40 protein-coding genes and 1 pseudogene are annotated in these 41301 nt (G+C 70.4%); 25 read left to right on the top strand and 16 right to left on the bottom strand.

The genetic code is table 11. The features are described 5' to 3' along the window. Together GTY56_RS34655 and GTY56_RS34650 are read right to left on the bottom strand one after the other, a co-directional pair. The coding region (locus tag GTY56_RS34655) for a CE1758 family FMN-dependent luciferase-like monooxygenase (protein ID WP_161369245.1) at nt 1-701 on the bottom strand (701 nt) is incomplete at its 3' end. Nucleotides 702-1025: 324 nt separating this feature from the next. Further along, nucleotides 1026-1604 carry a Dps family protein gene (locus tag GTY56_RS34650; RefSeq protein ID WP_161369244.1) on the bottom strand — a complete coding sequence of 193 codons (579 nt, stop codon included), beginning with the start codon at nt 1602-1604 and terminating at the stop codon, nt 1026-1028. Nucleotides 1605-1842: 238 nt separating this feature from the next. Between GTY56_RS34650 and GTY56_RS34645 the strand changes: the two genes are divergently transcribed. Continuing rightward, nucleotides 1843-1995 (top strand): hypothetical protein, encoded by a 153-nt coding sequence (locus tag GTY56_RS34645; protein ID WP_161369243.1) that lies wholly within the window; start codon nt 1843-1845, stop codon nt 1993-1995. A 50-nt stretch (nt 1996-2045) separates the two neighbouring features. Further along, on the top strand, nt 2046-3173 hold the full coding sequence (locus GTY56_RS34640; protein ID WP_161369242.1) for a low temperature requirement protein A: 1128 nt from the start codon (nt 2046-2048) through the stop codon (nt 3171-3173). A 61-nt stretch (nt 3174-3234) separates the two neighbouring features. On the opposite strand, the gene GTY56_RS34635 is transcribed toward GTY56_RS34640, so the two are convergent. Next, nucleotides 3235-3639: a RidA family protein gene (locus GTY56_RS34635; protein ID WP_161369241.1), complete on the bottom strand. Its 405-nt coding sequence runs from the start codon at nt 3637-3639 to the stop codon at nt 3235-3237. 400 nt (nt 3640-4039) lie between these two features. On the opposite strand from GTY56_RS34635, the gene GTY56_RS34630 reads away from it, so the two are divergent. The 5 genes from GTY56_RS34630 (at nt 4040) to GTY56_RS34610 (ending at nt 9771) form a co-directional block, all read left to right on the top strand. Beyond that, nucleotides 4040-5917, top strand: coding sequence for an amidohydrolase (locus GTY56_RS34630; protein ID WP_202511131.1), 1878 nt, complete (start codon nt 4040-4042; stop codon nt 5915-5917). Between the two features lie 130 nt (nt 5918-6047). Then, nucleotides 6048-6710 carry a hydrolase gene (locus tag GTY56_RS34625; protein ID WP_161369239.1) on the top strand — a complete coding sequence of 221 codons (663 nt, stop codon included), beginning with the start codon at nt 6048-6050 and terminating at the stop codon, nt 6708-6710. A 57-nt stretch (nt 6711-6767) separates the two neighbouring features. Further along, on the top strand, nt 6768-7292 hold the full coding sequence (locus GTY56_RS34620) for a DoxX family protein (protein ID WP_161369238.1): 525 nt from the start codon (nt 6768-6770) through the stop codon (nt 7290-7292). Next, nucleotides 7273-8010: a DUF1275 family protein gene (locus tag GTY56_RS34615; RefSeq protein ID WP_161369237.1), complete on the top strand. Its 738-nt coding sequence runs from the start codon at nt 7273-7275 to the stop codon at nt 8008-8010. Before GTY56_RS34620 ends, GTY56_RS34615 begins: the two co-directional genes overlap by 20 nt. A gap of 15 nt (nt 8011-8025) precedes the next feature. Then, complete coding sequence (locus tag GTY56_RS34610) at nt 8026-9771, top strand: MFS transporter (RefSeq protein WP_346345651.1); 1746 nt, start codon at nt 8026-8028, stop codon at nt 9769-9771. Here GTY56_RS34610 and GTY56_RS34605 read toward each other — a convergent pair. From GTY56_RS34605 to GTY56_RS34580, 6 genes are all read right to left on the bottom strand, one after another. Then, a complete protein-coding gene (locus tag GTY56_RS34605) occupies nt 9755-10774 on the bottom strand; it encodes a helix-turn-helix domain-containing protein (protein ID WP_346345650.1) in 1020 nt (339 codons plus the stop codon). The two genes, GTY56_RS34610 and GTY56_RS34605, sit on opposite strands and share 17 nt — an antisense overlap. A gap of 113 nt (nt 10775-10887) precedes the next feature. Beyond that, nucleotides 10888-11703 carry a carbohydrate ABC transporter permease gene (locus GTY56_RS34600; RefSeq protein WP_161369235.1) on the bottom strand — a complete coding sequence of 272 codons (816 nt, stop codon included), beginning with the start codon at nt 11701-11703 and terminating at the stop codon, nt 10888-10890. 12 nt (nt 11704-11715) lie between these two features. Beyond that, nucleotides 11716-12570 carry a carbohydrate ABC transporter permease gene (locus GTY56_RS34595; RefSeq protein WP_161369248.1) on the bottom strand — a complete coding sequence of 285 codons (855 nt, stop codon included), beginning with the start codon at nt 12568-12570 and terminating at the stop codon, nt 11716-11718. Between the two features lie 34 nt (nt 12571-12604). Then, entirely contained in the window at nt 12605-13858 is a 1254-nt protein-coding gene (locus tag GTY56_RS34590) for a sugar ABC transporter substrate-binding protein (protein ID WP_161369234.1), read from the bottom strand. A 180-nt stretch (nt 13859-14038) separates the two neighbouring features. Further along, entirely contained in the window at nt 14039-14776 is a 738-nt protein-coding gene (locus tag GTY56_RS34585; RefSeq protein WP_202511124.1) for an alpha/beta fold hydrolase, read from the bottom strand. 88 nt (nt 14777-14864) lie between these two features. Beyond that, a complete protein-coding gene (locus tag GTY56_RS34580; RefSeq protein WP_161369233.1) occupies nt 14865-17609 on the bottom strand; it encodes a helix-turn-helix transcriptional regulator in 2745 nt (914 codons plus the stop codon). A 382-nt stretch (nt 17610-17991) separates the two neighbouring features. Between GTY56_RS34580 and GTY56_RS34575 the strand changes: the two genes are divergently transcribed. Beyond that, a complete protein-coding gene (locus GTY56_RS34575) occupies nt 17992-18828 on the top strand; it encodes an alpha/beta fold hydrolase (protein ID WP_161369232.1) in 837 nt (278 codons plus the stop codon). A 325-nt stretch (nt 18829-19153) separates the two neighbouring features. Here the strand turns inward: GTY56_RS34575 and GTY56_RS34570 are convergent, their stop codons facing one another. After that, entirely contained in the window at nt 19154-19591 is a 438-nt protein-coding gene (locus GTY56_RS34570; protein WP_003974483.1) for a hypothetical protein, read from the bottom strand. Nucleotides 19592-20100: 509 nt separating this feature from the next. Here GTY56_RS34570 and hemL point away from each other — a divergent pair. The 7 genes from hemL (at nt 20101) to ccsB (ending at nt 27935) form a co-directional block, all read left to right on the top strand. After that, nucleotides 20101-21417: a glutamate-1-semialdehyde 2,1-aminomutase gene (gene hemL / locus GTY56_RS34565; RefSeq protein ID WP_161369231.1), complete on the top strand. Its 1317-nt coding sequence runs from the start codon at nt 20101-20103 to the stop codon at nt 21415-21417. After that, on the top strand, nt 21414-22103 hold the full coding sequence (locus tag GTY56_RS34560; protein ID WP_161369230.1) for a histidine phosphatase family protein: 690 nt from the start codon (nt 21414-21416) through the stop codon (nt 22101-22103). Before hemL ends, GTY56_RS34560 begins: the two co-directional genes overlap by 4 nt. Nucleotides 22104-22322: 219 nt before the next feature. Beyond that, on the top strand, nt 22323-23618 hold the full coding sequence (locus GTY56_RS34555; protein WP_161369229.1) for a polysaccharide deacetylase family protein: 1296 nt from the start codon (nt 22323-22325) through the stop codon (nt 23616-23618). A gap of 66 nt (nt 23619-23684) precedes the next feature. Continuing rightward, nucleotides 23685-24332 (top strand): TlpA family protein disulfide reductase, encoded by a 648-nt coding sequence (locus GTY56_RS34550; protein ID WP_161369228.1) that lies wholly within the window; start codon nt 23685-23687, stop codon nt 24330-24332. 13 nt (nt 24333-24345) lie between these two features. Beyond that, the gene (locus GTY56_RS34545; protein ID WP_161369227.1) at nt 24346-25119 is read left to right on the top strand and encodes a cytochrome c biogenesis protein CcdA; all 774 of its coding nucleotides are present in this window, start codon (nt 24346-24348) and stop codon (nt 25117-25119) included. Nucleotides 25120-25122: 3 nt separating this feature from the next. Further along, nucleotides 25123-26859, top strand: coding sequence for a cytochrome c biogenesis protein ResB (resB, locus tag GTY56_RS34540; protein ID WP_161369226.1), 1737 nt, complete (start codon nt 25123-25125; stop codon nt 26857-26859). After that, nucleotides 26856-27935, top strand: a complete 1080-nt coding sequence (gene ccsB / locus GTY56_RS34535) for a c-type cytochrome biogenesis protein CcsB (RefSeq protein WP_161369225.1) — start codon at nt 26856-26858, stop codon at nt 27933-27935. Before resB ends, ccsB begins: the two co-directional genes overlap by 4 nt. Before the next feature lie 15 nt (nt 27936-27950). Here ccsB and GTY56_RS34530 read toward each other — a convergent pair whose 3' ends face one another. The 3 genes from GTY56_RS34530 to GTY56_RS34520 all read right to left on the bottom strand — a co-directional run bounded on the left by GTY56_RS34530 (nt 27951) and on the right by GTY56_RS34520 (nt 30708). Then, entirely contained in the window at nt 27951-29363 is a 1413-nt protein-coding gene (locus GTY56_RS34530) for a condensation domain-containing protein (RefSeq protein WP_161369224.1), read from the bottom strand. A gap of 135 nt (nt 29364-29498) precedes the next feature. Then, nucleotides 29499-29951 (bottom strand): nucleoside deaminase, encoded by a 453-nt coding sequence (locus tag GTY56_RS34525; protein ID WP_161369223.1) that lies wholly within the window; start codon nt 29949-29951, stop codon nt 29499-29501. 4 nt (nt 29952-29955) lie between these two features. Further along, nucleotides 29956-30708 (bottom strand): MerR family transcriptional regulator, encoded by a 753-nt coding sequence (locus tag GTY56_RS34520; RefSeq protein ID WP_161369222.1) that lies wholly within the window; start codon nt 30706-30708, stop codon nt 29956-29958. 81 nt (nt 30709-30789) lie between these two features. Here GTY56_RS34520 and uvrA point away from each other — a divergent pair, with 81 nt between their 5' ends. Continuing rightward, entirely contained in the window at nt 30790-33261 is a 2472-nt protein-coding gene (gene uvrA, locus GTY56_RS34515) for an excinuclease ABC subunit UvrA (protein WP_161369221.1), read from the top strand. Nucleotides 33262-33305: 44 nt separating this feature from the next. Continuing rightward, complete coding sequence (locus GTY56_RS34510; RefSeq protein WP_161369220.1) at nt 33306-33719, top strand: DUF6281 family protein; 414 nt, start codon at nt 33306-33308, stop codon at nt 33717-33719. Nucleotides 33720-33741: 22 nt separating this feature from the next. Here the strand turns inward: GTY56_RS34510 and GTY56_RS41445 are convergent, their stop codons facing one another. Further along, nucleotides 33742-34344 carry a DUF7848 domain-containing protein gene (locus GTY56_RS41445; RefSeq protein WP_161369219.1) on the bottom strand — a complete coding sequence of 201 codons (603 nt, stop codon included), beginning with the start codon at nt 34342-34344 and terminating at the stop codon, nt 33742-33744. A 105-nt stretch (nt 34345-34449) separates the two neighbouring features. On the opposite strand from GTY56_RS41445, the pseudogene GTY56_RS41690 reads away from it, so the two are divergent. The 3 genes and pseudogenes from GTY56_RS41690 to GTY56_RS40945 form a co-directional block, all read left to right on the top strand. Continuing rightward, nucleotides 34450-34611 (top strand): annotated as a pseudogene (locus GTY56_RS41690) (helix-turn-helix domain-containing protein); the annotation flags it as partial. A gap of 123 nt (nt 34612-34734) precedes the next feature. Further along, nucleotides 34735-35388, top strand: a complete 654-nt coding sequence (locus GTY56_RS34500; protein WP_524540178.1) for a Scr1 family TA system antitoxin-like transcriptional regulator — start codon at nt 34735-34737, stop codon at nt 35386-35388. Beyond that, nucleotides 35336-35446, top strand: coding sequence for a DUF397 domain-containing protein (locus tag GTY56_RS40945; protein ID WP_258198868.1), 111 nt, complete (start codon nt 35336-35338; stop codon nt 35444-35446). Before GTY56_RS34500 ends, GTY56_RS40945 begins: the two co-directional genes overlap by 53 nt. Before the next feature lie 3 nt (nt 35447-35449). On the opposite strand, the gene GTY56_RS34495 is transcribed toward GTY56_RS40945, so the two are convergent. Further along, entirely contained in the window at nt 35450-35737 is a 288-nt protein-coding gene (locus tag GTY56_RS34495) for a PLD nuclease N-terminal domain-containing protein (RefSeq protein WP_033314049.1), read from the bottom strand. Between the two features lie 67 nt (nt 35738-35804). Here GTY56_RS34495 and GTY56_RS34490 point away from each other — a divergent pair, with 67 nt between their 5' ends. Together GTY56_RS34490 and mqnP are read left to right on the top strand one after the other, a co-directional pair. Then, nucleotides 35805-37256, top strand: a complete 1452-nt coding sequence (locus GTY56_RS34490) for a menaquinone biosynthesis decarboxylase (protein ID WP_161369218.1) — start codon at nt 35805-35807, stop codon at nt 37254-37256. After that, complete coding sequence (gene mqnP, locus GTY56_RS34485) at nt 37253-38155, top strand: menaquinone biosynthesis prenyltransferase MqnP (RefSeq protein WP_161369217.1); 903 nt, start codon at nt 37253-37255, stop codon at nt 38153-38155. Before GTY56_RS34490 ends, mqnP begins: the two co-directional genes overlap by 4 nt. Here the strand turns inward: mqnP and GTY56_RS34480 are convergent. Further along, nucleotides 38145-38750 (bottom strand): rhomboid family intramembrane serine protease, encoded by a 606-nt coding sequence (locus GTY56_RS34480; RefSeq protein ID WP_161369216.1) that lies wholly within the window; start codon nt 38748-38750, stop codon nt 38145-38147. The two genes, mqnP and GTY56_RS34480, sit on opposite strands and share 11 nt — an antisense overlap. 115 nt (nt 38751-38865) lie before the next feature. Here GTY56_RS34480 and GTY56_RS34475 point away from each other — a divergent pair, with 115 nt between their 5' ends. From GTY56_RS34475 to mqnE, 3 genes are read left to right on the top strand one after another with little or no spacing between them, the layout of a single operon-like run. Beyond that, nucleotides 38866-39528: a UbiX family flavin prenyltransferase gene (locus tag GTY56_RS34475; RefSeq protein ID WP_161369215.1), complete on the top strand. Its 663-nt coding sequence runs from the start codon at nt 38866-38868 to the stop codon at nt 39526-39528. A gap of 57 nt (nt 39529-39585) precedes the next feature. After that, nucleotides 39586-40041: an Lrp/AsnC family transcriptional regulator gene (locus GTY56_RS34470; protein ID WP_031141000.1), complete on the top strand. Its 456-nt coding sequence runs from the start codon at nt 39586-39588 to the stop codon at nt 40039-40041. 45 nt (nt 40042-40086) lie between these two features. Further along, complete coding sequence (gene mqnE / locus GTY56_RS34465) at nt 40087-41250, top strand: aminofutalosine synthase MqnE (protein ID WP_161369214.1); 1164 nt, start codon at nt 40087-40089, stop codon at nt 41248-41250. Nucleotides 41251-41301: the final 51 nt, after the last annotated feature.

Raw genomic sequence — 41301 nt, 5'->3', positions numbered from 1 at the left:
CCGACGATCGCCTGCTCGGGGGTGCCGTGCCCGTGGTGGGCGTACCGCGTCCGGTACAGCTCGACCATGCGCTTGGTGTGGTCGGCGGGCCAGAAGATGTTGTTGTGGAAGAAGCCGTCGCCGTAGTACGCGGCCTGCTCGGCGATCTCCGGGGAGCGGATCGAGCCGTGCCACACGAAGGGCGCGACGCCGTCCAGCGGGCGGGGGGTGGAGGTGAAGCCCTGGAGCGGGGTGCGGAACTTCCCTTCCCAGTCGACGACGTCCTCGCGCCACAGGCGGTGCAGCAGGGCGTAGTTCTCGATCGCGAGGTTGATGCCCTGCCGGATGTCCTTGCCGAACCAGGGGTAGACCGGGCCGGTGTTGCCGCGTCCCATCATGAGGTCCACCCGGCCGTCGGCCAGGTGCTGGAGCATCGCGAAGTCCTCGGCGATCTTCACCGGGTCGTTGGTGGTGATCAGGGTCGTGGCCGTGGAGAGGATCAGCCGCTCGGTGCGCGCCGCGACGTAGCCGAGCATCGTGGTCGGGGAGGAGGGCACGAAGGGCGGGTTGTGGTGCTCGCCGGTCGCGAACACGTCCAGACCGACCTCCTCGGCCTTCAGCGCGATGGCGACCATGGCCTTGATCCGCTCCCGCTCGGTCGGCGTCCGGCCGGTCGTGGGGTCGGGCGTGACGTCACCGACGCTGAAAATACCGAACTGCACTGGTCCTCCAGTCTTGCGGGTGATGGGGTACTTTCCGAAGGTATGAGCCCCCAGGGCGAGCGAGATGCCTCTACGTGCACAGAAAGTGGCCTCGCAGTGCTCTCGCTCGGGCTTCGGCCTCCGGTCCGCGGGGTCGGCAACGAGGGGCCGCCTGCGACCGCGGCCGACGTGCCGCTCGCTCCGCCCGCGCGGTGGCCCTCTCGCGCAAGGCCGGCGGTCTCCCGGGCCGGTCCGGCGGCGCGGAGCGTCGCGCGGGCGGACGGTTGCGCGTCATAGGGGATGCGCTGGAGCCCCCTCCAGTAATCCGAAACCGCAGCAGGCTGGTCAGGTACGGACCAGGGGTGTGTCGACCAGGTGCTCGGCCAGGAACCACGCCTGTCGCTCACCGGTCCTGATCACCTGGGAGACCAGCAGATCGTTGGTGCCGTCGTCGCCGCTCCCGGCCGCCCGGGCTGCGGCGTCATGGGCGTCCACGAGGATCGTCTCGTGTGCCTCCAGCAAACGGGAGAGCATGGCGGGCACTTCCTCCACCCCGTTCGGCGGCCTCGGGATCGACGTGATCTCAGCGACGTGTCGGGCATCTCCCACCGCGACACCGCCCAGCGACTGGACCCGCTCGGCGAGGGCGTCGATGATCTCCAGCTGCTCCCCCGCGTGCTGGTCCAGAACCAGGTGCAACTGGTAGAAGGTGGCACCCCGCATCAACCAGTGGTGCTTCTTGTAGAGGCCGAAGAGGATCTGCGTGTCGGCGAGGACCTTGTTCAGACGCTGGCAGGAATACATCCGCGTCTCGTAGGAGAGGGCGACCGGGAACTGCTTGACGGTTCCGAACTCCTGGATCACCTCCCCCTTCTGATGCAGCCAAGGCTGACTTCCGTGATGGGCGGACGAGTCGACGGTCATGCGCGTCTCCCGGGTGTGTGGTGCTGCGTGTACCTCGGGGACGTTAGGTTCCCGGTCCGGTACCGCCTTGACCAGCAGTGCACGCGGTGGTGACTGACGGCGCACTGTGCCCTGCCCCGGCGCCGGCCTTTCACTTTCGGGCAAGTACGCGTGCGTTGACGGACTCGACCCGCCTTCCGGCCGCTCTAGCGTCGGCCGAAGAGCCCGTGCCCTGTGTGCCGGCAGAACGAGGAGAGGCATGAGTGCGAACGAACAGGCCGACGTAGTGGTCGTCGGGCTGGGACCGGGCGGCGCGTACGTCGCAGTACCGGTCGACCGGCTGCGGCGCGTGTTCCCCACCTGCCCCACGTTGCAGCGGACGGTCGGGGCGGCTCCGGGAGCCCTCCGTTGAACCGCCGTCTCACCTCGCTGACGCCACGGGACACCAGGCGATGGCGCACCATGACCGGCCGCGATTCCGGTGAGTCGCACCGGACCTCCACCCCTCTGGAGCTCTTCTTCGACCTGTGCTTCGTCGTCGCGGTGGCGCAGGCGTCCGGGAGTCTGCACGCGGCACTGGAGACCGGCGATCCCGTCACCGGCGTGCTGCGCTTCGCGCTGGTGTTCTTCACCATCTGGTGGGCGTGGATGAACTTCACCTGGTTCGCTTCCGCCTACGACCCGGACGACGTTCCGTACCGGCTCTCGGTGCTCCTACAGATCACGGGATCACTCGTGCTCGCGGCAGGCGTGGACCGCGCCTTCGAGGCCGGTGACCTGACCGTCATCACCGTCGGGTACGTCGTACTGCGCACGGCTCTGGCCGCACTCTGGCTGCGCGCCGCGCTGGCCGACCCCGTTCGACGCAGGACCGCGCTGCGTTTCGCCTCCGGTGTGGCCGTGTGCCAACTCGGCTGGGTGGGACTGCTTCTCGTCCCGGCGGGCTGGATGCTTCCGGGCATCGTGGTGATGATCCTGGCTGAGTTGTCCGTACCCGTGTGGGCCCAGTCCGCCGGGATGACCCCCTGGCATCCGGGCCACATCGCGGAGCGCTACGGGCTGTTCACCCTCATCGTGCTGGGCGAATCCGTGGCGGCGGCCACCGTCGCCGTCCGTGGCGCCTTCGACCGGCACCACGGCACCGGTCCGCTCTGGGCGCTGGCGGCGGGCGGCCTGCTCATGGCCTTCGCCATGTGGTGGCTGTACTTCGCCCGCCCCGCGCACACCCTGCTCGCAACAACCCACCAGGACCACCGCAGGAGATTCCCCTGGGCCTACGGCCACTACCTCGTGTTCGCCTCGGCGACTGCGGAGGGCGCCGGCCTTGCCTCCTACGCCGACCACGTCACACGCCACACCACGGCCACGCCGGCCGCCGCGGGTGCCGCGATCACCGTCCCGGCGGCCGTGTTCCTGCTGACGGTCTGGGCGGTGCAACTGCTGCCGCACCAGAAGAGCCCGGCCGAACGCCTTGTGTTCCCTGTGGCAGCGGCCGGGGTCCTGGCGGCTTCCTGGACCACCGCACCCGCGCTGGTCTCCGGGCTGCTCCTGACGGCCGCGGCCGTGGTGGCCGGGGCGCGGCGCCGCTGATCCGCACCTCTCCCCGCAGGAGGGAAGTGCCTCACGGAAGGAAGGGGGCCGGCCTTCTCACCTACACCTTCACATCGAGACGCACGAGCGCGCCGATCTCGACGAGTTGGTCCGGCAGTGCCAAGTCGGCGACACCCATGACCGTGCTGGTGGGCCGGTGCTCCCCGAAGTACTCGGCGTGAAGGCGTGCCGTCGCGTCGAAGTTCTCGCGCAGGTTTCTCACCAGAACCGTGGTCTCCACTATCTGGCTGCGCTCGGCCCCGAACTGCTCCAGCACCAGGTCCAGATTCTCCAGCGTGGTGCGGACCTGCACCTCGAAGTCGTCCGCCCCCACGAAGTTGCCGTGACGGTCGTGAGACAGCTGCCCCGACACATGAACCGTGTCACCGACCTGGGTGGCCTGGCTGTACCCGTACAACGATTCCCACGGCATGCCGAACCCGAATGCCTTCACCTGGGGGCTCATGAATCACTCCCTTGAAACAGTTTGTGGGCCGTCAGTTGCAGACAGGCCCCTTGAGCGCAGAGATTACGGGTTCGTGCGGATGGTGTTTGTCTGAAAGCGCCATCGATATGTTCTCCGCGTGCGCGAAATCGGCTGCGCAGTGGGCCCCTTGGGTGCCGGTACGGCGAGTGGAATCACCGTGTCGGCGAAGAAGGCTCAGTGCACTCTGGGAACGCATCCCGTGCACTGCCGGAAAAGCCGGCTTCTTGGGTGCGGCATAAGTTTGCGGCGCAGAAGCAAGCGCCCGAATGCATGCGCAGGCAGATCGGTTTCCGTCCGCTGATGGTGGCGTGCGTCGAAGTCGGTGCGGACGGCATCGGCGTTTTCCGTTCCGTAGAAGGAGGTCGAAAAGGTGTCCACGATGCCGGTCGGTGGGCTTACGCGCCGCGCCACCGACAACGCCGCGGACCTCGTCGTCCGCAACGCCAGAATCCACACCGGAGATCCGATCCGTCCGCAGGCCGAGGCGATCGCCATTCGCGACGGCGTCATCACCGTGGTCGGTGACGACAACGACGTCGCCCCGCACGTCGGCCCGGAGACGCAGGTGGTGGACGCGCTCGGCCGCCGGATGATTCCGGGTCTGAACGACGCGCACCTGCATGTCATCCGTGGCGGTCTCCATTACGTACTCGAACTGCGCTGGGACGGCGTCCGCACGCTTCGCCAGGGACTGGCGATGCTGCGGGAGCAGGCGGCACGCACGCCCAAGGGCCAGTGGGTACGGGTCGTGGGCGGATGGTCCGCCGAGCAGTTCGCCGAACGGCGGCTGCCGACCGTCGCCGAGCTGAACGCCGCCGCGCCCGACACTCCGGTCTTCGTCCTGCACCTCTACCAGGCCGCGGTGCTCAACCGGGCAGCCGTCAAGGCCGCCGGACTCACCCGGGACACCCCCGACCCCAAAGGCGGCCAGATCGTACGGGGGCGGGACGGCGAGCCCACGGGCATGCTGCTGGCGGCGCCCAGTGCGCTCGTCCTGTACTCGACTCTCGCCAAGGCCCCGATGCTGGAGGGGGAGGACAGGAAGACCTCCACTCGGCACTTCCTGCGGGAGCTGAACAGGTTCGGCCTGACATCGGCGATCGACGCGGCCGGAGGGTTCCAGAACTTCCCGGACAACTACAGCACGGTCGTCGAACTGGCGAAGGCGGGCCAACTCTCCTTGCGTATCGCCTATCACCTGTTCCCGCAGACCGCCGGCCAGGAGATCGACGACCTCAAGCGCTGGATCGAAGTGGCCCGGCCCGAGGACGGAGACGAATGGCTCCGTCTCAACGGAGCGGGCGAGAACTTGACGTGGGCGGCGGCGGACTTCGAGAACTTCGCCGAGCCCCGGCCGGAACTGAGCGACTACGAGTCGGAGTTCGAGAAGGCCGTACGTCTCCTGATGGAGAACGGTTGGGGTTTCCGGCTGCACGCCACCTATGACGAGACCATTCGCCGGGACCTCGCGGTTTTTGAGAAGATAGCGGCGGACGGGCTCTTTCCGGGCGGCAACCGATGGCTGTTCGACCATGCGGAAACCGTCTCCGCGGACAGCCTGGACCGCATCGCGGCCCTCGGCGGCGCCATGTCCGTGCAGAACCGCCTTTCCTTCCAGGGCGAGGCGTTCCTCAGTCGCTACGGCCCTGGAGCCGCTGCGGACGCCCCGCCGCTGCGGTCCATGCTGGAGCGGGGACTGACCGTCGGTGCCGGCACCGACGCCACCCGGGTCTCCACCTACAACCCGTGGATCGCCCTGCACTGGCTGGTCACCGGCCGTACCGCGGGCGACTTGGTCCTGCGTCCACCGCACAACCGGGTCGACCGCCGGACCGCGCTGGCGATGTTCACCGAGGCCGGCGCCGCACTGACCGGGGAGGAAGGGGTCAAGGGCGTCCTGCGCAGCGGTTTCCTCGCCGATCTGGCAGTCCTTTCCGAGGACTACTTCAACGTCCCCGAACAGGACATCGCACACATCGAGTCCCTGCTGACGGTCGTCGGGGGCCGGATCGTCCACGCGGCCGCCGAGTACGAGGGCCTTGAGGAGGAACTGCCGCCGGTCAGCCCCGCATGGAGCCCGGTGGCTCACTTCGGCGGCTACCAGGCCACGCCCGCCACCGGATGGTCCGGCGCCCGCCAGGCGGAACTGCTGGGCCAGGCCGTCACCGAGTCCGAGCAGCACCGCCAGTGGCGGGCCCGGCGCACTGCCGACCCCCGGCCGTCGAGCACGTTCTTCGACCCCTGCTTCTCCCTCTGATCTCCCGGGAGTTGCCGGTCATGAGCCGTCCCTCCCGGATGTTCCACCGCATCGCGGCACACCGCGCACGGCGCGGCCGACCCACCCGCGGACACCTGTCCGCGTCCACCCCGTCAGGAAAGGCTTTTCCATGGTCAACGTCTCCGAGGTCACCGCGGCCCCCAGCCCCGACCTGCTCACCCCGGACAACTGTGCCGTTCTGTTCGTCGACCACCAGCCGCAGATGTTCTTCGGCACCGGCAGCGGCGACCGCACCGCGATCATCAACGCGACCGTCGGGCTGGCGAAGGCCGCCAAGGCGTTCGACGTACCGGTCGTGCTGAGCACCGTGGCCGCCGAGTCCTTCTCCGGACCGCTCCTGCCGCAGCTGGCCGGGGTCTTCCCCGAGCAGGAGATCGTCGACCGGACCACGATGAACGCCTGGGAGGACGCCGCCTTCGTCGACGCGGTCAAGGCCACCGGCCGCAAGAAGCTCGTCATCGCCGGGCTGTGGACCGAGGTCTGCGTCGTCCTGCCCGCCCTCTCCGCCCTGGCCCAGGGCTACGAGGTCTACGTGGTCACCGACGCGTCCGGCGGCGTCAGCCCGCAGGCCCACGAGCACGCCGTCCAGCGCATGGTCCAGGGCGGCGTGGTCCCGGTCACCTGGGTCCAGGTGCTGCTCGAACTCCAGCGTGACTGGGCGCGCGGCGAGACCTACATGTCGGTCATGGACGTCGTGAAGGAGCACGCCGGTACCTACGGCCTCGGCGTCGTCTACGCCCAGGCCGTCATCGGAGCCCACGCCGCCGGCTGATTCCGCTCGGCACACGCCGCGGTCACGCACACCGAGTCAGGAACAGACAGGGAAACCATGGACGCTGGACTGCTGGTCCTCCGGCTGGTGACGGGATTGCTCCTCGCCGGTCACGGAGTCCAGAAGGTGAGCTTCCGGCTGGGAGGCAACGGCCTTGCGGGCGGAGCCGAGGAGTTCCGCCGCGACGGGTTCCGCGGTGGCCGGATCACCGCGGTCGTCGCGGGCGCCAGTCAGATCGGCGCCGGCCTGTTCCTGGCCGCCGGCCTGCTCACCCCGCCGGCCGCGATGGCGGCCATGGGAGTGATGACGGTCGCGGGCACCGTCAAGCGGCGCAAGGGCCTGTGGGTGCAGAACGACGGATACGAATACCCACTGGTCCTCGTCGCCGTCTTCGCTGTGCTGGCCCTCACCGGGCCCGGCCGGTGGTCGCTCGACCGGGCGCTGGACCTCGACCCCTGGCCGCTGTGGGTCGTCCTGTGCGCGCTCCTGGCCGGCCCGGTCAGCGGACTGCTGACACGCGCCGTGCTGCACCGCCCGGCCACCGCTACGGAAGGGAAGCACAGTGCGCAGGCTGCTGCATGACATGGTCCGCACTCTCGCGCCGCCCAGGCAGGACCGCCACGGCCCGCTGCCTCCTCTCATGCTCACGCTGACGCTGGTGACCGGCCTGGTCGACGCGGTGAGCTATCTGGCGCTCGGGCATGTCTTCGTCGCCAACATGACGGGCAACGTGGTGTTCCTCGGGTTCGCCCTGGTCGGCGCCGCGGACCTGTCCGCGGTCGCCTCCGTCGTGGCGTTGGCGGCCTTCCTCACCGGAGCGCTCGCCGGCGGCCGACTCGCCAACCGGTTCGCGACACACCGGGGAAAGCTGCTGAAGGCGGCCACAGCCGTACAGACGGTGCTGGTCGTTGTCACCGTGGCCGCCGCGGCGGCCACCGACGGGCAGGTCACCACGGCCGTCCGGTACACACTGATCGTCTTTCTCGGACTCGCCATGGGCCTTCAGAACGCCGCCGCCCGGCGACTCGGGGTCCCCGACCTCACCACGACCGTGCTGACCCTGACGCTGACGGGCCTGGCCGCGGACTCCGGCCGGGCCGGCGGTGAGGGGCCGCGGCCCGGCCGCCGGATCCTGTCGGTGCTGATCATGTTCCTCGGCGCCTACGCGGGCGCACAGCTGGTGCTGCACGACCACCTCGTGCTCACCCTCGCCCTGATCCTCCTGCTCCTCGCCCTCACGACCGTGATCACGCACCGTCTCTCGGCCGCCGAACCGGCCTGGACCCGGTCGCCGTCCTGAGCCGTGGGTGCCCCGGTGTCAACGACGACGCGTCGACGGCGGGCTTCGGCCTGGTCTCCGCTCACAGCGCGCGTCTTCCGCGCCCTGTGGATCGCACAGCTCGTCTCCAACGTCGGCAGCTGGATGCAGACGGTGGGCGCGCAATGGCTGCTGATCGGGCACAGTGCCGAACTGGTGACACTCGTCCAGACCGCGTCCGGCCTGCCCGTCATGCTGCTGGCCCTGCCCTCGGGCGCGCTGGCCGACCGTTACGACCGCCGCAGAGTGCTGCTGGCCGCTCAGATCGCCATGCTCGTCGTCTCCTCCGGGCTGGCTGTCCTCGCGTTCGCCGGCGAGCTCACGCCCGGTGTCCTGCTCGGCCTCACCTTCCTCATGGGGTGCGGGACCGCCCTGATGGGTCCGGCCTGGCAGGCGATCCAACCGGAGCTGGTGGAGCGGGACATGCTGGGCGAGGCCGCCGCGCTCGGCGCCGTGAACATGAACCTGGCCCGAGCGCTCGGCCCGGCCCTCGGCGGGGCGGTCGTCGCGGCGGCGGGCGCCGGCTGGGTCTTCGCCTTCAACGCGGTGTCCTACCTGGGTATCGCCGCCGTACTCCTGTTCTGGAAGCGGCCGCAGCCCCAGGCACCCACGGCCGGGAACGACAGCGTCCTGACGGCCCTGGGCGTCGGTCGCCGGTACGTGTGCAACACCCCCGGGGTCCGCCGGATCCTGCTCCGCACGGTGCTGTTCATACCCGGCGGCGCCGCGCTGTGGTCGCTGCTCCCCCTGGTCGCGAGCCGCTCCCTCGAACTGGGCTCGGGCGGGTACGGTCTGCTGCTCGGCGCGGTCGGTGCCGGTGCCGTCGGCGGTGCCTTCGTCCTGCCGGCCGTGCGACGCGCCCTCGGTGCCAGCGGCACACTCGCCGCCGGTGCCGTCGTCTTCGCGGCGGTGCTGGCCGTCCTGGCGACGGTGCCGGTTGCCTGGCTGACGGTGGTGGTACTGCTCCCCGCCGGGCTGGCCTGGATCGGCGTGCTGTCCACCCTCAACGCGGCTCTCCAGGCGACGCTCCCCGGCTGGGTGCGGGCACGGGGGCTCGCGGTGTACCTCCTGGTCTTCCAGGGCGGGCAGGCCCTGGCGGCGCCCGTATGGGGCGCGCTGGCCGCCGGAGCGGGACTGACCGTCTCCCTCCTGACAGCCGCCGCGTCGCTCCTGGCCTGTGCGGTGAGCACGCGCCGCTGGCCGCTGAACGCCGACGCGGACGCGGTCGACCCGACGCCGTCCGACCACTGGCCCGTCCCGCCGCTGGTGTTCGTGCCGGGCCCGGCCGACGGCCCGGTGCTGATCTCGGTGTCCTACCGGGTCGGCTCCGAGAACAGGGCCGCGTTCACCGACCACATGACCCGCGTGGCCCGTTCACGTCGGCGCACGGGAGCCTACGCCTGGGGGCTCTACCAGGACGGCAACGATCCGGAAAGGTTCGTCGAGAACTACCTGGTCGCCTCGTGGTCCGAGCATCTCGCCCAGCACCACGACCGGCTCACGGCCACCGACCGCGGGCACGAGGAGCTCGCCCGCCGCTTGTTGGCGCCGGGGACCGCACCCGAGGTGACGCATTCGTTCGATGCTGCCGCCGGGCCCGTGGTGCGCGACGCGACGAGGCCGGCCGACGGGGCGACGCAGGTCCTCGACGAGCAACGGGCGGGCGAACACCCGGCCCCCGGGGCCGGTTGCCGGCGCGCCGAAGGAGAGGCGGACGGCGTACGGGTCATCGGGCATCCGTGAGCTGTGCGGACGAGAGGTGCTGCGGCGTCGGTCGTTGAGTCGCCCGCCACTCACGGGGTGCCATGCCGTAAGCGGTCCGGAACACCCGGCTGAAGTGCGCGGCGCTGGTGAAGCCCCACCGGTGTGCCACCGCGGCGATCGCGGCGTTCCTGTGCAGCGTCAGGTCGCGTCGGCAGGTCTCCAGGCGACGGCGCTGAATCCAGCGGCCGACTGTGGCGTCCTCACTCTCGAACAGCTTGTGCAGATAGCGCAGGGATATGTGGTGGGCCTCGGCGATGGCCTGCGGGGTCAGATCGGGATCCGCGAGGTGCCGGTCGATGAACGCCTGGATCCGCAGCAGCAGTGCCCGGTTCCCACGGGGCAGGTCCTCGGTCGCCCGGCCGAGGATTTCGTCGGCCAGCACGTCGAGCAGATCCACCACGTTGCGTGCCATCAGTTCGCCGGTGCGCGGCGCGCAGTTTCCGGCGCCGTCCACGAGTCCGGCCAGGAAGGGCGCGAGCAGACCGCCGAGAGACGTGTCGGGGCCGAGCGGACGGGCGGTCACTCGGGCCAGGTCGTCCTCGCTCAGACTCAGGACGTCCCTCGGCAGAACAAGGGACTTCGTCCGGAAGGGCTCGGGGAAGGACAACCGGAGGGGGCGGGCCACGTCGTGGACGAAGACGTCTCCGGCGGTCAGAAGCGCAACACGGCTGTCCTGCTCCAAGCGGCCGGACCCGCTGTCCAGCAACGTGACCACGACGTACCCACTCCGGCTGTGGCCCGCGGCGAGTCGGTGCGTTCGCACGGCGGTCAGGGCGTCGCCGGCCACGGTGACGGCCTGGAGGCGCCCGAGCGGTGTGGCACTGATCGTGCCGGTGCCTGCGTCGTCCGGGGCGGTCATGTCCACGACGCCGAACATCCGGGACAGAGCCGCGCGCCAGTACGCACGCCGGTGCGGGGCGGACAGCGGGTCGAGGGTGTGGAGATGGTGGAGAGCGCTGGGTTCCTGGACATCTGGGGCCACTGTTTCCTGTCCTTCGGCCGGTGTGTGCCTTCCTCACCACCGTGCCAGCGGGACCGGACCGGCACATCGCGTGAACCCGCTAGATCCAGTCCCTGGTCAGCAGCGACGTGGTGTCACCTGATGGCTCCCTCGGTGGCGCCGGCGGTGATGTAACGCTGGGAGACGACCAGCAGCAGGGCGGCGGGGGCGGAGGCCAGGACCGCGGTGGCCATGGCGGCGTTCCACTGGTTCGTGTGGGCACCGAGGTACTGGTAGACGCCGAGAGTGATCGGCTGGACGGTCTGCGTGGTGGTCAGGGTGAGGGCGAAGAGGAAGTCGCTCCAGGCGAAGAGGAAGGTGAAGACCGCAGCGGTGATTAACGCGTTGACGCTCACCGGCAGCACCACGGAGCGGAAGACGCGCAGCGGGCCGGCGCCGTCCACGCGAGCGGCGTCGATGATCTCTTCGGGGATGGTCCGCATGAACGAGTACAGGATGACGATGGCGAGGGGGGTGCCGGCGGTGGACTGGGCGAGGATCAGACCGAGGTGGGAGTTCAGCAGACCGAGGTCGCTGTAGGCGCTGTAGAGCGCGTTGGCCACGACGATGCCGGGCACCATCTTCGTGATCAGGACCCCCAGGAGCATGAGGTCGGTACCGCGCAGGGAGAACCGTGCCAGCGCGTGGGCCGCCGGCGCCGCCAGCCCGAGGCTGAGGACCACGCTGCCGAGGGACACGATGATGCTGGTGAGGAGAGCGCGCCCCTGAGCGCGCAGCGCGACGACGTATCCGCTGAAGTCGGGCGGAAGGGGGAACCAGCCTCCTCGCAACGTGTTCCCGTCCGGCTGGAGGGAGGCGTTCACCACCCAGTAGACCGGGAACAGCATCAGCGCGAGCAGGAGGATCCCGACCAGGGTGGACAGGAGACCGCGGCGCGGGGCTCGCTTCATGGGAGCTCCGTCTCACACGTTCCGGGCGCGGCGGTCGACGCGCAGGTAGACGAGGGCGAAGAGGAGTGAGAGCACGATGAGCACGTTGCCCAGCACGGCACCGCGCCCGAACTCGAACTGCTGGAAGGAGATTTCGTAGGCGCGGGTGGCTACGGTCTCCGTGGCGTCCGCCGGACCCCCTCCGGTGACCACGAGGATGATGTCCAGCACCTTGACCGTGTGGACGACGTCCAGCACGAGCACGACGTTCACCACAGGCCGCAGCAGCGGCCAGGTCACATGGCGGAAGGACCTGACCGGTCCGGCGCCGTCCAGCTTCGCCGCCTCGGACAGGTGCCCGGGGATGTTCTGAAGGCCGCTGTGGAGGATCACCGTGTTGAAGGGGATGCCGACCCAGACGCTGACGACGATCACCGACACCAGGGCGTGTGAGGGGCTGGTGAGCCAGGGGACACCGGACGCGGAGAGATGAAGACCGCGCAGCAGGGCGTTGACGGCACCCGTCTCGGGGTCGAGCATCCGCCTCCAGGTCGTACCGGTGACGACCAGGGGCAGGAGCCAGGGCAGCAGCAGAAGCCCACGCAGGATGCCGCCGAGCGGGAAGCGGCGCTGAAAGAACAGCGCGAGGAACAGGCCGATGACGAACTGTCCGAGGACGGAGGCCGTGGTGAACAGGACGGTGTTCACCAGGGCTTCGGAGAACAGCTCGGACGAAAGGACCCTTGAGTAGTTCAGCAGCCCCACGAACGGGGCGGCGCCCGTGTAGAACGTGGTGATCGTGTACTGCTGAAAGCTCATCACGACGTTCTTGAGGAGCGGGTAGCCGAAGAAGAGCAGCAGGTAGACCGCGGCGGGCAGGACGAACATCCACCGGGCGAGTCGCCTGCCGGGGCCGGACGGGTCAGTCACCGGTCGCGATCTGCTGGGCGTGTCTCAGGGCCTGCTCCGGTATCCGCTTCCCTGTCAGCGCGGACTGGATCGCGGTGTAGATCCCGGTCGCCGCCTTGGGCCACCTGACGCCGAGCTCCTCGGTGCGGGAGCGCGCTCGTTCCACACTCTCGACGAAGACGGCCGATGACGGGTTCTGTTCGGCGTACCGGGCGGCTACCTCGGTGCGGGAGGGGACCGTGAAGTGCTGCTCGGCCAGAGCGAGCATGTTGGCGGAGTTGTTGAGGCAGGCGAGTACCTGGGCGGCCTTCTGCTGCCGGGCCTCGGAGGGGCCTTGCGGGACGGTCCACACCTCACCGCCCAGCGGGGTGACCAGGTTCTGCCCCGTTCGGGGCACCGGGACGGGGGCCACTCCCCAGTTCAGGTCCTTGTCCGCGTTCAGAGCGGGGATCCGCCACGGACCGTTGATCATCATGGCCGTCCGCCCGGCGGCGAACTGGTCGTGGACCTCGGCCTGAGTCCAGTTCAGCACCGACTTCGACATGGACCCGCTCGACACCAGATCGACCCACAACTGGAGCGCCTGCGCGGCCTGCGGGGTGTCCAGCTGTCTCTCGTGCCCGCCGTTGGACCACAGGAAGGGCAGGAACTGCCAGCTGCTTTCGAAGGTGGCGCTCGCGTCGACCGCCATGCCGTACCTTCCCGAGCGGGTCAGCGCGGCCGCCGCCTTCTTCAGCTCGTCCCACGTTCTGGGCACGGGGACACCGGCTTCGGCGAGCATGTCCTTGTTGTAGAAGAGGGCGACGGTGCTGACGTAGGGAGCCAGCCCGTACACCTCTCCCTCGTACGTGCCCGCTGACAGGATGCCCTCGGAGATGCCGGAGGTGTCGATGCCGTACTGCTCCAGCGGGGTCAGCGCGCCGGTCCGGGCGATCTGCTGGAGGTCGGCGTTGTCCAGCATCAACAGGTCGGGAAGAGTCCGCGAAGAGGCTTGCCGCAGCACCCTGGGAACGAGTGAGGCCGGTGGGACGCTCGTATGCTCGATCTTGACGCCGGCCGCCTTGCCGCAGGTCACCAGCATGTCGTTCCATTGGGCGTGCTCAGTCGTGTCGGTGTAGTAGTCGAGCACGGTGATCGAGGTGACCTCGCCCCCGGCGGACCCGGTGCCGGACCCGTCGACGCATCCGGTGATGACCGAAGTGAGCGCGAGAACGGCGGCCACGTGGGTGGAGACGCGCCATGCCCGCCGTCCGGCCGATGAAATCATGCTGGTGCCCTTACCGAGTGACTGTTCGGGGCTGAGGCCGTACCGCGCGGAGGTGGGGCTCCAAGAGCCGTCGGGATTGCCCGGACCGTGATTCTGTTCGAATGCATCCTAAATGGTCCCGGAGGGCTCACTGCGCGGGGCGTTCCCGAGGCGGGGTGCGGGCGGTGGTCGTCGTGGTCGTCAGAGCCACCGGCTCTGCTCGGCGGCTTCGAGGATCATCGCCACCACGGCAGCGGGCTGAGACAGGAGCACGGCGTGCGATCCGTCCAGCACGTGCTCGGCTGCCGCCATGCGCTGGGCCATGAAGCGCTGGGCGGTGGGGTTGAGTATCCGGTCGGCGGTCGCGATCGCGTACCAGGACGGTGTGGAGGCCCAGGCGGGCCTGCCCGATCTGCCGGTCAGCGCGGCGCAGGCGATCGGGCGTTGGGTGACGGCCCGTACCTCTGTGACGAGGGGCGGTAGGTCGGCCGCGTACACCTGGGGGAACAGGTCCTCGCGCAGGTGGATGCCGCGTTCCGGGTGACCGGACGTGTGCGCGGGGGAGTCCGCGGTGACGATCGCACCGGCCCCCGCCGCGGGGGCGAAGCGGTTCACGACGTCCAGGACGCACTCGCCCGTGTCGAGACCGAACGCGGCGACGTAGCACAGGGCCACGACGTTGTCGGCGTCGGCGGCGGCCTCTGTGATGACCGCGCCGCCGTAGTCGTGGCCGACCAGCACGACGGGGACGTCGATGCCCTGGACCACGCTTCTGATCCAGGCGGCGTCCTGGGCCAGATCGCGCAGCGGGTTCGCCGGGGCGAGCACCGTCCGTCCGTCATCGTGAAGGAGGGCGATGACCTCCGCCCACGACGACGCGTCCGTGAACGCACCGTGCACGAGCACGATGGTCGGCGATGGGTGGCTGGGTCCGTGCATGCCGGTGACCTCCGACGGGCTGGGGGGATCCCTCAACCAAGCGTGTCCGGTCGCGGCGTCGCATCGCGTGAACGTACCAACCCTCTCGTCAGTCCCCGGGCAGGGCCGTGACCAGATTGGCCAGCTGCACCCGGGAGTTGATCGACAGTTTGCGGAACACGGACGTCAGGTGGGTGTTGACCGTGTGCGGGGAGATGACGAGCAGGTCGGCGGCCGACCGGTTGGTGTGGCCCTGGGCCACCAGCCGCGCGATCTTCCTCTCCGACGCGGTGAGGGCCTCCCACCCCTGCACGGGGCGCTGCACGGCCGCCGGCCTGCGACTGCCGGCCCCGGCCTTCTCCAGGTCGCGCTGCACCAGCGTCGCCGCGGCGCGAGCGCCCGTCGCGACGAGGGTGTCGCGGGCGTGGGTCAGCGCGGGCACGGCCCGATCTGTCCGGCCCGCCGCCAGGAAGGCCCGGCCGAGATCCGCTGCCGCAGCGGCCCTCACGAGAGGGCGGGGGCCTGAGTCGAGCACGTCCACGGCGCGTTGGAGGGCGGTGAGATCGTGCTCCACGAGTCCACGGGCGTGCGCCGCGACACCCGTGGCGGTCGGCACGGAAGGGTTGCGTTCGGCGTGGGCCGCGGCCTGTGCGGCCAGTTCCCCGGCCAGTACCTCGTCGGCACCGTTCAGGGCCATACGTATCGCGGGGCCCGTCCAGTCGCGCAGGACACGCCAGCGCATGAAGGGGCCTTCCCGTTCCACTTGGCGAATCCTGTCGACGCTCAGGCCGGTGTCCCCGTCGGCGTCGGCGTGGAGCGCTTCGAGGAAGCGCACCGCGGCCGTGTTGCCCGGGTTGGGTTTGGCATCCAACCCCTCCCGCGCCGCGGCCAGATGCAGCCGCGCGGCATCCCGGTCACCGCACAGCAGGGCGATCCAGGAGCGGATCACACGACCGTTCACCTGCTGGACCGGTGCGTTGACCTCGTTCTCCAGATGCTCCATGGTCGCGAAGGCGGCGTCGGCGTCGTCGAGCCGGCCCAGCCCCAGATCGTGCTGGCCCTGGGCCCACGACAGCATCGCCTGACGCGTCGTGCCGGCCTCGGTCGCCTGGAGGAGCAGCCGTCCACCGGCGTCGAAGTCGTCCATGTGCAGGTGCGCGATGATCTCTTCGGGCAGGAAGGCGGAGTCGAGGGCGCTCAGCGCGGCGAAACGGTTCAGCGCGAGCGCGTTCTCTCCGGCGTTCTGAGCGATCTCGCCCAGCCCGGACAGGGCCAGGGTGTGTGCATCGCGGTCACCTGCCTGGACCGCGGCCCGCAGCGCGGCCTCACCGGCCTCGCGCGCGGCCACCAGATCGTGGTCCCGGGACAGAGCCAGGGTTCGCAGGGCGGTCAGCCTCGCGGTGATCCGAGGGACGGCACCTGCCGTGGCGAGGGCCGCTTCGGCCCGTCGCCGCAGTTCCCCTGCGCGGTCCATGTTCCACAGCGCCCCGCCGAGACCGGCCTGGAGCCGGCTGAACTCCTCCAGGGGCGGTCTCTCCGCCAGCAGCCGGTCTCCCGTCGACAGGGCTTCGCCGTTCCGGCCGGCCCGGGTCAGGAAGAGGATCGTCTGCTCTCCCACGGCGTACCGGAGGGGCCGGGCGGACGGCACCAGCTCCAACGCGCGCGTCATCAGGTCGGCCGCGAGCCCCGGTGTGACCGGCAGCACGTCCTCGGCCGCGCGCCGCAGGAGCGACACGGCCTCCTCGTCCCCGGGAGCCGCCCCCCTGAGGATGTGCGACACCGCGTCGACCGGGGGACGTCCCGCGGCGACGAGACCCCGGGCGGCCTCCCGGTGGAGGGCTTTGCGGGCCGAGGGTGACAGGTCGACGTACACCGCCTGGCGCAGCAGGTCGTGCCGGAAGACCAGGTGATCACCGTCATCGTCCAGAATGCCGGCGCCCACGGCTTCCTCAAGGGCGTTGATCAGGGCGGCGGCGGGTCGCCCGCAGAGCGCGGCGGCGTCGTGGAAGCCGAACCTGCGTCCCAGTACGGCGCCCATCCGAAGGAAGCGGAGCGTGTCGGCCTGCAAGGACCTGAGTCTGCCGCGCACCCCCACCACGAGTCCGCGGGGGACGAGGTCGTCCGAGGATTCGGCGTCACGCAGGGCCGCGAGCATCTCGACTGCCAGGAACGGGTTCCCGCCCGCTCCGTCGAGCAGGTCCCGTACCCGTTCGTCGGCCGCCGTGCCGAGCGTGTCGTCGGCCAGTTGGGCGATCGCGGCGCCGGACAGGGGGCCCAGGGCCACGGTGGCCACCCGGAGGCTGCCGCTCGCAGCCTCGACGATCTCCTCAGCCGGGCCCGCGGCCTCCCGGCGCCCGGCCAGCAGCCACAGCACCGGCGACGTGCGCAGGCGTACCGGAAGCTGCCGCAGTGCGAAACGGCTCAGCGGATCGGCCCACTGCACGTCGTCCAGGCCGATCAGGACCGGCATGCTGCCCGCCCGGGCTTCGATCGCCTCCGCCAGGCGTTCCAGCAACCAGATCCGCTGGTCGTGGTTGCGGGCGATGTCGGCGAACGTATCGGCGGACAGCAGCGGTCGGTCACCGTGCAGGACACACGCGGCCAAGGACGAGAGCGGCACGATGTGGTGCAGTTCGTCGGCCTTGCCGACGCCGACGGAGTACCCCGCCTGCCGGGCCATGGAGACGGCTGCCGCGAGCAGCGTCGTCTTGCCGATGCCCGGCTCGCCCCGGATGAGGGCCAGTCCGCTGCTTCCCGTGCGGACCACGGAGGCGACCAGTGCCTCGAGTTCGCCCAGTTCGTGCTCTCGGCCGCGTAGACCGCTGCGGGACAGCGGACCGCCCGCCCCTGCCATGGATGACCCTTTCCGTCCGCGCTCTTCCGTCGAGACCGCTACCTGGCGCAGCGGGTGTGCGTGGATCCCGACGCCGGTGACGAGCGCGGTCCGACCACGGGGGAGGCGGTGCGTTGGTGAGCCCTTGCCTGTCTGTGCACTGTAACTGGTCCTTGTGTGCACTGTGGGGCGCCTGCCCAGGTCAGGACGCTGCCGAAGGCGGCGGAGGACGAGGAGGTCGCGCACAGGGTCGCCCCGGGGCACTCGCCTTCCGGCGCTCCCCGGCAAGAAGTGATGCGCTCACGGACAACGCGGGGGGAGGTGGCCGTCCTAGCGTCGTTTTGTCCCGTCCCGGCCGCGCATCCGACCGCGCACCAGACACAGCGAACGAAGGAAGAAGACCTTGCCTTACATCACCGTGGGTCAGGAGAACTCCACCACCATCGACCTGTATTACGAGGACCACGGCTCCGGCCAGCCGGTCGTCCTCATCCACGGGTTCCCGCTCGACGGACACTCCTGGGAACGGCAGAGTGCGGTGCTGCTGGAGGCGGGCTACCGCGTGATCACCTACGACCGCCGCGGGTTCGGGCAGTCGAGCCAGCCGACGACCGGGTACGACTACGACACCTTCGCGGCCGACCTGAACACCGTGCTGGAGACCCTCGATCTCCGGGACGCCGTCCTGGTCGGTTTCTCCATGGGCACCGGTGAGGTCGCGCGGTACGTGTCCACCTTCGGCTCAGCCCGGGTCGCCAAGGTCGCCTTCCTGGCCTCGCTGGAGCCCTGCCTGCTGAAGACGGACGACAACCCCGACGGGGCCGCTCCGCAGGAGTTCTTCGACGGCGTCGCGGCGGCCGTCAAGGCTGACCGCTACGCGTACTACACGGACTTCTACAAGGACTTCTACAACCTGGACGAGAACCTCGGCTCCAGGATCAGCGAGGAGGCCGTGCGCAACAGCTGGAACGTCGCGGCGGGTGGCGGCTTCTACGCCGCGGCCGCCGCGCCCTCCACCTGGTACACCGACTTTCGCGCCGACATCCCGGCCATCGACGTGCCTGCGCTGATCCTGCACGGTACGGGCGACCGCATCCTGCCGGTCGAGGCCACGGGGCGGCCGTTCCACAAGGCGCTGCCGTCCGCCGAGTACGTGGAGATCGAGGGTGCCCCGCACGGACTGCTGTGGACCCACGCGGAAGAGGTCAACGCCGCACTCCTCGCCTTCCTCAGGAAGTGACCTCGAACGCAGGCCGCTCGGCGGCCTGCGGATCGCGGCCGTCCGTTCGGGATCACCGAGACAGGTGAACCCGGCGGGCGGCCGTGCGTTTTTGCCCTCCCTGCGGTGGCGTGGCCCGCCCGCCCGAAGCAGGCGGCCCCGACCACGGGACGCGGCCGGGCCGTCCGGCGAACGCGGGGGCGGAGGGCCGACCGGGGCGGTGGTGGCCGCAACGGCGGTCACCACCCAACGTGCCCTCGACGTGCCCCGGCCGCCTGTCGGCCCCTCCCCGGCACGAAAAAGGGCGAGGCCCGAAGACCCCGCCCGACTCCCGCAAGACCCCGGCTCAGGGCCACACCAGGCAGTACGGCTGATGCCCCGCCTCATGCAGCCGGTGTGAGAAGTCCTGCCACTCGTGCAGCAGCTGGTAGACGTTGAACGCGTCCCGGGGGCCGCCGCGGTCCGGGACCGTCGACCAGATGAACGCCGCCGCGCCCACGGCCTCCTCGCCGATGCCGCGCAGGGGGTCGACGACCGTCATGGGGAGCTTGACCACCGCGTAGTCGGGGTGCAGGACGACCAGTTCCAGGGGCGGGACCTTGTGCAGGGGGACGCCCTCGATGCCCGTGAGGACCATGGCCGCCATCGTCTCGGGCTTGATCTTCGTGAACATGCCGTTCATGCCGAGCTCGTCGCCGCCGAGCTCCTCGGGGCGCATCGAGATCGGGACGCGGGCCGCGGTCGCGCCGTCGGGCGCACCGAAGTACTTGTACGTCACCCCCACCCGACCACCATTCCCGCTGCTCCCGGCCCGAAGATCGTCCACCTGCCGTTCAGTACGTCCGGCGGCCCGCTCCGGTTCACTCGGTACACCCTGTGTCTGACGCGGTTCCTGAGCGTCCTCCGCCTCGCGCCGGTGCCTTCCCCGCCGGGCACGTCGAGGACCCAGGTCATCAGTCCCCTCGCCCAGTCCGCCACCGCGATGCATATCTCCACCCGACTGCTTTTCCAGAACGCGTCGCCCCCGCCGCGCAACCCGATCATCGTGTCAGTGACCTCCCCCACGGCCGCCCGCCGAAACGTACGCCGAAACATCCGGCCGCAGGATCTCCGCAGCCTGCGACGGCCCCGGGCCGTTTGAGCTGTGAGTATCAGGGTCCAGTCTCGCAGACGACGGGGATCGGGGGGCGGGTTGTCCCGTGCCCCGCCCTCCCACGCCCCTGGCCTACCCTGAACAGGTCACTGACACCCGGAGCCCGACAGCGTCGGAGAAGGTCGGAGAAGTCGCAGGTCATGAGTGAACTGACATATCCGTATGAAGCACCGGCCTCGCAGGCTCTTTTCGACCGCGCGGCGGCCGTCACGCCCGGGGGCGTGAACTCACCGGTGCGGGCCTTCCGAGCCGTCGGCGGTACGCCGCGGTTCATGGTGTCCGGCACCGGCCCCTATCTGACCGACGCCGACGGCAGGGAGTACGTCGACCTCGTCTGTTCCTGGGGGCCCATGATCCTCGGGCACTCCCACCCCGAGGTCATCGCCGCCGTGCAGGACGCCGTCTCCCGCGGCACGTCCTTCGGCACGCCCGGTGAGGGCGAGGTCGCGCTCGCCGAGGAGATGACCGCCCGGGTCGCGCCGCTGGAGCAGGTGCGGCTCGTGTCCAGCGGGACCGAGGCGACCATGTCCGCGATCCGGCTCGCGCGTGGGTTCACGCAGCGCACCAAGGTGATCAAGTTCGCCGGGTGTTACCACGGGCACGTCGACTCACTGCTCGCCGCGGCCGGCAGCGGTGTGGCCACCTTCGCGCTGCCCGACACCCCGGGCGTCACCGGCGCCCAGGCCGGCGACACCATCGTCCTGCCCTACAACGACCTCGACGCCGTGCGCGAGGCCTTCCGGGCGCACCCGGGCGAGATCGCCTGCGTGATCACCGAGGCATCCCCGGGCAACATGGGCGTCGTCCCGCCCGCCGAGGGCTTCAACCAGGGCCTGAAGGACATCTGCTCCGACAACGGTGCCCTCTACGTCTCCGACGAGGTCATGACCGGCTTCCGGACCAGCCGCGCCGGGTGGTTCGGGGTCGACGGCGTCGTCCCCGACCTGATGACCTTCGGCAAGGTCATGGGCGGCGGCTTCCCGGCCGCGGCCTTCGGCGGGCGCGCGGACGTGATGGCCCACCTCGCCCCGGCCGGACCCGTCTACCAGGCCGGCACCCTGTCCGGTAACCCCGTCGCCACCGCCGCCGGGCTCGCCCAGCTGCGGCTCCTCGACGACGCTGCGTACGCCAAGGTCGACGCGGTGTCGAAGCAGATCCAGGGACTGGTCACCGACGCCCTGTCCAAGGAGGGCGTGGCGCACACGCTCCAGACCGCCTCCAACATGTTCTCGGTGTTCTTCACCGACCGGCCGGTGCGCAACTACGAGGACGCCAAGACCCAGGAGTCCTTCCGCTTCACCGCGTTCTTCCACTCGCTGCTCGCCGACGGCGTCTACCTGCCGCCGTCCTCCTTCGAGTCCTGGTTCGTGTCCACCGCGCACGACGAGCGGGCCGTGCAGCGGATCGCCGACGCCCTTCCGGCGGCGGCCCGGGCGGCGGCGGAGGCGACGGCATGAGCGACGTGACGGACAAGGACGTCACCGTCGTCCACGTCATGCGGCACGGCGAGGTCGCCAACCCGGACGGCATCCTCTACGGCCGGCTTCCCGGCTACCACCTGTCCGACCTGGGCCGCCGCATGGCCGACCGGGTCGCGGAGCACCTGTCCGGACGCGATGTGACGCACGTCGTCGCCTCGCCGCTGGAGCGGGCACAGGAGACGGCCGAGCCGATCGCGAAGGCGCACGGGCTGGACCTGGCGACCGACGAACGGCTGATCGAGGCCGACAACATCTTCCAGGGCAAGACGTTCGGCGTCGGGGACGGAGCGCTGCGCAAGCCGGGCAACTGGAGGCACCTGGTCAACCCGTTCCGGCCGTCCTGGGGCGAGCCGTACGTGGACCAGGTCGTCCGCATGATGAGCGCGCTGAGCGCCGCGAAGGACAAGGCCCGCGGGCACGAGGCGGTCGTGGTCAGCCACCAGCTGCCGATCTGGATCGTCCGGTCCTACGTCGAGCGCCGCCGCCTGTGGCACGACCCGCGCAGGCGCCAGTGCACGCTCGCCTCGCTGACGACCTTCACGTACCAGGGCGACCGGATCGTCTCCGTCGGCTACACCGAGCCGGCCCGCGATCTCGTCCCGGCCCACCTCCTCGCCGGCGCGAAGCCGGTGAAGGGCCAGGACAAGGCGTTCGGAGCGTAGGCGCCGCAGTCGTCGGCAGGGTGTGTTCGAAGGCGGCTGCCCGGGATATCCCGGGCAGCCGCGTACGCCTTTCCCCGGACGTCCGCGGTCCTTGCGTTCGCCCCCTTCTGATCGCTTACGACTCCTTCGTTACGGAATCTGCGCAATTGAGCGGAACCTCCCCGTTCTTCACGTCCTCTGACTGGGTGACCCAGCACGACGTGACGAATCGGGGATGCCATGCGCGCTCTCTCCCGCAGGGGAATGCTCGGACTCGGCGCGGGAGCCGCCGCCGCCTCGCTCGCCGGATGCGGTGGGCTCACGGGCTCGGACGATTCCGGCCGCTCCGCCGGTTCCGGCGGTGACTCCGCACAGGGCGGATCGAAGCCGAAGCCGAAGCCCACCGCCCGGCCCATCGGCGACGGCTCCACCGCCCACACCGGCAAGCAGCCCCACCAGCCCGCGGGGCCCGAGCCGCTGGAGCCGGGGCAGACTCCGCCGCAGTTCGTCGTGTTCTCCTGGGACGGCGCCGGCGAGGTGGGCAACGGCCTCTTCCCGCGCTTCCTGGACCTCGCCAAGGAGCACGGCGCCGCCATGACCTTCTTCCTCTCCGGGCTGTACCTGCTGCCCGAGTCGAAGAAGCGCCTGTACAACCCGCCGAACAACCCGCGCGGCGCCTCCGACATCGGCTACCTCACCGACGGGCACGTCAAGGACACGCTGAAGAACGTCCGCCGGGCGTGGCTGGAGGGCCACGAGATCGGCACCCACTTCAACGGGCACTTCTGCGGCGAGTCCCACGGCTCGGTCAAGAACTGGACGCCCCGGCAGTGGCGCAGCGAGATCGACCAGGCGAAGTCCTTCGTCAAGGAGTGGCGCACCAACACCGGCTGGACCGACCTGCCGCCGCTGCCGTTCGACTACGACAAGGAGCTCGTCGGCGGTCGTACGCCCTGCCTGCTCGGCCAGGACAACCTGCTGCCCACCGCTCGCGAGCTCGGCTGGCGCTACGACGCCTCATCGCCGGGCGGCCTCCAGGTCTGGCCGACGAAGAAGCAGGGGATCTGGGACCTGCCCCTCCAGCAGATACCTTTCCCCGGCCGCGGCTTCGAGGTCCTGTCGATGGACTACAACATGCTCGCCAACCAGTCCCTCAACTCCACCAAGGCCCCGGCCCACAACTACCCGGGCTGGCGGAAGCAGTCGGCGCAGGCGTACATCCAGGGATTCAAGCGGGCATACGAGACAAATCGGGCACCTTTCTTCATCGGCAACCACTTCGAGCAGTGGAACGGCGGCATCTACATGGATGCCGTCGAGGAGGCCTTCCAGCACATCGCCCGCGAGAAGGAGAAGGGCGCCGATGTGCGTCTCGTCTCCTTCCGGCAGTTCACCGACTGGCTGGACGTGCAGAAGCCCGAGGTGCTCGACAAGCTCCGCACCCTCGGCGTCGGGCAGCAGCCGACCGGTGGCTGGCGGGAGTTCACCGGCAAGGCCTCCACACCCAGCGGAGGTGCCTCGCAGAACGCCGCCTGAAATGCGGTTTTCCGCCCGCAAGGGGGGTGGGCGAGACCCCCAGAACGGGCATGCGAAACTTTTCACATGAGTGCCGACAGCGCCCCCCAGCGTTCGAACCGCACGACCCGTGCCGCCGAGCGCGCCCGCCGTGTCCGCCGCAGCGCCGCCCTGGCCGCGGGTCTCGCCGCGACCGCGCTGCTCGTCTCCGCGTGCGGCTCCGGCGGCACCTCGGGCGGGGGTGGCAACACCAACTTCGTCACCGGCACCGACGGCATCGCCACGGCCGCCAAGGGCGAGCGCACCCCCGCGCCCGACCTGTCCGGCAAGACCATCGCGGGCAAGACCCTCGACGTCGCGGACTACAAGGGCAAGGTCGTCGTCCTCAACGTGTGGGGTTCCTGGTGCAACCCCTGCCGCGCCGAGGCCAAGTACTTCGCGAAGGTCTCCAAGGAGTACGCGGACAAGGGCGTGCAGTTCGTCGGCATCAACACCCGGGACACCTCCACCGGCGCCGCCCTCGCCTTCGAGAAGGACTGGGGCATCACCTACCCCAGCCTCTACGACCCGACCGGCAAGCTGCTGCTGCGCTTCGAGAAGGGCACGCTCAACCCGCAGGCGATCCCCTCCACGCTCGTCCTCGACCGCAACGGCAAGATCGCCGCCCGGTCGCTCTCCGCGCTCAGCGAGGAACGGCTGCTGAAGATGCTCAAGCCCGTCGTCGCCGAGAAGTGAGCGGAGCAGCGACGTGAGCGCAGTCACCACGCTCGCCGCGGTAACGGACCCCAACGGCACGGTGCTCAACGGCGCCCTGCTCGTGGCCCTGCCGATCGCGCTGCTCGGCGGCCTCGTCTCCTTCTTCTCGCCGTGTGTCCTGCCGCTGGTGCCCGGATACCTGTCCTACGTGACGGGGGTCGCCGGCACCGACCTCGCCGAGGCCCGGCGCGGCCGGATGGTCGCGGGCGCCTCCCTGTTCGTGGTCGGCTTCACCGCCGTGTTCGTCTCCGGCGGGGCACTGTTCGGCTACTTCGGGCAGACGCTCCAGGAGCAGCAGGGCGTCCTGTCCAAGGTGCTCGGCGTCCTCATGATCCTCATGGGCGTCTTCTTCATGGGCCTGATGCCCTGGCTCACCCAGCGGGAGTTCCGCTTCCACCGGCGTCCCGTGGCCGGGCTGGCCGGCGCGCCCCTGCTCGGGGCGCTGTTCGGGATCGGCTGGACGCCGTGCATCGGCCCCACCCTCGCCTCCGTGCAGGCGCTCGCCATCGACCAGGCGAGCGCCGGACGCGGTGCCGTGCTGACCATCGCGTACTGTCTGGGCCTGGGCGTGCCCTTCGTGCTCGCCGCGGTCGCCTTCCGCAAGGCCCTCGGAGCCTTCGGCTGGATCAAGCGCCACTACGTCTGGGTGATGCGGATCGGCGGCACCATGATGATCGTGACCGGTCTGCTCCTGCTGACCGGCGCGTGGGACCGCATCGTGCAGGAGATGCAGGTCTGGTCCGACGGCTTCACTGTGGGGATCTGATCGATGAGCAAGACCACCGCCTCCGACCCGGCCCCCGCCGAGGACCAGGAACTGGGCGACGCCGGCTCCCAGCTGTCGACCGCCCCCAAGGAGGACGCGCCCAACCTCCCCGCCCTGGGCGTGATCGGCTGGGCCCGCTGGTTCTGGCGGCAGCTGACCTCCATGCGGGTCGCCCTGCTGCTGCTCCTGCTGCTCTCCCTCGGCGCGATCCCCGGCTCGCTCATCCCGCAGTCCGGCCAGGACGAGACGAAGGTCGCCGACTTCCGCAAGGGCAACCCCACCCTCGGTGACGTCTACGACAAGCTCGGCCTGTTCCACGTCTACAGCTCGGTGTGGTTCTCCGCGATCTACATCCTGCTGTTCGTCTCCCTCATCGGCTGCATCGTGCCCCGCACCTGGCAGTTCGTCGGCCAGCTGCGCGGCCTGCCGCCCGGCGCGCCCCGCCGCCTGACCCGGCTGCCCGCCCACACCACCTGGCGCACCACGGCCGAACCCGAGCAGGTCCACCAGGCCGCCCTGGACCTGCTGAAGAAGCGCCGCTTCCGCGCCCACCTCACCGGGGACGCCGTCGCCGCCGAGAAGGGCTACCTGCGCGAGACGGGCAACCTGGTCTTCCACATCGCCCTCATCGTGATGCTGATCGCCTTCGCCTGGGGCCAGCTCTTCAAGTCCGAGGGCAACAAGCTCGTCGTCGAGGGCGACGGCTTCTCCAACACCCTCACCCAGTACGACGACTTCAAGTCCGGCAACCTCTTCACGTCCGACGACCTGGTGCCGTTCAACTTCAACCTGAAGAAGTTCACCGGCACCTACGAGCGCACCGGCCCCAACAAGGGCACCCCGCGCGTCTACAAGGCCGACCTCACCTACAGCTCCGGTGCCTACGGCAAGGAGCGGAGCGAAACCGTCGAGGTGAACCACCCGCTGGAGATCGGCGACTCCAAGGTCTACCTCGTCAGCCACGGCTACGCGCCCGTCGTCACCGTCCGCGACGCCAAGGGCAAGGTCGTCTTCGACGACGCCGTACCGCTGCTGCCGCTGGACGCCAACGTCACCTCCTCCGGCGTCGTCAAGGTCCTCGACGGCTACCGCAACGCCCGGGGCAAGAAGGAGCAGCTCGGCTTCAACGCCTTCTTCGTGCCGACCTTCGGCGGCTCCGCCAGCGGCACGATGCTGTCCCAGTTCCCGGCGCTGGACAATCCACTGCTCGCGCTGTCCGCCTACCACGGCGACCTCGGAGCCGACTCGGGCATCCCGCAGAGCGTGTACCAGATGGACCGTACCAACATGAAGGAGTTCAAGGACTCGAAGGGCAAGCTGTTCAAGAAGCTGCTGAAGCCCGGCGAGACCATGCAGCTCCCGAACGGCGCCGGTTCGGTCACCTTCGGCAAGGACATCAAGGAGTGGGCCGGCTTCCAGGTCGTCCAGCAGCCCGGCAGCGGCTGGGCCCTGGCCGGTGCCCTCGCCGCGATCGGCGGCCTCGCCGCCTCCCTGTTCATCCAGCGCCGCCGCGTCTGGGTGCGCGCGGTCCAGGGCGCCGACGGCGTCACCGTCGTCGAGATGGCCGGCCTCGGCCGCAGCGAGTCCGCCAAGGTCCCCGAGGAGCTGGGCCACCTCGCCGGCGACCTCTACGAGCAGGCACCGGGCGCTCCCGGTCCCGGCACCCCCGCAGATTCCCCCGACCCCGCCCAGGAGCCGGGTACCGAAACCCCCGTACCTGCCGAAGGGGCTGAGAAGTGACTCTCGCCGCCGCCACCAACGAAAACCTCGCGCAGATCAGCAACGTGCTGATCTACTCCGCGATGGCCGTCTACACCCTTGCCTTCTTCGCGTACATCGCCGAATGGCTCTTCGGCAGCCGCAGCAAGGTCGCCAGGACCGCGGCCGCGCTCACCAGCAAGCCGGACGCCGAGAAGGCCCCGGCCGTCACCGTGAACCAGGCCGGCGGCACCGCCGTGCTGGAGCGGCCGAAGGTCACCGTGCGGGCCGCGGCCGGCCGGCGCGACGTGCCGGACGGCCCCGGGGCACACGGCGGGGACGAGCAGGGCGACCTGTACGGCCGGATCGCCATCTCCCTCACGGTGCTCGCCTTCCTGGTCGAGTTCGCCGGTGTCCTCACCCGCGCCCTGTCGGTGGAGCGCGCCCCGTGGGGCAACATGTACGAGTTCAACATCACGTTCTCCACGGTCGCGGTCGGCGTGTACCTCGGACTGCTCGCGCTGAAGAAGAACGTGCGCTGGCTCGGCCTGTTCCTGACCACCTCGGTCCTGCTCGACCTGGGTCTGGCGGTCACGGTCCTCTACACCGCCAGCGACCAGCTGGTCCCGGCCCTGCACTCGTACTGGCTGTACATCCACGTCTCGACGGCGATCTTCTGCGGCGCGGTCTTCTACGTCGGCGCGGTCGGCACGATCCTGTACCTGTTCAAGGACTCCTACGAGAGCAAGCTCGCGAGCGGCGGCACGCCCGGCACCTTCGCGACCTCCGTCCTGGAGCGGCTGCCCTCCTCCGCCTCCCTCGACAAGTTCTCCTACCGCGTCAACGCGGCCGTCTTCCCGCTGTGGACGTTCACGATCATCGCGGGCGCCATCTGGGCCGGCGACGCCTGGGGCCGCTACTGGGGCTGGGACCCGAAGGAGACCTGGTCCTTCATCACCTGGGTCGCCTACGCCGGTTACCTGCACGCCCGCGCCACCGCCGGCTGGAAGGGCCGCAAGGCCGCCTACCTGGCTCTCATCGCCTTCGGCTGCTGGCTGTTTAACTACTACGGCGTGAACATCTTCGTCTCCGGCAAGCACTCCTACGCGGGTGTGTAGGCCCCACCGGGGTACTCACCGCCGGGGCGCGGGGGCGTGGTCCGCGACCGACACGATGATGTCGCGCAGCCGGTCGGCGTACAGCCGCAGGTTCTTGTGCGCGACATCGGTGTCCGGGTAGCGGGCCGCGAACCACAGGCCCTCGTGGAGGCGGGTGACCCAGGCGCAGACCTGGTCGCCGTAGGACACCCGGATCAGGCCGTAGGCGTTGCGCTCGGTCCAGGTCGCGGACTCGGGGATGCCGCGGGCGTCGGCGAACGACACGATCGAGTACATGTCGGGGGACGTCGGCCGGAAGTCCGCGCCGAGCAGCCGCAGCACCCTCGCCAGCGGCATCCGGGCCAGCGGCCGGGTGGCGTGCAGCGCGGCGCGTACGGTCTTCAGCGCGGCGGGGAAGTCGCGCGCCTCGTCGACGGGCACCTCGATCGGCGCGCCGCCCACGTACCAGCCGACCGAGTCCGAGTACGCCGACTTCGCCCGGGTGTGGAAGGGCACCACCGTCCGGTAGACGGGCTCACCGCCGATCTCGTGGACGATCAGGGCCGTCGCCGCCAGCAGCCCGACCAGGGAACCCCCGAAGGGGCGGCAGTACGCCTCGAACGCGGCGGCGGCGTCCGCTTCCACGAGCATCTCGCGCATGAGCTTCTGCGTCGGCAGCGCGCCGCCGGGCTCCAGACCGAGGTCGACGGGGAAGCTCGGCAGCCGACCGTCGCAGCGCCGGATGAACTCCCGCCAGCGGGCGACGATCTCGTGGTCCGCGTCGAGCCGGTCCGCGTCCGCACGCTCGGCCTCGCAGAAGTCGACGTAGCTGGAGACCGGGGGCTGCTCCGGGGCGCGGCCGGTGAGGTGAGCGGCGTACAGCTCCTGGATCTCCGCCGGGATGCGGTAGATCGAGAACGCGTCGACGTTGCTGTGGTCGAAGGCCATGTACACGCTGGTGGAGTCGTCCCGGACGACGGCCGTGTAGATGAGGTTGGGCCAGCGCAGTGCGTCGGCGGTGGTGTCGAAGCGGTCCTGGAGGTGCTGGGCCAGGGCCGCCGGGTCGGTGAACTCCCCGGCGTCCTCGCGGTGCAGGGAGACGGCGTCCGCGTCGAGTGTGAAGCGGCGCAGCGAGTCACCGGGCCCGCCCGCCCAGCGGAAGCCGCTGCGCAGCGTCTCGTGCCGCAGCGTCCAGCCGCGCAGCGCCGCGCCGAGGGCGTCCAGGTCGGCCCGGCCCGGGAGGTCGAAGGCCGCTCCGATCCAGGTCGGGACGAACAGCCCGTCCTCGCGCACCGACCGGGCCGTCCGCAGATGTGACTCCTGGATGTAGGCGGGGGGCCTGGAGTCCTCCGGCAGGGCCTTCGCCGTCGCGACGGTCGCGGGACTGAGCGTCCATTCGACGAGTCGTCCAGGCCGGACCTCGCAGCGCTGGATGTCGGTCATTCGCACGGGGCGTCTCCGTTCGCAGATGGGACAGACCCGATCAAGGGAATGCCGAGCCGGCCATCGGCCACGCCGCGTGTCGTCACATTTCAGGAGAACGGATGGCATCTCGAACGGCGATGCGGGGCCCGCCCGAGGTGCTCAGTTGACGCCGATGTCCTCGTGCCAGAGCGCGGGGTGTTCCGCGATGAAGGCGCGCATCAGCCCGGCGCACTCGGCGTCGTCCAACAGCACGATCTCCACACCGTGTTCGGCCAGCCAGTCGTGGCCGCCGTGGAAGGTGGCCGCCTCCCCGATCACCACCCGGGAGATGCCGAACTGCCGCACCAGGCCGGAGCAGTACCAGCACGGGGACAGGGTCGTCACCATCGTCGTGCCCCGGTAGGAGCGCTGCCGCCCGGCCGCGCGGAAGGCGGCGGTCTCCGCGTGCAGGGACGGATCGCCGTCCTGGACGCGGCGGTTGTGGCCGCGGCCCAGCAGGGTGCCGTCGGCGCCGTAGAGCGCCGCACCGATCGGGATGCCGCCCTCGGCGAGCCCGGAACGGGCCTCCTCGACGGCGGTGGTCAGCCATGTGCGTGCCTGTGCCTGGTCCATGACCTCATCCCTGCCCGTCTGACGTCGGTCCTGTCGCCGGCGCGGCCGGGCCGAACCGGTCGAGGTACGCGTGCAGGGCGGCCGCGCCCTCGATCATCACCCTGCTGCGGGCCGTCAGTGCCCGGCCGCGGGCCGCGACGGCGGCGCGCAGCGCCGCACTGCTGCCCTCCCGTCGCAGCCCCTCCAGCACCGGCCTGATCTGGTCGAACAGATAATGACTGCGGCGCAGGGTGTGCACCAGCCGGGCGTCGCGCACGTCGGCCGGTTCGTAGATCCGGTAGCCCGTCCCGCGTTCGCGCCCCGGCGAGAGCAGCCCGGCCCCCTCCCAGACCCGCAGCGCGGACGTCCGTACGCCCAGCAGCACGGCCACCTCGCCGATGCGCAGGCCGCCGGAGCGGGGAAGCGGGGCCGGGGGTGCCAGCGCCAGCAGTTCCAAGGCCTCGCTCGCCGCCCGCAGGGACACCCGCTCCTCGTGCAGGGCGGCGTGCGCGGCGTCGACCAGCGCGAGCGCGCCCGGGACGTCCCCCGCGTGCAGGGTCCGCATGATCCCCGCCGCCGTCACCGGCCCGTACCCCCGCATCAGCGCCCGGTACGCCAGCAGCGCACCGCGGTGCGCCTCGCCGAAGACGCGGTAGCCGGACGGGGTGCGCGCGGCCGGCGGGAGCACACCGGCGTCCTCGTAGTTGCGGATCTGCTGCGCCGAGACACCGGCCAGCCGGGCCAGGTCGACGGGGCGGAGGCGGCGGTCGTTCGTCATCGGTTTGAAGGTTACGTCAGGGAACAGCCGGTGGATTGCTCTCAAGTCTCAAGACAGCACTTAAATGGAAGACTTGAAGGAATGGACGACTGCATCCGCGTCACCGGCGCACGCCTGAACAACCTCAAGAACGTCTCCCTCTCCCTGCCGAAGAACAAGCTGGTCGTCCTGACCGGCCTCTCCGGCTCAGGCAAGTCCACCCTCGCCTTCGACACCCTCCACCAGGAGGGCCAGCGGCAGTACCTGGAGTCGCTGGGCATGGTCACCGGCTTCGTCAGCAAGCCCGCCGTCGACTCGATCACCGGCCTGTCCCCGTCCATCAGCGTCGACCAGCACCTCACCAACCGCAGCCCCCGCTCCACGGTCGGCACGGTCACCGAGGTCTTCACCTACCTGCGGCTGCTGTGGTCGCGCATCGGGATCCGGCCCTGCCCCGGCTGCGGCAAGGACATCCCGCCGTCCTACGCCGACGGCGCCGAGGCCGACGAGGACGCCGAGCCCGGGCAGCGGCCCTGCCCGCACTGCTCCACCCCCGTGCCCGAACTGGTCATGGGCTCCTTCTCCTTCAACAAGCCCGCCGGGGCCTGCCCGGCCTGCACCGGCCTGGGAGAGGTGATCCGCCCCGACGTGCGGCGCCTGGTCGACGACGGCAAGCCGGTCGCGCAGGGGGCGGTGACGGGCTGGAACGCGAAGTACACCGACTGGAGCCTGCCCGTGCTGCGGGCCGCCGCCGCCCACTACGGCTTCACCTTCGACACGGACACGCCGTTCGGTGAACTCGACGCCGTTCAGCAGGACTTGCTTCTCCACGGCGTGGAGAGCCCCGAGTTCCGGAGGCACTTCCCCGACACCGCGCCACCGGCGACCGTGACGGCGGGCCGCTTCGAAGGGGTCGCGACGGCCCTGCTGCGCCGCTACAACGACCGCGCCGACGACCCCGACTACCGCGAACGGGCCGAGCAGCAGGGCCTGGTGAAGCAGCCCTGCGGGGAGTGCGGCGGGACCCGGCTGTGCGCCCGGGCCCGGGCGGTGACCGTGCACGGCCTCACCGTCGTCGAGGCCGCCCGGCTGCCGCTGACCGACCTCGGCGCGTGGCTGGCCGGCCTGCGCGAGCGGTCGGACGGCGACGAGTGGCTGCTCGTGGAGCCGGTCGTCGCCGACCTTCAGGAGCGGGTCCGGCGCCTGCTGGACGTCGGCGTCGGCTACCTCACCCTGGGCCAGGCCACCCCCAGCCTCTCCGCCGGCGAGACCCAGCGGCTCCGGCTGGCCGCCCTGCTCGGCTCCGGCCTGACCGGCGTCCTCTACGTCCTGGACGAGCCGACCATCGGCCTGCACCCCTCGGACACCGCCCGTCTGATCGGGGTCCTGCGCCGGCTGCGCGACCTGGGCAACACCGTGCTCGTCGTCGAGCACGACCTGGAGGTGCTGCGGGCGGCCGACCACGTCGTCGACGTCGGGCCGGGAGCGGGCCGGGACGGCGGGCGGATCGTCGCCGAGGGCACGCCGCAGGAGGTGGCCCGGGCCGAGGGCTCCGTCACCGGCGCGTACCTCTCGGGCCGGCTCCCGGCACCCCGGTCGCGCGGCCGGGGGGACGCTGAGGCGGCGCTGCTGATCAGGGGAGCCCGGGCCCACAACCTCAAGGACGTCACCGTACGGATACCGCTGGGGCGGCTGGTGACGGTCACCGGCCCGTCCGGCTCGGGCAAGTCGACCCTGCTGCTGGACATCCTCGGCCGGGCCGCCCGCCGGCACTTCCACGGGGCGGGGGAGCCGCCCGCCGAGCACGACGGCATCGACGGCTGGGAGCACCTGTCCAAGGCCGTCCTCATCGACCAGGCGCCGGTCGGCCGCGTGCCCCGTTCCAACGCGGCGACGTACTCGGACGTCTTCACCCCGATCCGCGAGGCCTTCGCGACGGCCGGACGACTGCCCGCGGGCCGCTTCTCCTTCAACGTGCCGGGCGGCCGCTGCGAACGCTGCGAGGGCGCCGGTGTGCTGACGGTCCGTATGCACTTCCTCCCCGCGGTCCCGGTGCGCTGCCCGGGCTGCCGGGGGCGGCGCTTCCGGCCCGAGGTGCTCGCCGTCCGGTACGCGGGCCACGACATCGCGGAGGTGCTTCAGGCGACGGTCGACGAGGCGCTGGAGATCTTCCGGGACGTGCCCGCCGTGGCCGGACGGCTGCGCCGCATGGCCGACGTGGGCCTCGGCTACCTCCCTCTGGGCCAGCCGGCCACCACGCTGTCCGGCGGCGAGGCCCAACGCCTGAAACTGGCCAAGGAGCTGGGCCGCAGGGCGAGCGACCGCACGCTGTACGTCCTCGACGAGCCGACGACGGGCCTGCACGCCGCGGACACGGCCCGGCTGCTGGACGCCCTGCAACGGCTGGTGGACGCGGGCCACTCCGTCGTCACCATCGAGCACAACACGGACGTCATGCGCGCCTCCGACTGGCTGATCGACCTCGGTCCCCGGGGCGGCGCGGGCGGGGGACGGCTGGTCTCCCAGGGAGCGCCCGGGATCCGAACCGATCCGCGCCCGCCGACGTCTTCGTAGCGTACGCACCGAGCCGGAGCGCACGCTCCCGAGGAGGCCCACCCATGAAGGCGTCACCGACGCGCGTCCACCACGCCCCTGCCCGGGCGCTGCTCGCGGCGACTCTGCTCTCGCTGTCCGCGGGCTGCACGGGGGCGTCCCCGGACGCCGAGGCGCGGCCCCAGGCATCCTGCGCGTACGTCATCGAGTACGACAGCCGCACTTACCTGGGTCGCGAGGAGACCGACGTCCCTGTGGGGGAGTCGCTCGGCAGTGCCACCCGCCCGGCGTGCGACGACACCCCGGGCGACGGCGACGACGGCGAGGGCCGGGCCCTGATGACGGCGTTCGCCGTGAAGGGCGTGGACCCGGCCGTCGCCATCGCGGTGGCCGAAGACCCTGGCGCGTACCGCCTCGTCGTCGCCGACACCGTCACGGAACTCCCGCCGGAGCTGCGGAAGGTGACCGACGGCTCCTGAGGGACGCCGGCCGGGACCGGCTTCACCCCTGTTGCAGAACCGCGTAGTCGGCGAAGCAGCGGCGGTAGCGCAGGTGCCTCGTCTCCTGGGTGTGCCTGCGCTGCCACTCCTCCACCTCGCCGGGCCCCTGGCACCGGCCCGAACCCGCCCCGCAGTCCTGTTCCTCGCCGGAGACGCAGTACGCCTCGTACTCGGGCAGCGCCGACGCGTCCTGCACGATCGTGTACGGCACGTACCGGAAGATCCTGCGGCCCGTCGACTCCCCGCCGTGCTCGGCGCGTTGGTGCTGGCGCAGCAGCACGTTCGCGTCGGTCACCGCACTGCCGTCGAACGCCGCGCGTGCGCGGTCCCGCCGCAGCGCCAGTTCCTCGCAGGGCCCGCACCCGGGCACCGGGGAGGGCGGCCGGGTCGGATCGGCCGACAGCCCCTCCCTGGAACGGTCGTTGAGCGCGCGCACGCCCGCGCCGAGCCGCTCCTCCGGTGTCGCCTCGCGGATCCTCGCCGGGTCCGCCTGCCATGCGCGGCCGCCGCCGACCGGGCGCAGCATCACGTACGGGCCGGTCCTGTCCTGGTACTCGCCGACCTTGCACGTCTGCGGGTCGTAGACGAGCGTTCCCGGTTCCATTTCGCGCACCTCCGTCACTCTGGGTGTATCGAGCGTTGCGCACGGGAACAGTCCGGTTCAATGCTTGGCGTGTGACACCGGTGGACTGTCACGGAGGGGGGAGCCGTGAGCCGACGGAACGGCGGGGCGAGTACGGCGGCGGTGTTCGGGGAGGTCCTGCGGCACTTCCGTGAGGCCGCACTGCTCACGCAGGAGGGCCTGGCCCGGCAGATCCCGTGCGACCGCTCGCACGTGGCGCGGGTCGAGGGCGGTACGAGGGTTCCGCAGGACACGTTCGCCAAGACCTGTGACGAACTGTTGGGCACGGGTGGGGTGTTGGCGCGGCTGTGGGCCCGAATCGACTGGTATCCGCAGGTGGAGCATCCCGACTGGTTCCGGCGGCGGGCGGAGATGGACGAGGTGGCCGTCTCCCTCCGGGAGTACCAAGAGCGGGTGATGCCGGGGTTGTTGCAGACGGCGGATTATGCGCATTCGCTGCTCTCGCTGCTGGTGAGCGGCGAGGAACTGGAGGAGCGTGTGCGGGCGCGACTGAGCCGCCAGCAGCGTTTCCTGGCGGAGGGCGGTCCGCTGTACCTCGTCGTCCTCGACGAGAGCTGCCTGCGCAACATGATCGGCAGCCCGGCCGTGATGCGGGACCAGTGCGCGCACCTGCTCAACGTCGGACGGCGGCCCAACATCCGGATCCAGGTCGCCCCTGCCGGATGCCCCGGCCTGTTTCGCCCCAGTGGTTCCATGTCGCTGATCAAGCTGCCCGACGGGCACGAGTGGGTCTACTCGGAATCGCTGGATCGCGGCCATTTCAACGACGATCCGGCCCTCTTGGCGCGCCATGGCCACACTTATGATGTGCTCAGGGCGGACGCCCTGTCAGCTCCCCAGTCCGCCGCTCTGATCCACGAGACGATGGAGAGGTACGCGCATCATGGACGGGAACCCGCTGACCTGGGTCAGGAGCAGCTACAGCGACGCCAACGGCGGCAACTGCATAGAAATAGCCCCCGGTTTCCCCGAAACCGTCCCCGTCCGCGACAGCAAGAACCCTGACGGACCGGTCCTGGTCGTAGGCCGCTCCGCCTGGTCGGCGTTCACGGCCGCTCTCTGACGATCACGGCTCGTCCCGCTTGGGGTCCTCGTCCTTGTCCTGGTCGAGCGACTTCAGGAAGTCGGGGTTGTCATCCGGCGCCACCCACTTCCGGGGACGCTCCGCCGCCGGCACCCGCTTCTTGCCGGCGATGAGCCAGGAGATCGACCCGACCAGCGGAAACAGCAGGACGAGGATCGCCCACAGCGGCTTGGGCATATGACGGATCTCGTCGTCCTTCGTGCTGATGCAGTCGATGAACGCGTAGACGCTGAGCGCCAGCGGGACGAGGAACATCAGTACCCGGAGCATGCGGCCTCTCAGCGAAAGCGGGTGGGCGGTTCCAGGCCAGGGTAGCGGCTCGGGGATACTTGACCCCATGGCTTACGACGATCTTCGCTCCCTGCTCAGGGCGCTGGAGCGCGAGGGCGACCTCAAGCGCATCAAGGCCGAGGTGGACCCGTACCTGGAGGTCGGGGAGATCGTCGACCGGGTGCAGAAGTCCGGCGGTCCCGCCCTGCTCTTCGAGAACGTGCGCGGGTCGAGCATGCCCCTCGCGATGAACGTGTTCGGCACGGACCGGCGGCTGCTGAAGGCCCTGGGTCTGAAGTCGTACGCCGAGATCACCGAGCGGATCGGCGGGCTGCTCAAGCCCGAGCTGCCGCACGGCTTCGTCGGCGTCCGCGAGGCCTTCGGCAAGCTCGGCGCGATGACGCACGTGCCGCCGAAGAAGGTGAAGGACGGCCCGGTCCAGGAGGTCGTGCTGACCGGGGACGACGTGGACCTGGAGCAGCTTCCGGCCCTGTTCACCTGGCCGAAGGACGGCGGGTCGTTCTTCAACCTGGGGCTGACCCACACCAAGGACCCGGAGAGCGGCGTCCGCAACCTCGGGCTGTACCGGCTCCAGCGCCACGACAAGCGCACCATCGGCATGCACTGGCAGATCCACAAGGACAGCCGGAACCACTACCAGGTGGCCGCGCGCCGGGGCGAGCGGCTGCCGGTCGCGATCGCTTTCGGGTGCCCGCCCGCCGTGACGTACGCCTCGACCGCCCCGCTGCCCGGGGACATCGACGAGTACCTGTTCGCCGGGTTCCTCGCGGGCAAGCGGATCGAGATGGTCGACTGCAAGACCGTGCCGCTCCAGGTGCCGGCGCAGGCCGAGGTCGTGATCGAGGGCTGGCTGGAGCCGGGCGAGATGCTGCCCGAGGGGCCGTTCGGCGACCACACCGGCTTCTACACGCCGCAGGAGCCCTTCCCCGCGCTGAAGATCGACTGCGTCACGATGCGGAAGCGTCCGCTGCTCCAGTCGATCGTCGTGGGCCGCCCGCCGACGGAGGACGGGCCGCTGGGCCGCGCGACGGAACGCTTCTTCCTGCCGCTGCTGAAGATCATCGTGCCGGACATCGTGGACTACCACCTGCCGGAGGCGGGTGGCTTCCACAACTGCGCGATCGTCTCGATCGACAAGAAGTACCCGAAGCACGCGCAGAAGGTCATGCACGCGATCTGGGGCGCGCACATGATGTCGCTCACCAAGCTGATCGTGGTCGTCGACTCCGACTGCGACGTGCACGATCTGCACGAGGTCGCGTGGCGGGCGCTGGGCAACACGGACTACGCCCGCGACCTGTCGATCGTCGAGGGCCCCGTCGACCACCTCGACCACGCCTCCTACCAGCAGTTCTGGGGCGGCAAGGCCGGTATCGACGCGACGAAGAAGTGGCCCGAGGAGGGCTACACCCGCGACGGCGGCTGGCCGGACATGGTCGAGTCGGATCCGGAGACGGCGGCGAAGGTGGACCGCCGCTGGAAGGAGTACGGCCTGTGACCTCCGCTTCCGCCGCGATCCCCCAGCCGGGACGCACCAAGGCGTTCCTGCGGCTGGTGATGATCGAGCACTCGGTCTTCGCGCTGCCCTTCGCCTACATCGCCGCGCTCACCGCGATGTTCCAGTGGGACAAGAACATCCACTGGGGCAAGCTGCTGCTGGTCACCGTCTGCATGGTGGGGCTGCGCACGTTCGCGATGGCGGTCAACCGGATCATCGACCGGGAGATCGACGCGCGCAATCCGCGCACGGCACAGCGCGAGCTGGTGACGGGCGCGATGTCGGTGAAGCACGCCTGGACGGGCGCGCTGATCGCCCTGGCCGTGTTCCTCGGCGCGGCGGCCCTGCTGAACCCGCTGTGCCTGGCGCTGGCCCCCATCGCGGTGATCCCGATGGTGGTCTACCCGTACGGCAAGCGGTTCACGAACTTCCCGCAGGCCATCCTCGGCCTCGCCCAGGCCATGGGCCCGGTCGGCGGCTGGCTGGCGATCACGGGCTCCTGGTCCTGGGACGCGGTGATCCTCGGTCTCGCCGTCGGCATCTGGATCGGCGGCTTCGACCTGATCTACGCCTGCCAGGACGTGGAGACCGACCGTGAGATCGGCGTCATGTCCGTCCCGGCGCGGTTCGGCATCCCGTCGGCGATCTGGGGCGCCCGTGTCTGCCACGCCCTCACGACCGCCCTGTTCGTCTGGTACGCCCTCGCCACCGGCACCGGCGCCTTCTTCTGGCTGGGCCTGCTGATCGTCGCCGGCGCCTTCCTCTACGAGCACTCGATCGTGCGCCCCCACGACCTCTCCCGGGTGAACCGGGCCTTCTTCAGCGTCAACGGTTTCATCGGCATCGCCCTGTTCGTGTGCGCGCTGCTGGACCTGCTGGTGCGTGGCCTCACCGTGTGAGCGCGGGCGGTGCGGCCGGGTCGCGGCGGAACACGAACGCCGCCGCCACCCCCGCCAGCAGGCCCAGCAGGTGGCCCTGCCAGCTGACGCCCGTCTGTGTCGGGGCCAGACCCGCCAGGATCGAGCCGCCCCAGACCGCGGCGACCAGGACGCCCGCCAGGACGCCCCAGGGACGGCGCTCGACGAAGCCGCTGACCAGGAGGAAGCCGAAGAGGCCGAAGATCACGCCGGAGGCGCCCGCGGTGTTGGTGCCGTCCGGGGCTATGAGCCACACGCCCAGGCCGTCCACCACGATGATCAGCGCGCAGACGCACAGGAACCGGCGCAGGCCCGCGAGCGCGGCGAGGAAGCCGAGGACCAGCAGCGGCACGGTGTTGGCCGTCAGATGGGCGAAGCCGAAGTGGAGGAAGGACGAGGGGACGACGTCGACCAGCTCCGACGGGTCGCGCGGGGTGACGCCGAAGCCGTCCAGCGCGTGGCCCGTGGCCACGTCGACCACTTCCAGCAGCCACAGCAGCGCGACCCAGGCGAGCATCAGCTTGCCCGCGGCCAGCGCACGGTCGCCGTTCGACCACCCGGCTTGCGGACCCGACATGGCGACCCCCAGTGCTCGCTCGTCCCCTCCGTGCAACGGCCCGCACCCCTTGGCCGGTTCCCACCCTGCGGCGCCGGATAGGCTCGGAGTTGTGAACCCAGTCAAGCCAGGCGAGATGCCGCGTACGCCTTGGATCGTAGGGGTGTCCGGGGCTTCCGGCACCCCGTATGCCGCTGCCGTGCTGCGGGCTCTTCTGGACGCCGGCGAGAGTGTCGACCTCGTGGTGTCCCGGGCGTCCCGCCTGACCCTGCTGGACGAGACCGGGATCTCCTTCCGGGACGCCCACTGGCAGGCCGACCTGCGGGAATGGCTGTCCCGGGGCGCCGACGGCAAGCCGGACACCTTCTCCGTCGACATCGGCGCCGTACGGCACTGGAGCGCCGGCGACCTGGCCGCCGGGCCCTCCTCGGGGTCGTACCCCACCCAGGGCATGCTCATCGTGCCCGCCTCGACGGCGAGCGTGGCCGGGGTCGCGCTCGGCCTGTCGAAGGACCTGCTCCAGCGGGCGGCGAGCGTGACCCTCAAGGAGGGGCGCAAGCTGATCGTGGCCGTGCGCGAGACCCCGCTGAACGGCCAGACCCTGCGCCACCTGGTCACCCTCGACGACGCGGGCGCGACGGTCGTGCCCGCCTCACCCGCCTTCTACGCGGGCGCGACGCACATCCAGGACCTGGTGGACTTCGTCGCCGGACGCGTCCTCGACGCGGCGGGCGTGCCGCACCGGCTCTATCGCCGTTGGCAAGGTGAACTCGGCGGCGGGGCGCACCGCGACGGCTGAGCAGCACCCGAACCTCATCGGACTCAACGACAACTTCAGCGGAAGGCTTCGATCGCAATGGACGCGGTGGACAGGCAGCTCATCCAGGCCCTGAGGGAGAACGGCCGGGCCTCCTACGCGGAGCTGGGACGCCTCGTCGGACTGTCGGGACCCAGTGTCACCGACCGCATCAACCGGCTGGAGGCCGCCGGTGTCATCACCGGCTACCGGGCCACCGTCGACGCCGCCTCGCTCGGCCTCGGCGTCACCGCCCTGATCGGCATCTCACTGTCCGACGCCACCGACCACGAGGACGTGGCGCAGCGGCTGAAGGACCTCTCGGAGATCGAGGACTGCTGGTTCATCGCGGGCGAGGACTCGTACATGCTCAAGGTGCGGGCGGCGGACGTCGACGGTCTGGAGAAGATGATCCGGCGGCTCAGCGGCATCGAGGGCGTCTCCCGCACGCGGACGACGATCGTGCTCTCCACGAAGTGGGAGAACCGGGTCGGGGAGCTGCCCGAAGAGGAGTGAGCGCGTAGTCGTACGGTTGGGACGTCGTCGTAGAAAGGTGTGGGCATGGATCTCGGGCTCAAGCGCGAGCTGGAGGAGAAGGTCAGGGCGGGTGAGCGCCTGACCCGTGAGGACGGCATCGCGCTGTACGAGTCGGACGACCTGGCCTGGCTCGGCGGCCTCGCGCACGAGGTGCGCACCCGCAAGAACGGCGACGTCGTGCACTTCAACGTCAACCGGCACCTCAACATGACCAACGTGTGCACGGCCTCCTGCGCGTACTGCTCCTTCCAGCGCAAGCCGGGGGAGAAGGACGCGTACACGATGCGCATCGAGGAGGCCGTCAAGCTCGCGAAGGCGATGGAGTCGGAGAACCTCACCGAGCTGCACATCGTCAACGGGCTGCACCCGAACCTGCCGTGGCGGTACTACCCGCGGTCGCTGCGGGAGCTGAAGGCCGCGCTGCCGGACGTCTCGCTGAAGGCGTTCACGGCCACGGAGATCCACCACTTCGAGACCATCTCGGGGATGAGCGCGTCGGAGATCCTCGACGAGCTGATCGACGCCGGCCTGGAGTCGCTGACCGGTGGTGGCGCCGAGATCTTCGACTGGGAGGTCCGGCAGCACATCGTGGACCACCGGACCCACTGGGAGGACTGGTCCCGGATCCACCGGCTCGCGCACGAGAAGGGTCTGAAGACCCCGTGCACGATGCTGTACGGGCACATCGAGGAGCCCCGGCACCGCGTCGACCACGTGCTGCGGCTGCGCGAGCTCCAGGACGAGACCGGCGGCTTCCAGGTTTTCATTCCGCTGCGGTACCAGCACGACTTCGTCGACATGCAGGACGGCAAGGTGCGCAACCGGCTTCAGGCGCGCACGCAGATGGCGACGGGGGCGGAGGCGCTGAAGACCTTCGCGGTGTCGCGGCTGCTGTTCGACAACGTGCCGCACGTGAAGGTGTTCTGGGTGATGCACGGGGTGCAGACCGCTCAGCTCGCGCTCCAGCACGGGGCGGACGACATGGACGGGTCCGTCGTCGAGTACAAGATCACCCATGACGCGGACAACTACGGGACGCCGAACAAGCTGACGCGGGAAGATCTGCTGGATCTGATCCGGGATGCCGGGTTCCGGCCCGTGGAGCGGAACACGCGATACGAGATCATTCGGGAGTACGACGGGCCCGACCCCTTGCTTCGCGAGGCGCCGCAGCCTATGCGGGTGTGATTGCGGCTTGCGGTGCGTGGGGGCTGGTCGCGCCCACGCGGCGGAGCCGCA

Origin of the sequence: Streptomyces sp. SID5643, assembly GCF_009872555.1 — a bacterium.
In the GTDB taxonomy this organism is placed as follows: domain Bacteria; phylum Actinomycetota; class Actinomycetes; order Streptomycetales; family Streptomycetaceae; genus Streptomyces; species Streptomyces iakyrus.
Note: the sequence above shows the minus strand (reverse complement) of the source record. Positions and strands in the feature narration are given on the sequence as shown.

Excerpts from the sequence above, each read along its gene's own strand:
- GTY56_RS34480 (WP_161369216.1), bottom strand. The coding sequence starts at position 38,750 with ATGTCGGGTCCGCAAGCCGGGTGGTCGAACGGCGACCGTGCGCTGGCC.
- GTY56_RS34585 (WP_202511124.1), bottom strand. The coding sequence starts at position 14,776 with ATGCACGGACCCAGCCACCCATCGCCGACCATCGTGCTCGTGCACGGT.
- mqnE (WP_161369214.1), top strand. The coding sequence starts at position 40,087 with ATGGATCTCGGGCTCAAGCGCGAGCTGGAGGAGAAGGTCAGGGCGGGT.
- GTY56_RS34635 (WP_161369241.1), bottom strand. The coding sequence starts at position 3,639 with ATGAGCCCCCAGGTGAAGGCATTCGGGTTCGGCATGCCGTGGGAATCG.
- GTY56_RS34555 (WP_161369229.1), top strand. The coding sequence starts at position 22,323 with ATGCGCGCTCTCTCCCGCAGGGGAATGCTCGGACTCGGCGCGGGAGCC.
- GTY56_RS34600 (WP_161369235.1), bottom strand. The coding sequence starts at position 11,703 with ATGAAGCGAGCCCCGCGCCGCGGTCTCCTGTCCACCCTGGTCGGGATC.
- GTY56_RS34625 (WP_161369239.1), top strand. The coding sequence starts at position 6,048 with ATGGTCAACGTCTCCGAGGTCACCGCGGCCCCCAGCCCCGACCTGCTC.
- GTY56_RS34645 (WP_161369243.1), top strand. The coding sequence starts at position 1,843 with ATGAGTGCGAACGAACAGGCCGACGTAGTGGTCGTCGGGCTGGGACCG.
- GTY56_RS34495 (WP_033314049.1), bottom strand. The coding sequence starts at position 35,737 with ATGCTCCGGGTACTGATGTTCCTCGTCCCGCTGGCGCTCAGCGTCTAC.
- GTY56_RS34500 (WP_524540178.1), top strand. The coding sequence starts at position 34,735 with ATGGACGAGGTGGCCGTCTCCCTCCGGGAGTACCAAGAGCGGGTGATG.
- GTY56_RS34470 (WP_031141000.1), top strand. The coding sequence starts at position 39,586 with ATGGACGCGGTGGACAGGCAGCTCATCCAGGCCCTGAGGGAGAACGGC.
- GTY56_RS34620 (WP_161369238.1), top strand. The coding sequence starts at position 6,768 with ATGGACGCTGGACTGCTGGTCCTCCGGCTGGTGACGGGATTGCTCCTC.
- resB (WP_161369226.1), top strand. The coding sequence starts at position 25,123 with ATGAGCAAGACCACCGCCTCCGACCCGGCCCCCGCCGAGGACCAGGAA.
- GTY56_RS34650 (WP_161369244.1), bottom strand. The coding sequence starts at position 1,604 with ATGACCGTCGACTCGTCCGCCCATCACGGAAGTCAGCCTTGGCTGCAT.
- hemL (WP_161369231.1), top strand. The coding sequence starts at position 20,101 with ATGAGTGAACTGACATATCCGTATGAAGCACCGGCCTCGCAGGCTCTT.
- uvrA (WP_161369221.1), top strand. The coding sequence starts at position 30,790 with ATGGACGACTGCATCCGCGTCACCGGCGCACGCCTGAACAACCTCAAG.
- GTY56_RS34550 (WP_161369228.1), top strand. The coding sequence starts at position 23,685 with ATGAGTGCCGACAGCGCCCCCCAGCGTTCGAACCGCACGACCCGTGCC.
- GTY56_RS34595 (WP_161369248.1), bottom strand. The coding sequence starts at position 12,570 with ATGTTCGTCCTGCCCGCCGCGGTCTACCTGCTGCTCTTCTTCGGCTAC.
- GTY56_RS34630 (WP_202511131.1), top strand. The coding sequence starts at position 4,040 with ATGCCGGTCGGTGGGCTTACGCGCCGCGCCACCGACAACGCCGCGGAC.
- GTY56_RS34590 (WP_161369234.1), bottom strand. The coding sequence starts at position 13,858 with ATGATTTCATCGGCCGGACGGCGGGCATGGCGCGTCTCCACCCACGTG.
- GTY56_RS34640 (WP_161369242.1), top strand. The coding sequence starts at position 2,046 with ATGACCGGCCGCGATTCCGGTGAGTCGCACCGGACCTCCACCCCTCTG.
- GTY56_RS34560 (WP_161369230.1), top strand. The coding sequence starts at position 21,414 with ATGAGCGACGTGACGGACAAGGACGTCACCGTCGTCCACGTCATGCGG.
- GTY56_RS34490 (WP_161369218.1), top strand. The coding sequence starts at position 35,805 with ATGGCTTACGACGATCTTCGCTCCCTGCTCAGGGCGCTGGAGCGCGAG.
- GTY56_RS34520 (WP_161369222.1), bottom strand. The coding sequence starts at position 30,708 with ATGACGAACGACCGCCGCCTCCGCCCCGTCGACCTGGCCCGGCTGGCC.
- GTY56_RS34580 (WP_161369233.1), bottom strand. The coding sequence starts at position 17,609 with ATGGCAGGGGCGGGCGGTCCGCTGTCCCGCAGCGGTCTACGCGGCCGA.
- GTY56_RS34525 (WP_161369223.1), bottom strand. The coding sequence starts at position 29,951 with ATGGACCAGGCACAGGCACGCACATGGCTGACCACCGCCGTCGAGGAG.
- GTY56_RS34475 (WP_161369215.1), top strand. The coding sequence starts at position 38,866 with ATGCCGCGTACGCCTTGGATCGTAGGGGTGTCCGGGGCTTCCGGCACC.
- GTY56_RS34510 (WP_161369220.1), top strand. The coding sequence starts at position 33,306 with ATGAAGGCGTCACCGACGCGCGTCCACCACGCCCCTGCCCGGGCGCTG.
- GTY56_RS41445 (WP_161369219.1), bottom strand. The coding sequence starts at position 34,344 with ATGGAACCGGGAACGCTCGTCTACGACCCGCAGACGTGCAAGGTCGGC.